Source organism: Streptomyces sp. NPDC001532, from assembly GCF_040298625.1.
Lineage (GTDB): Bacteria > Actinomycetota > Actinomycetes > Streptomycetales > Streptomycetaceae > Streptomyces.
Window position 1 is genome coordinate 1 of sequence record NZ_JBEPAL010000024.1, and the last position, 57,671, is coordinate 57,671.

The window sequence follows — 57,671 nt, forward strand, 5'->3', positions numbered from 1 at the left end:
CCGACGGGCGTGTCAGTGCTGGCCATGGCGGCGGATCTCCCCACGCAGTTCTTCGGTGATCTCACGGGACAGCTCGGCCACGGCGGTGTCCTCGATGCGGCGCGGCTGCGGGATGTCCACGGTCCAGGTGCGGGCGATCCGTCCCGGACGGGACGACAGCAGGACGACGCGCTGCGCGAGGCGGACGGCCTCGCGGACGTTGTGCGTGACGAAGAGGACGGACAGCCGCGTCTCGTTCCAGATGCGGGTCAGCTCGTCGTGCAGCACGTCGCGGGTGATGGCGTCGAGGGCCGCGAACGGCTCGTCCATCAGCAGCAGGCGGCTGTCCTGGGCCAGCGCGCGGGCCAGGGCGACGCGCTGGCGCATACCGCCGGACAGCTCGTGCACGCGCTTGCCGTAGGCGCCCTTGAGCCGGACCAGCTCCAGCAGCTCCTCGGCGCGGTCGCGGCGCTCGTTCTTCGGGGTGCCGCGCAGTTTCAGGGCCAGTTCGATGTTCTTGCCGGCGGTCAGCCAGGGGAACAGGGCGTGGTCCTGGAACATCAGGGCCGGGCGGCCGTCGGTCGCGATGGACCCGGCGGACGGCCGGTCCAGCCCGGCGACCAGGTTCAGCAGGGTCGACTTGCCGCAGCCGGAGGCGCCCAGGAGGGTGACGAACTCGCCCGGGGCGACATCGAGGGTGATGTCGTCCAGCACGAGCTGCTGCCCGGCGGGGCCCGCGAACGACTTCGAGACATGCTCGATCCGGGCGGCGTGCCGTGTCGCCGTGACATCCTTCGTGGCCGGTGCTGACGCGAGGGCCATGTCGTCACCTCTCCTGGGGACTCGATGGGGTGCGGTTGTCGTTACTGGGCGCCGAGACCGGCGTCGTCGACCTCGTCCTTGCCCTCGGCCTTGAGGACCTTGTTGAGCAGGGTGAGGTCGTAGATGCCCTTGAGGTTGGGCTCCTCCAGCAGGCCGGCCTTCACCGCGTGCGCCGCCTCGGTGTCGAGGGTGGCGGCCAGCGGGTCGTCGAGGAACGTGACCGACTTCCAGGCCGGGTCGATGACCTCGGCGGGCAGCGCCTTGCCGGAGTCACGCTCCAGCGCGGCGTTGGCGGCGGCCTTCGCGTCCTCGGGGTTGGCGTTGATCCACTCGTTGCTCTTCACCGCGCCGCGCAGCACCGCCTCGACGACGTCGGGGTGCTTCTTCAGGAAGTCCTGGGACACGATGATGTTGGTGATCACGAACTTCTTGTCCGGCCACAGGTCGGCCTCGTCGAGCAGCACCTTCGCGCCCTCGGCGACCAGCTTCGACGCGGTCGGCTCCGGCACCCACGCGCCGTCGATCGAACCGGACTTGTAGGCATCGGGCGTCACCTTGTTGTCGGTGCGGACGACGGAGACGTCACCCTTGCCGCTCTCGGCCTCGACCTTCCAGCCCTGCTCGGCGATCCAGTTGAGGAACGCCACGTCCTGGGTGTTGCCGAGCTGCGGGGTGGCGATCCTCTTGCCCTTGACGTCCTTCAGGGTCTTGATCTTGTCCGGGTTCACCACGAGCTTCACGCCACCCGAGGCCGAACCGCCGATGATCCGCAGGTTCTTGCCGTTCGACTTGGTGTAGCCGTTGATGGCGGGGGAGGGGCCGATCCAGCCGATGTCGATGGAGCCGGAGTTCAGCGCCTCGATCTCGGACGGACCGGCGTTGAAGGTCGCGTACTTCGCCTCGGTGCCGCCCAGCTCCTTCTGGAAGATGCCCTGCTCCCGGCCGACCAGCGCGGTGGCGTGCGTGAGGTTGGGGAAGTAGCCGATCCGCACTTCGTCCGCGGAGAGCTTCTTGGCGTCCGCGGCGACCTCGGTCTGCTGCTTGTCGTCCTCGGAGTCGGCGCCGTAGCCGCAGGCGGTCAGCAGAAGGGGGAGCGCCGCTACGGCGGCGAGGGCGCGCAGGGTGGTGAGCGGTCTTGCGGCAGACACGGAGGTGTCCTCTCAGGGATGGGTGAGCAAAGGAAGTACGTACTGACGGGTGCGGCGTCCTGCCGCACCGGGGCGCGCACCGGCGATCCGCTCGCAGGCCCGCATGGCCGAAAGCCATCGGTGCCGGTGGACGGAGCGTGGGTGTCGCGGAGGTCGATCGCGTGGCTGGATCGCAGCCGTGCCGAGCCCGTGGGGCATGCGGTGGGCGGTGCGCTCGTGGCGCTGTCGCCGGAGCCGGCCGGTGGCGCTGCGGGCGGTCTCAGGCAGGCCGACAGATGGCGCTGGACGTGCGGCCGAGGTCGATGTGGCGGCGCGAGGTCAGGCGGGGCAGCGGTGGGGTGGTGCGGTCGAGCATGCGCATGTTCCCCCCCGTGGATCCCTAGTTTTCCTACCTGGCTGATAGGGATCGTGGCAGAAGGTAGCCCCCACCCCAAGGGGGTGTTCATATGATGGACTGAGTCATCTCAGATCGTGAGAGCTGAGGCCAAAGGTCCAACGTGTCAGGGATTCACCCAGGCATCCGGAGCATCGGTCAAAGCGGACACATCGGCAGGCAGCTCCGCCGCGGCGACATCGGCCAGCGAGACGCCCTCCAGGATCTCGCGCACATTGGACCGCAACGCGATCCAGAGCGGCAGCAACGATTCGGCGGGCCCCGAGTAGGACAGTTCCGGCGGCCTCACACCGCGCACCGAGACCAGCGGGCCGTCCACGACCCGGATGACGTCGGCGATGCTGATCGACTCGGCGGGCTTGGCCAGTCGGTAACCGCCGTTGCCGCCGCGCTGGCTGAGCACGAGGCCGCCACGGCGCATGTCGTTCAGGATGCTCTCGAGGAACTTGTGCGGGATGTCCTGGGCAGCGGCGATGGCCTCGGCCTTCTGGGGCGCGTCATCGCGTGACGCGGCGAGTTGTAGCGCGGCGCGTACCGCGTAGTCCGCCCTGGCTGAGATCCGCATACGTCCATTATCCCGTACGCAGCGGTCCGCGCGCCGCCGCGGTCTGGGCCGATGACCTGCGGCGGACGCCCACCGCCGGACCCTCGCGGCGGCGCCCGCCGGCCGGGCCGGCCGGCATGATCAGATGGGCAGGCCGAACGGCGGGTGCGCGCCGTTCATGAAGTAGTCGCCGACCTCGCGCAACCGGTGGGCCACCGGCTCGTACAGGGTGTGGGTGCGGGCGTTGCGCCAGAAGCGGTCGAGGCCCAGCCGCGAGGAGGTCGAGCGGGCGCCCACGATGTCGAGGGCGCGGACGGTGGCCTCCTGGACGGCCCTGGAGGCGGCGGCCTCCGCCATCGCCACCAGCACGGCCGCGTCCGCGTACTCCTCGAACGTCAGGTCCTCGCCACGGCCCAGCGACCGCTCCACGGCCGCGAGGGCCTGGTCGGTGAGCGCGGACGCGGACCGGGTGAGGACGGTCAGCTCGCCGTAGGCGGTCAGCACATGCGGGTCGTGCGGGGAGCCGACCGGCCAGGCGGGATGCCAGGGCGCGTGGCCCGCCCTGCTGTAGTCACGGGCCTCGCCGAGCACGCCCTCGGCCATGCCGAGCAGCAACTGCACCGACAGCAGCCGGCCGACCGGCGACAGCAGCGCGGCCCGCGGCGACAGCAGCTCCTCGTCCGCGGAGAGCGAGCCGAGCACGTCGTCGTCGGCCACCGGCACGGCGTCGAACTCCACGCTGGCCCCGGCGGCCAGGCGCTGGCCGAAGGTGTCGGCATCGTTGTCCGTCCGCACTCCGGGACAGGCCGGATCGACCACCACGGCGACCGGCTCGCCGGTGTCCGTCCGCACCGCTCGCACGGCGATCCGGTCGGCCACCAGCACGCCGGTGACATAGCTCTGCCTGCCGTCCAGCACATGGCCGCCGGCGGCCGGGGACAGGGCCAGCGGCGGTTCCTGGCGGGCGAAGCCGCCGCCCCAGAACCACTGCTCGGCCGCCGACCGCCCGTCGAGCAGCGCGGCGGCGCCGGGCTCGCCCAGGTGCCGGGCGCTCCAGGAGAGGAAGTAGTGGCCGCCGAGCAGCTGGGCGATCGCGCCGTCGGCCGCGGCTATCTCGCGGACGACGGCGTAGGCCGTCGGCCAGTCCGCGTCGCCGCCGCCGAGCGCGGCCGGCGTCAGCAGGGTCAGCAGTCCCGCGTCGCGCAGCCGGGACACCTCGTCGAACGGAATCTTGCCCGCCTGCTCCCTCGGCACCGCGTCGGTGGCCAGGTCGTCCGCCGTCTCGCGGGCCACGTGCAGCCAGTGCGCACGGCCGGGCACGGTTCGCTCGGGCTCCGCGGCGGAATCGGTCGGCGCAGGCGCAACACCCATGGAAGTGGCTCTCCTCAAGCTCGGCCGCAGAGCGGAGTGGTGGGGCTCTCCTGCTGTGGCATCCGCTTCATCCTGCGCAGCGCCGTGAGGCACCGTCAATACTTCCCTAGTAAATCGATAGGAATTCTGGGAAAGCCTCCGTCCGCCATCCGGGCCGCAGTTGACGGGACGCGATATGTACTGCTCAATTAACCGCATGAATGCCGAGCAGCGCCTGGTCACCCGTGGCCACATCGACTTCGGTCGGGTGTGGTCCGCGGCGTGTTGCGCCTGACGCGGCAGCGGGCCGTCTGACCGGCTCAGCTTTTCTCCAGTGACCTCGTCGCCTCTCGTGTAGGCCGAGTTCACCTTCCGCGGCACCCGTACCGCCACCACCCCTCCCGTCCGAGGCATCGCCCCGGCGTCATCTCCCCCTGCTCACCACCCGGTTCCGCCCCGAGGGCTGCTCAGCCGTGCCCGGACGCCCGTCACGGCCCCGCTCTTCAGAGGACTTGAGGAAAGGCCATCTCCCATGCCCGTGGAGTTCCTTGGCATCGCCGCCACCAATGACGGCTCCGAGACCACCCCGCGCTCCGGCGCCGCCTTCGACAAGGAGTACACACTCCGGCTCGCCCGGGCGCACGAGGACCACGGATGGGACCGGGTGCTGTTCGCCTACGGCTCGGGATCGCCCGACCCGGCCCCGGCGGCCGCCTATGTCGCGGCCCGGCTGGAGCGGCTGCAGATCCTCCTCGCGCACCGGCCCAACGTGTCGTACCCGACCTTCGCGGCGAAGACCTTCGCCACCCTCGACCAGATCAGCGAGGGCCGGCTGGCGGTGCACTTCATCACCGGCGGCAGCGACCACGAGCAGGCCCGCGAGGGCGACACCCTCACCAAGGACCAGCGGTACGCCCGCACCCGCGAGTACATCGGGATCGTCAAGAAGATCTGGACCATCCACGAGCCCTTCGACCACGAGGGCGAGCACTACCGCTTCCACGACTTCGTCAGCGATGTGTTCCCGGCCCAGCAGCCGCGTCCGAACGTCTCCTTCGGCGGCTCGTCGCCCGCCGCGTACGCCGCCGGCGGCGCCGAGGCCGACATCTACTGCCTGTGGGGCGAGCCCCTGGAGAAGACCGCCGAGCAGATCGAGGCCGTGAAGGCCGCCGCGAAGGCCGCCGGCCGCACCGACGTGCCCCGCATCCAGGTCGCGTTCCGCCCGATCATCGCCCCCACCGAGGAACTGGCCTGGGAGAAGGCCCACCGCACGGTCGGCGCGATCAAGGCCCGCAAGGCCGGCGGCGAGGCCGTCACCAAGCGGCACAACGGGCAGGCGAAGCCGCAGAACACCGGCTCGCAGCGGCTGATCGCCATCGCCGAGGCCGGGGAGCGCTACGACCGCGCCCTGTGGACCCCGACGGCCGCCGCCACCGGCGGCGCGGGCAACTCCAACGCCCTGGTCGGCACTCCGGAGACGGTCGCCCAGGCGCTGCTGGACTACTACGACCTCGGCGTCGACATCCTCTCCGCCCGCGGCTACGACCTGCTGGGCGACGCCATCGACTTCGGACGGTACGTGATCCCGCTCGTCCGCGAGGAGGTCGCCAAGCGCGACGCCGAACGCGCCGCGCGCGGCACCCAGGCCCTGGCGGCGGTGCGGGGATGACGTCCGCTCCCGACCTGACGGTCGTCCAGGTGCCGGTCTCCGACCCGAGAGTGCGGCCGCTGCTGCGCGAACTCGGCGACGAGTACTCCACCCGCTACGGCAAGGACGCCCACGCCGAGCTGGCCCGCTACCCCGACGATGAGTTCACGCCGGCCCACGGCGGCGTCCTGCTCCTGCTCCTCGAAGCCGGCGCACCCGTCGCGGGCGGCGCCTTCCGCCGGTACGACGCCACCACCGCCGAACTGAAGCGGATCTGGACGCACTCGGCGCACCGGCGCCGCGGACTGGCCCGGCGGGTCGTCGCCGAACTGGAACGCGAGGCGGCCGGCCGCGGCTACCGGCGCGTCTTCCTGACCACCGGGCCCCGACAGCCCGAAGCGCGCGGCCTGTACCTGGCCACCGGCTACACACCGCTGTTCGACACGGCCGCCGACCCGGAGACCATCGGCCCGCTGCCCTTCGAGAAGCACCTGACGCAGGCCCCGCGCACCACCCCACCCACCCGAGAGGCGGCCGCCCCGTGAAGCTCCGAACCACCGTGTCCAGACTCGGCATAGCCCTGCTGCCCCTGCTGGCGCTGACCGCCTGCGGCTCCGGCGGCACCTCCGGCACCACCGCCGTGGGCGCCCAGGCCTCCCCGGCGCCGACCGACGACCCGGTCGCCCAGGTGCGCAAGGTCGACTCCATCGCCACCCTGCTGCCCGCCGAGGTACGCGAGTCGGGCACGCTCACGGTCGGCAGCTCCGTCGGCGCCCCGCCCAGCGCCTACTACCCGAACGGCTCGGACAAGGCGCCCCAGGGCCTGGACATCGACCTCGCCGACGCCGTGGCCAAGGTGCTCGGCATACGGCTGGAGCGGCAGGAGGCCTCGTTCGAGTCGATCCTGCCCGCGCTCGGCAGCGGCAAGTACGACGTCGGCACCGGCAACTTCGGTGTGACCACGGAACGGCTGGAGAAGGTCGACTTCGTCACCTACATCAACGACGGCCAGGGCTTCGCGGTGAAGAAGGGCGACACCGCGCTCAAGGGCAAGGTCAGCGACCTCACCCAGCTGTGCGGGCTGACCATCGGCACCGGCGCCGGCACCACCTTCGAGGCGACCCTCGCCGAGCGGAAGGGCGTGTGCGCCGAGGCCGGCAAGAAGCCGTACGACGTCAAGGTGTACTCGGAGAACGCGGCGACGCTCACCGCGCTCCAGCAGGGCCGTATCGACGTGATCATGTCGACCATCAACGGGCTGCGCCACCAGGCGGCCCAGCCCGCCTCCCAGACCACCTTCCTCGGCGAGTTCCACCGCCTCGACGTCGGCTTCGCCTTCGACAAGGGCTCCAAGCTGACCAAGGCGTTCCAGGCCGCCGTCAACCAGCTGATCGAGGACGGCACCTACGACCGCATCCTCGACAAGTGGGGCACCTCCGCCTCCGCGATCGAGACGTCGCGGATCAATCCCCCCGAGCACAGGTGACCCATGAGCAGCGACACCATCACCCAGCCGACCACCGCCCCGGTCGACGACCCGGCCCCCCTGAAGGTCGTACCCGCCCGCCACTACGCCCGCTGGGTGGCGGCCGCCGCCGTGCTCGTGCTGCTCGCCCAGTTCGTGCACGGCCTGGCCACCAACCCGGTCTGGGAGTGGGGCGTCTTCGGTGAGTACGTGCTGTCCGAGACGATCGTCCAGGCGGTGTGGGTCACCCTCCAGCTGACCGCCTACGCCACCGTGCTGGGCTTCCTCCTCGGCACCGTGCTGGCCTTCATGCGGCTGTCGCGCAGCCCCGTGCTCCAGACCGTGGCCTGGACCTACATCTGGGTCTTCCGGTCCATCCCGATGATCGTCCAGCTGGTGTTCTGGTTCAATCTGAGCGCCCTGTACAAGGAGTTGGGGGTCGGCATCCCCTTCGGGCCGGTGTTCTTCTCGGTCGACAGCAACGACCTCATCGGCACCATCGGCGCCGCCGTCATCGGGCTGACGCTGCACCAGGCCGCCTATGCCGCCGAGATCGTCCGCGGCGGGGTCATCGCCGTGGACCAGGGGCAGCTCGAAGCGGCCGCCGCGCTCGGCATCCCCCGGCTGCGGCAGATCCGCCGGATCGTGCTGCCGCAGGCCATGCGCGCCATTCTGCCCACCGCGGGCAACGAGATCATCGGCCTGCTCAAGGGCACCTCGGTGGTCTACGTGATGTCCATCGGCGAGCTGTTCTACCAGGTGCAGGTGATCTACGGCCGCAACGGCCGGGTGATCCCGCTGCTGCTGGTCGCCACCGCCTGGTACGTGGTGCTGACCTCCCTGCTGTCGATCGCCCAGTACTACGTGGAACGGCACTACGCGCGCGGCGCGAACCGCACCCCGCCGCCCACCCCGCTCCAGCGCGCCCGGCGCCGGCTGCGCGATCTGCGCGCCGCCGCGGCCCGGCGTGAACAGCCCGTCGTACCCCTGAAGGTCCTGGGAGAGAGCCGATGAGTCAGGTCATGGTGGACGTCCGCGGCGTCCACAAGAGCTTCGGTCCGCTGGAGGTGCTGCGCGGTGTGGACCTCCAGGTGCGGACCGGCGAGGTCACCGTGATCCTCGGCCCCTCCGGCTCCGGCAAGTCCACGCTGCTGCGCACCATCAACCACCTGGAGAAGGTCAACAGCGGCTGGGTCAGCATCGACGGCGAGCTGATCGGCTACCGCCGCTCCGGCGACAAGCTGCACGAACTCAAGGAGAAGGACGTTCTGAAACAGCGCACCCACATCGGGTTCGTGTTCCAGAACTTCAACCTCTTCCCGCACCTGACCGTGCTGGAGAACGTCGTAGAAGCACCGGTCTCCGCGCTGCGCCGCCCGCGCAAGGACGCCGAGCGGGCCGCCGCCCGGCTGCTCGACCGGGTGGGACTCGCCGACAAGGCGGACGCCTACCCGCGCCAGCTCTCCGGCGGTCAGCAGCAGCGGGTGGCGATCGCCCGCGCGCTCGCCCTCGAACCGAAGGTGCTGCTCTTCGACGAGCCCACCTCCGCGCTCGACCCGGAGCTGGTCGGCGAAGTCCTCGACGTCATCAAGGACCTCGCCGCCGGCGGCACCACCATGATCGTGGTGACCCACGAGATCGGCTTCGCCCGCGAGGTCGCCGACACGGTGGTGTTCATGGACGGCGGACTCGTCGTCGAGCAGGGGACGCCCGCCGCCGTCCTCGACAACCCGCGCCACGAGCGCACCCGCGCCTTCCTCTCCAAGGTCCTCTGACCACCCTCGACCCGCTCACGCCCGCAAGGAGAACCACCGTGTCCACCACCCTGACCCGCCGTACCACCGCAGCGGCCCTCGGACTCGCCACCGCTCTCGTCCTCGCCGCCTGCGCCAACCCCGACGACGGCGGCACCACCGAGGTCGCGGACACCAAGGGCGTCACGACGAAGATCAACACCAGCCCGGACCAGGACCGCGTCACCACCGAGAAGGTCGACTCCATAGCCGCCCAGGTCCCGGCGGAGATCCGCGAGAGAGGCACCCTGGAGATCGTCCACTCCTCCAGCTCCTCGGCGCCGCTGAACTTCTACGCCACCGACAACAAGACCGTCATCGGCGTGGAGACCGACATCTCCCACCTGGTCGCCGACGTCCTCGGACTGAAGCCCGAGGTCAACACGGTCTCTTGGGAGAACATCTTCGTCGGCCTCGACAGCGCCAAGTACGACGTCGGCTTCAGCAACATCACCGTCACCGAGGAGCGCAAGGAGAAGTACGACTTCGCCACCTACCGCGAGGACAACCTCGGCTTCGAGGCGAAGAAGGGCACCGGCTGGAAGATCGACGGCCCCGAGGACGTCGCCGGCAAGACCGTCGCCGTGGGCAGCGGCACCAACCAGGAGAAGCTGCTCATCGAGTGGAGCAAGGACAACGTGAAGGCCGGCCGCGAGCCGGTGGACATCAAGTACTACCAGACCGACAGCGACACCTACCTCGCCCTCCAGTCCGGCCGCATCGACCTCTACCTCGGCCCCAACCCGACCGCCGCCTACCACGCCGCCACCTCCGGCAAGACCGAGGTCGTCGGCACCTACTCCGGCGCCGGCGCCACCCTCCAGGGCCTCATCGCGGCCACCACCAAGAAGGACAGCGGCCTGGTGAAGCCGCTCGCCGCGGCGCTGAACGAGGTCATCGAGAACGGCACGTACGGCAAGGTGCTCAAGCGCTGGGGCCTGTCCGACGAGGCCGTCACCACCTCCGAGCTCAACCCGCCCGGCCTGCCCCGGACCAACAAGTAGCCGCTCACGTCCACCCCAGCTCTTCGAAGGGTTCGCCATGGCCACCGTGCTGTCCGTCTCCGGAAGTCCCTCCGCCACCTCCCGCACCGCCCGGCTGCTGCGCCACCTCGACCTGCGGCTCGCCGCGCAGGGTCACGAGGTGATCCCGCTGGACGTCCGCACCCTCCCCGCCGAGGCCCTGCTCGGCGCCGACTTCCGGCACCCCGCGATCGCCGAGGCGACCGCGCTGTTCGACCGCGCCGACGGCGTCGTGATCGGCACACCGGTGTACAAGGCCGCCTACTCCGGGCTGCTGAAGTCGCTGCTCGACGTACTGCCGCAGTACGCCCTGGTCGGCAAGACGGTGCTGCCGCTGGCCACCGGCGGCACCACGGCCCATGTGCTGGCCATCGACTACGCGCTGCGCCCGGTGCTCAGCTCCATGGGCGCCGCCCACATCGTGCAGGGCTGGTTCACGCTGGACAAGGACATCACCGCCGCCGAGGACGGCACGCTGACCGTCGCCCCCGGCGCGTCCGAGGCCCTGACCCAGGTCGTCGACCAGTTCGCCGAGGCCCTCGGCAGCCGCACCGCCCTGCTGGCGGCCGCCGGATGACCGCCCCGCCACCCGCCGCCCACGACGAGCGAGAGGCCTGATCCGCCGTGAGCCTCACCTTCCACTGGTTCCTGCCCACCAACGGCGACAGCCGGCATGTCGTCGGCGGCGGCCACGGCAGCCCGGCCACCGCCGCCGCCGGGGACCGGCCGCCCAGCGTCGGCTACCTCGCCCAGATCGCCCGCGCCGCCGAGGACCTGGGCTTCACCGGCGCGCTCACCCCGACCGGCGCCTGGTGCGAGGACGCCTGGCTCACCACGGCGATGGTGAGCCGGCACACCGAGCGGCTGAAGTTCCTGGTCGCTTTCCGGCCCGGCTTCGTCTCCCCGACCCTCGCCGCGCAGATGGCGTCCACCTTCCAGCGGCAGTCCGGCGGACGCCTGCTGCTCAACGTGGTCACCGGAGGCGAGAGCAAGGAGCAGCGCGCCTACGGCGACTTCCTCGACAAGGACGCCCGCTACGCCCGTACCGACGAGTTCCTCCAGATCGTCCGCGAGCTGTGGGACGGACGGACCGTCGATCTGACCGGTAAGCACCTCAGCGTCGAGGGCGCCCGGCTCGCCAAGGTGCCCGAGCCGCGGCCGGCCGTCTACTTCGGCGGCTCCTCGCCCGCCGCCGGAGAGGTCGCCGCCCGTCACGCCGACGTCTATCTGACCTGGGGCGAGCCGCCCGCGGCCGTCGCGGCGAAGATCGCCTGGATCCGCGAGCTGGCCGAGAAGGAGGGGCGGACCGTCCGCTTCGGCATCCGGCTGCACGTCATCACCCGCGACACCGCCGAACAGGCGTGGGCGGAGGCGCGCCGGCTGCTGCGCGGATTCGACCCGGAGACCGTCGCCGCCGTCCAGGCCGGGCTGGCGCAGAGCGAGTCCGAGGGGCAGCGGCGGATGCTCGCGCTGCACGGCGGCCGGCAGGACAGCCTGGAGATCCATCCCAACCTGTGGGCGGGCATCGGCCTGGTGCGGGGCGGGGCGGGCACCGCGCTGGTGGGCAGCCACGCCGAGGTCGCCGAACGGATCGCGGAGTACCACGGACTGGGCATCGAGGAGTTCGTCCTGTCCGGCTACCCCCACCTGGAGGAGGCGTACTGGTTCGGTGAGAACGTCCTGCCGCGGCTCGCCGCCGGAGGACTGTGGAGCCGGCCCGCGGGCGCGGGCACGGGAGGCCGGGCGGTCTAGGGGCACCTCCGCACCGACTACGACCGGCTTCCAGCATGTGAGACGGCCGACGAGACCCGTGACCGCCCCCTTGACGGGTCACGCAGGCCGCCTGACACTCCCTAAGAGATTCCCTAGCGGATGGGTAGGAAAAGATGGAGCGTCCGGAGTCGTCCGCCGACCGCGCCGCGCGCGCGGGGCGGCCCGCTCTGCTCCTGACCTCCCGCCGCCACATCGATCTCCTGCGTGTCTGCAGCGCCGCAGGCGCTTCGCACTGAATCGCGGGTGCCCCTCGGCACCGCGTCCTCTCGCGTCCGGGTACGCGCCGAAGCCGTCGCGCGCCCGCACGCCCCCGTGCGCCGCTCGCCGCGCTCCGTACCAGAAGCCGCATCCGGATCCAGGGAGACACATGCCCGCCGCACCCCTGACCAACATGCCCGCCGCACCCCTGACCGCCAGGCCCGCCGTCCCCTCGACCACCAAGCCCGCGCCGCCCGCCTTCCGGGGCCGGATCGGCTGCGACGCGAGCAGCGGCTACTACGCCGCCCCGCGCCGCTACCGGCTGCACCTCTCCCTCTCCTGCCCGCGCTCGCTGCGGCTCGCCATCACCCACAGCCTGCTCGGCCTGGAAGCCGACCTCCCCGTCACACTGCTGCCGTCCGTGCCCGACGGCCCCGACGGCGGGCACCTGGCCCTGCGCCCGCTGTACGAGGCCAGCGCGCACCGCCACCCCGGCCCCACCGCGGCACCGGTGCTCAGCGACGACTGGACCGGACGCATCGTCAGCACCCACGCCCCGGACATCCTGCGGGACCTGGCCCGGCACTTCGGGCGGCATCGCGCCGACCGGCCCGCGCTGTACCCGCGCGGCACGGAGCGGGAGCTGGAAGCCGTCGAGCAGCTGTGCGCGCACGGCGTCAACGAGGCGGCGCAGCAGGCCGGGCGGGCCGGCGCCGACGCCGACGAGCACCGCAGGGCACTCGCCCGGCTGCTCGGCGCGCTCCGGCAGCTGGACGGGCGGCTCGGCTTCGACGAGTTCGTCCTCGGCGACCACCTGACCGTCGCCGACGTCCATGTGTGGGTCGCCCTGGTCCAGCTCGACACCGTGCACCGTCTGCACCTCGACGCCGCAGCCGTCCACCGCGTCGCCGACCATCCGCACCTGTGGGCCTACGCCCGCCGGCTGGCCGCCCGGCCCGAGTTCGGCGGCCACCTCGACCTGCACGGCATCGCCCACCGCCACCACGCCCACTGCCAGGGGCTGGAGGCCGCGGGCGCCGCCGTGCAGATCCTCGACTGGGCCGCGCACATCGCCCACGGCGCCGCGCGCCCCGCCCCGCTCTGTTGTTCCTGATCCTCCTGACGCATTCCGACGCCGCCGGGCCCTCCCCAGGGAGGGCCGGCGACCCCTCAGCCCCCAGGCACCCACGCGCTCACCCACCCGGGCACCCATGCCCAGGCCTCAGGTCGCCCGAGGTGCCGCACATCTCCCCAGGTCCTCCCAGGAAGGCACCACACGCCCGTGTCCGCATCCGCGCCCCTGCACCTCGCCGTCGCCCTCGACGGCACCGGCTGGCACCCCGCCTCCTGGCGGGAACCGGCCGCCCGCCCCCGCGAACTGTTCACCGCCGGCTACTGGGCCGACCTCGTCGCCGAGGCCGAACGCGGCCTGCTGGACTTCGTCACCCTCGAGGACGGCCTGGGCCCGCAGTCCTCGCACTGGCTGGACCCGGACGACCGCACCGACCAGGTCCGCGGACGCCTCGACGCCGTCCTCGTCGCCGCCCGGATCGCCCCGCTCACCCGGCACATAGGCCTCGTGCCGACCGTGGTGGCCACCCATACCGAGCCCTTCCACATCTCCAAGGCGATCGCCACCCTCGACTACGTCAGCACCGGCCGCGCCGGCCTGCGCGTCCAGATCACCGCCCGCCCCAACGAGGCCGCCCACTTCGGCCGCCGTCCCGTCCCGCGCATCGAGTCCTACGACGGCCCCGCCACCCTGGACATCGTGGCCGATCTGTTCGACGAGGCCGCCGACCACGTGGAGGTCGTCCGCCGGCTCTGGGACAGCTGGGAGGACGACGCGGAGATCCGGGACGTCGCCACGGGCCGCTTCATCGACCGCGACAAGCTCCACTACATCGACTTCGAGGGCCGCCACTTCAGCGTCAAGGGCCCCTCCATCACCCCGCGCCCGCCGCAGGGCCAGCCCCTGGTCACCGCCCTCGCCCACGACACCATCCCCTACCGGCTGGTGGCCCGCGCCGCCGACGTCGGCTTCGTCACCCCGCAGGACACCGGCCACGCCCGGGCCGTCGTCGGCGAGATTCGCGCCGAGCAGGAGGCGGCCGGACGCGCCGCCGAAGTCCTGCACGTCTTCGGCGACCTCGTCGTCTTCCTCGACGACGACCCGGCCGAGGCCGCCGCCCGCCGCGACCGCCTCGACACCCTCGCCGGCGAGGAGTACACCAGCGACGCCCGGATCTTCGCCGGCAGCCCCGCCCAACTCGCCGACCTGCTGGAGGAACTGGCGGCGCCGGGCCTCACCGGGTTCCGGCTGCGCCCCGCGGTCGCCGCGCACGACCTGCCCGCCATCACCCGCGGCCTCGTCCCCGAACTCCAGCGCCGCGGCGCCTTCCGCCGCGCCTACGAGGCCGACACCCTGCGCGGGCTGCTCGGGCTGACCCGCCCCGCCAACCGCTACGCCGCCGCCTGAGCGGAAGCAGGAGACCCATCATGAGCAAGCCGCTGAAGCAGATCCACCTGGCCGCCCACTTCCCCGGCGTCAACAACACCACCGTGTGGAGCGACCCGGAGGCCGGCAGCCATATCGAGTTCAGCTCCTTCGCCCACTTCGCGCGCACCGCCGAACGCGCCAAGTTCGACTTCCTCTTCCTCGCCGAGGGCCTGCGCCTGCGCGAACAGGGCGGGAAGATATACGACCTGGACGTCGTCGGCCGCCCCGACACCTTCACCGTCCTCGCCGCGCTCGCCGCCGTCACCGAGCACCTCGGTCTGACCGGCACCATCAACTCCACCTTCAACGAGCCCTACGAGGTGGCCCGCCAGTTCGCCAGCCTCGACCACCTCTCCGGCGGCCGCGCCGCCTGGAACGTGGTCACCTCCTGGGACGCCTTCACCGGCGAGAACTTCCGCCGCGGCGGCTTCCTCCCGCAGGAGGAGCGCTACTCCCGCGCCAAGGAGTTCCTCGCCACGGCGAACGAACTCTTCGACTCCTGGCGGGGCGACGAGATCGTCGCCGACCAGGCCACCGGCACCTTCCTGAGCGACGCCAAGGCCGGCGCCTTCGTCCACGAGGGCCGGCACTTCGACATCCACGGCCGCTTCAACGTGCCCCGCAGCCCCCAGGGCCGCCCGGTGATCTTCCAGGCGGGCGACTCCGAGGAGGGCCGCGAGTTCGCCGCGTCGAGCGCCGACGCGATCTTCAGCCGGTACGCCACCCTCGACGAGGGCCAGGCCTTCTACACGGACGTCAAGTCCCGCCTGGCCCGCCACGGCCGCCGCCCCGACCAGCTGCTGATCCTGCCCGCCGCCAGCTTCGTGCTCGGCGACACCGACGCCGAGGCCGAGGAGGCGGCCAAGGAGGTGCGCCGCAAGCAGGTCAGCGGCGCCACCGCGCTCAAGCACCTGGAGTTCGTCTGGAACCGGGACCTGTCGTCGTACGACCCGGACGGCCCGCTGCCCGACATCGACCCCGACCCCGCCGAGCACCACATCGCCCGCGGTCGCGCCCAGGTGCGCATGTACCGCGACCCGGTCGCCACCGCCCGCGAGTGGCGGGCGCTCGCCGAGGCCAACAAGTGGTCGATCCGCGACCTGGTCATCGAGACCGGCAACCGGCAGAGCTTCGTCGGCACCCCCGAGACCGTCGCCCGGACCATCGACCACTTCGTCCAGGCCGACGCGAGCGACGGCTTCATCCTGGTCCCGCACCTCACCCCCACCGGCCTCGACGAGTTCGCCGACAAGGTCGTCCCGCTGCTCCAGGAGAAGGGCGTCTTCCGCACCGAGTACGAGGGCACCACCCTGCGCGACCACCTCGGACTCGCGCACCCCGACGACGACCCGCGCACCGAACGGGCCGCGTCGTGAAGTTCCTCGCCATCACCCTCATCGTGCACGCCCCCGATCCGGTCACCGGTGTCCAGAAGCCGACCACCGACCGCTTCCGCGAGGTGATCGGCAACGCGGTGCTGGCCGAGGAACTGGGCTTCGACGGCTTCGGCGTCGGCGAACGCCACGAGCGGCCGTTCATCTCCTCCTCGCCCCCGGTCGTGCTCAGCCACATCGCCGCGCTGACCTCCCGGATCCGGCTGTTCACCGCCGTCACCACGCTCAGCCTCCTCGACCCGGTGCGCGCCTACGAGGACTACGCGACCCTCGACCACCTCTCCGGCGGCCGGCTCGAGCTGATCATCGGCAAGGGCAACGGCGCCGCCCAGCGCGAGCTGTTCCACGTCACCCCCGAGGACCAGTGGGAGCGCAACGCCGAGAGCTACGAGCTGTTCCGCCGGATCTGGCGGCAGGACAAGGTCACCGCCACCCCGCGCTTCCGGCCCGCGCTGACCGAGGCGGAGGTGTGGCCGCGGCCGCTCCAGCGGCCCGTCCGGGTCTGGCACGGCAGCGCGACCAGCCGCGAGTCCGTCGACCTCGCCGCCCGCTACGGCGACCCGCTGTTCTCGGCCAACGTCACCCACCCGATCGAGCCGTACGCGGAACTCGTCCGCCACTACCGGGAGCGGTGGGCGCACTACGGCCACGACCCGGCCGCGGCCGTCGTCGGCGCGGGCACGGCCGGCTACCACGCGGCCCGCACCTCGCAGGAGGCGATCGCCGCCTACCGCCCGGTGTTCGAGGGGCAGCTCGCCTTCCAGAAGCGGCTGGGCGTCGAGCCGGTGTTCGCCACCCTGGAGGACTTCGTCGAGCGCAGTTCGGCGCTGATCGGCAGCCCGCAGCAGGTGATCGAGAAGGTGCACCGCTACCACGAGGCGTTCGGCCACTCCGTCCTCCACCTCCAGGCCGACGCCGGCGGCCTGCCCCAGAGCCGCCACCGCGCCTCCCTGGAGCTCTTCCAGTCCGAGATCGCGCCCGTCCTGCGCCGCGAGATCCCCGACCCGCCCTTCCCGTGGGCCCCGGTCGACGCCGCGGCCGACGCCGAGTCCGCGCCTAAGGCCCAGCCCGAGGCCGAATCCGCGCCCCTACCCGCCAGGAGCACCTGACCATGTCCCGCACACCCCTCGGCGTGCTCGATCTCGTCCCGATCCCCTCCGGCTCCACCGCCGCCGACGCCCTGCGCAACTCCGTCGACCTCGCCCGCCAGACCGAGCGGTTCGGCTACACCCGCTACTGGTTCGCCGAGCACCACCTCAACCCCGGCGTCGCGGGCACCTCACCCGCCGTCGTCCTGGCCCTCACCGCGTCCGCGACCTCCACGATCCGGATCGGCTCCGGCGCCGTCCAGCTCGGCCACCGCACCGCCCTGTCCGTCGTCGAGGAGTTCGGGCTGATCGACGCCCTGCACCTCGGCCGGCTCGACCTCGGCCTCGGCCGCTCGGGCGGCCGCCCGAGCGCGCCACGGGACGGCGACCGCCCGACCACGGTCCCCGTCGTCGACGGACGCGCCCCCAACGGCCTGCTCATCCCGCCCCGGTTCTCCTTCGAGCACCTGATCGACTCGCCGCGCTTCCGCCTCCAGCAGCAACTCCTGCGCCAGCCCGGCGCGCAACCCCAGGAGTACGGCGAGCAGGTCGACGACATCCTGGCGCTGCTGCGCGGCGACTACCGTTCCGCGGACGGCGTCGAGGCGCACGCCGTGCCCGGCGAGGGCGCCGATCTGGAGGTGTGGATCCTCGGCAGCAGCGGCGGCACGAGCGCCGAGGTCGCGGGCCGCAACGGTCTGCGGTTCGCCGCGAACTACCACGTCAGCCCGGCCGGCGTGCTGGAGGCCGTCGAGGGCTACCGGGCCGCGTTCCGGCCCTCCGACCACCTCGACAAGCCGTACGTCACCGTCTCCGCCGACGTCGTCGTCGCCGAGGACGACGCGACCGCCCGCGAACTGGCCACCGGCTATGCCCCGTGGGTCCGCAGCATCCGCAGCGCCGAGGGCGCCATCCCCTTCCCGACCCCCGACGAGGCCCGCGCCCACCGCTGGACCGACGCCGACCGGACCCTGGTGGCCGACCGTGTCGACACCCAGTTCGTGGGCTCCCCGGGCCACGTAGCCGACCGGCTGGAACAGTTGCGGGAGGCCACCGAGGCGGACGAGCTGCTCGTCACCACCATCACCCACGACCACGCCGACCGGGTGCGCTCCTACCGGCTGCTCGCGCAGGAGTGGCACCGCCGCTGAGACGGGGAGCGGTGGCGCCGCCGTCGTGACCGGCGATGGCGACGCCGCGGGGACGGGTGCGTGGCGCCGCCGCTGGGACGGGAGCGGTGGCGGCGCCGCCCGGCCGGCGTGACGAGGGACGTTCGGCCCGGCGGCCGGGGCCGTTCGACCGAGGCGGGCCGGGCGGTGCGTGGCGGAGGCTGGGATCAGGAGGTTCGTACCCGCTCACCACCGGAGGCCGTCATGTCCGCGACTCCGCACCTCGTGGCCGATGTGCTGCCCCACACCGTCGTCGCCCTCCGCCGTGAGGCGACGTTCACGGACATCGTCCGGACGATGCGGCGGGAGCACACCGGCGCGCTGCCCGTCCTCGACGGCGCGCACCGGGTGCTCGGCGTCGTCTCCGAGGCGGACCTGCTGCCCCGGGAGGAGTCCGGCGCACCGCTCCGGCGGCCACCGGTCACCGGCCCGGCGGGCGCGGTGACCGCCGAACAGCTGATGACCGTCCCGGCCGTCACCGTCCCCGTCGACGCCACCCTCTCCGAGGCGGCCCGGACGATGGTCCGGCACGGCCTGAAACTGCTGCCGGTCGTCGACGGCGAGGGCACGCTGCGCGGCGTGCTCAGCAGGGCCGACCTGCTCGCGGTGTTCCTGCGGGACGACGAGGACATCGCCGAGGACATCCGCCGCCAGGTCGTCGCGCCGCTCTTCCCCGCGCTGCCGGAACCGGTCGAGGTGCGGGTGCACCGCGGACTGGCGACCCTCAGCGGACGCGTCGCGGACGCCGCCCTGATCCCCGTGGCCGCCCGTCTCACGGAGGCGGTGGAGGGCGTGGAGCTGGTGGACTGCGCGCTCCTGGGCCCGGTGGAGGACCAGGAACACCGCGCGGCGGCTCAGAGGCGCGCCGCGTGGTCGGGGACGTACGTCTGAAGATCGCGCGGCGGACGCTCGTAGCCGGTGGACGGCGGGCGCTCGGGCAGTTCCAGCACCGCGGGCGGCACCTCGCGGTACGGAACGGAGTCGAGCAGATGAGCGATCATGTTCAGCCGCGCCCGCCGCTTGTCGTCGCTCTCCACGACGTACCACGGGGCCTCGTTGATGTCGGTGTGCACCATCATCGTGTCCTTGGCCCGCGAGTACGCCTCCCAGTGGGTGATCGACTCCAGATCCATGGGGGAGAGCTTCCAGCGCCGCAGCGGGTCCTCCAGACGGCGCCGGAAGCGGTCCTGCTGCTCGGCGTCGCTCACCGAGAACCAGTACTTGCGCAGCAGGATGCCGTCCTCGACCAGCATCCGCTCGAAGATCGGGCACTGGCGCAGGAAGCGCTGGTACTCCTCCTTGGTGCAGAAGCCCATCACGTGCTCGACCCCGGCCCGGTTGTACCAGCTGCGGTCGAACAGCACGATCTCCCCGCCCGCCGGCAACTGCTCCACGTACCGCTGGAAGTACCACTGGGTGCGCTGCCGCTCGGTGGGCTTGGGCAGCGCGGCGATCCGCGCGACACGCGGATTCAGATGCTCCGTGACCCGCTGGATGGTGCCGCCCTTGCCCGCCGCGTCCCGTCCTTCGAAGACCACGACGAGCCGCGCGCCCTCCGCCCGCACCCACTCCTGGAGTTTCACCAACTCCGCTTGCAGGCGCAGCATCTCCTTCTCGTACGTCTTGCGCGGCAGCTTCGCCGCCTTGTCGTCGGCCATGGCGTCTCCCCGCTCGACCGGGCGCGCTCACACGTCCCCGGGCTCGAACACCTGGACAGCACCGTAGTGGCCGCCGGGCGGTCGCGCACGGCCTGACGCCTCTCGGTGCCGCGGTCCGAGCCGGCCACGGCCCGGCGAACGCGAGGGCCGCCGGACCAGGCCCCGCGTCAGAGGCTCCGTCGCGTGGCCCCCCGGCCGACCGCCGACAGCAGCGATCCGAGGGCGGCGCCGATCGCCAGATACACCACGCCGGTGCCCACCTTGGGCTCCAGCGCGCCGCCCGTCCGGAACGGCAGCAGCACCAGGGCCGCGGTGACGAGGGTGATGATCCAGCCGAGGTACCGGGCGGGGCGCGGCGTGGTGAGGATCAGCAGATGCAGCAGCCCGGTCGCCACCAGCGCGACCACCGCCGTGCCGCACGCCAGCAGCCCCGGCGACAGGCCCCCGGCCGAGGTGTCGCCCTCCGGCGTGAACACCTGGAAGCCCAGCGCGCCGCGCACCACCGTCACTGCGGCCACGGCGGTGAGCCCGGCGACCCCGGCGGTCATCACTCCGCCGGCCCACAGCCGGGTGATGTCGAGCCGGGGCGCGGGCGGCGGGGCGTCCGTGGCGGGGCCACCGCCGTACGGCGTCTGCTGCGGACCGTAGGGCTGGTTCGTGGGCTGCACGTTCGGTCTCCTCGCTCGGGACGGGTGCGCTATGCGTACCCCCTCACCGCCGCGCCGCTGCCCGCGCTGGCCCGTTCGGGGCAGCGGAGGCCGTACGGGAGCTGACTGGAAAGCGCTTGCCCGAGACCGTGTGGGAGATCTTGACGCCGGTAATGTTACCGGTAACATTCATGCCCGCCGCCTCCGTGCCCCCGCCTCCGCGTCCGCCGCTTCCGCGCCCTCCACTCCACGCCTGCCGCCTCCGTGCCCCCGCCTCCACGCCCCCCGCCTCCACGCCCCCCGCCTCCGCTCCCGCCGACTCCCGTGCCCGCCTCCGCCGAAGGGACCGCCCATGCCCGCCCTGACCACGACCACCGACGGATTCCTGCTGCGCGGGGAACCGCTGCGGATCATCTCCGGCGCGATGCACTACTTCCGGATCCACCCCGAGCTGTGGGCCGACCGGCTGCGCAAGGCCCGCCTGATGGGCCTGAACACGGTGGAGACCTACGTCCCCTGGAACCTGCACCAGCCCGACCCCGACGGCCCCGTCGTCCTCGACGGCATCCTCGACCTGCCCCGCTACCTGGCCCTCGCCCAGGCCGAGGGCCTCCATGTGCTGCTCCGCCCCGGACCGTTCATCTGCGCCGAATGGGACGGCGGCGGCCTGCCCTCCTGGCTCACCGCCGACCCGGACATCCGGCTGCGCAGCAGCGACCCGCGCTTCACCGGCCCCGTCGACCGCTACCTCGACCTGCTGCTGCCCCCGCTGCTGCCGCACATGGCGTCGGCCGGCGGCCCGGTCGTCGCCGTGCAGGTGGAGAACGAGTACGGCGCCTACGGCGACGACACCGCCTACCTCGGCCACCTGCACCAGGCGTTCCGCTCACGCGGCGTCGAGGAGCTGCTGTTCACCTGCGACCAGGCCAAGCCCGAGCACCTCGCGGCCGGCAGCCTGCCCGGCACCCTCGCCACCGGCACCTTCGGCAGCCGGATCGAGGACAACCTGAGGCGGCTGCGCGCCCACCAGAGCGAAGGCCCGCTGATGTGCACCGAGTTCTGGATCGGCTGGTTCGACCACTGGGGCGAGCCGCACCACACCCGCAGCGGCGACGACGCCGCCGCCGACCTCGACCGGCTGCTCGCGGCCGGCGCCTCGGTCAACATCTACATGTTCCACGGCGGCACCAACTTCGGCTTCACCAACGGCGCCAACCACGACCACGCCTACGCCCCGGTCGTCACCTCCTACGACTACGACGCCCCGCTCACCGAGCACGGCGACCCCGGCCCCAAGTACCACACCTTCCGCGAGGTCATCGCCCGGCACGCCCCGGTCCCCGCCGAACCCGTGCCCGCCCCGAGCCGCAAACTCGCCCCGGCCGACGTGACACTGGACCGGCGGGCCGCCCTGCTGCCGTACGCGGCCACCCGCACCGAGCCCGTGCGCGCCACCGGTGCCCCGCTCACCCTGCACGAGCTGGGCCTGCGCGCCGGCTACGTCCTCTACCGCACCACCGTCCCCTCGGCCGGCGACGGCATCCTGCACTTCACCGGCGGCGTCGGCGACCGCGCCCAGGTCTTCCTGGACGGCGCCCCCGCCGGCGTACTGGAACGCGAACGCCACGAGGAGACCCTGCCCGTGCGCGTGCCCCGCCCCGGCGCCACCCTGGAGGTGCTGGTCGAGAACATGGGCGGCGTCAACTACGGCCCCCGCATCGGCGCGCCCAAGGGGCTGCTCGGCCCGGTCGCCTTCGACGGCACCGCCCTCGACGGCTGGGACTGCCACCCGCTGCCCCTCACCGGCCTCGACGGACTGCCCTTCGGGACCGGCCCCGTCGCCGGACCCGCCTTCCACCACGGCACCTTCGAGATCGCCGAACCCGCCGACGCCTTCCTCGCCCTGCCCGGCTGGACCAAGGGCCAGGCCTGGATCAACGGCTTCCACCTCGGCCGCTACTGGAACCGCGGCCCCCAGCGCACCCTGTACGTCCCCGCCCCCGTGCTGCGCCCCGGCGCCAACGAACTGGTCCTGCTCGAACTGCACGCCACCACCACCCACCGCGCCCGGCTCACCGACACCCCCGACCTCGGCCCGGAGCAGCCCTGACGACACCCCGCGCACCGGCCGGGGCGCCCCGTCTCCGCCCGGCCTATCCTGTGGATCCGCCGGGCGGGACGCGCATCCCGCCGCTCCGACCCGAGGCCGAAGGACGAGAACGCGCCATGACCCGCAGCACCGCCGACGGCCCGGCCCGGCCCGGGCGCAGCCGGCGCAGCTTCGCCGGCGCCCGCCCCGTCATGGACGACGTCGCCCGGCTCGCCGGAGTGTCCAAGCAGACCGTCTCCCGCGTCCTCAACGACCATCCGGCGGTCCGCGCGCAGACCCGCGCCGCCGTCGTCGAGGCCATGCGCACCCTCGGCTACCGCCCCAGCCGCAGCGCCCGCTCGCTGGCCAGCGGACGCACCCGGATGCTCGGCGTGATCTCCTTCGACGCCGCCCGCTACGGTCCCGCCGCCATTCTCACCGCCGTCGACACCGCCGCCCGGCACGCCGGTTACCTGGTCGTCTCCATCGCCCTGGACACCGACGACCACGACACCGTCGTCCGCGCCCTGGACACGCTGTCCGCCGAGGGCGCCGACGGCGTCATCGCCATCGCCCCGCAGCGCCGGATCGGCAACGCCCTCGCCGAGGCCCGCCTCGACACCCCCATGGTGGTCCTGGAGAACGACCTCGGCGGCCGCACCCCGCTCGTCACCGCCGACTCACGGGCGGGCGCGCGGGCCGCCACCGAACATCTGCTGGACCTCGGCCACACCACCGTCCACCACATCGCCGGACCCACCGGATGGACCTCCGCGGAGGTCCGGCTGGAGGGCTGGCGCACCACCCTGACCGAGGCCGGCGCCGAGGTGCCCGAACCCCTCGTCGGCGACTGGAGCGCCGACTCCGGCCACGACCTCGGCCGCCGCCTCGCCGAACGGCCGGAGGTCACCGCGGTGTTCGCCTCCAACGACCAGATGGCCCTCGGCCTGCTGCGCGCCCTGCACGAGGCCGGCCGCCGCGTCCCCGACGACGTCAGCGTGGTCGGCTACGACGACATCCCCGAGGCCGCCCATCTGCTGCCCCCGCTGACCACCGTACGCACCGACTTCGCGGAGATCGGCCGCCGCGCGCTGCGGCTGCTGCTGGACCGGGTCGACGGCGTCGACGAACCCCGCGTCGACCCCGTCGTGCCGGTGGAACTCGTCGTGCGCCGCAGCACCGGACCGGCGCCCCGGCCCTGACCCGCCGCAAGGCGTGGGACGGCGCACGCTCGGGGGCGGACGGCGCAGGGGCCGGAGCAGTGGCCCGCCGACGCATGCGCCCTGTCCCGGCCGTCCGCCGGGCGCCTACAGTGTGGCGCCACGGCTTCGCACCGGCCGTTCGACACGGCCGGGGGAGCCGCCTGCGACGGGCCGACGACCGCCCGCGCACCAGACACCACCCCGTGAGTTCGCTCGGACCGCGCGACCGAGTGCGCGCGGCACCGTGCGCTTGGAGAACCACTGGAGGCAGCCGTGTCCCGACCCTGTATCGCCCTGATCGCCGACCCCACCTCACCCGAGGGCTGCGCCGACTACCTCGCCCGCGCCGCCGAACTGCTCACCGGCGTCCCGCCGGTCCGGATCGACTCCCGGCACTTCGCCGACGGCGGATCCGGCAGCGCCGCCCGCGCCGGCGACCGGTTACGGCTGCGGGTGCCCGAGGAGCGGCTGGACGTGGTGCCCGACATCGTCGTGCTCTACGAGATCCCGCCGCACCGCCGCCGCTCCCTCGCCGGTTTCCAGCGCCTGCTGGAGCAGCACGACGTCGTCACCCTCGGCACCGGAACGGCCGCCTGGGACACGGCGACCGAGAAGGACCGCACCGTGGAGCGCTTCCGCCGCGACGGCATCGCCCACATGGAGACCATCGTGCTGTCCCGGCCGGCCCCGCACGAGGCGGCCGCCGCCTTCGACAAGCTCGGCCGTGACACCTGGGCCCGGCCCGTCGTCGGCACCGGCGGCGACGACGCCTTCCACATCACCACCGAGGAGCGGCTGGAACGGGCGGCCGCCTACTACGCCGAGAGCGGCACCGACTGGCTGCTCTCCCGGGACGCCGGCAACTTCCGCCCCGACGGCCGCCGCCACCAGTTCCGGGTCTTCGTCCTGCACGGCCGGGTCATCCACGCCCGCGAACACATCCAGCCCGAGGTCGACACCCCCTGCAACACCTGCCAGGGCGCCACCCCCGTCCCCATCGCCACCGCCGACCTGCCCGCGTCCCTCACCCGGCTCGCCGTCGCCGCGACCGCCTCGGTCGGACTGCCGTTCGCCGGGGTCGACCTCGCGATCGAACACGGCGGAGTGGTGTTCGAGGTGAACGTGCAGCCGGCGTTCGTGGACGGTGAACTCCCCACCGTCGCCGTGCCGTACGTCCAGGCGCACCTCAGCGCGCTGGCCGCGCGCCGGGAACCGGCACCGGAACGGCGGCTGCCCGCCTGACCCCACCTCACGCCTGGGTTACGAAACGCTCAACCTCTGGTGTCAGCGCGGTGAGGGGGTGACGATGGGGCCATGACTCTGGCCCAGCGCGCCCTGGAGCAACTGGAGGCCTGGCCCGACCTCACGGCGGGGCCCGCCAGTTGCGGCACGGGGCGGGCACTTCGCACCGCCCACAGCGAGATAGCCCACTTCCACTCCGACCACGACGTGGACCTCCACCTCACCAGCCGGGCCCTGCGGCGCTTCGCCGCCGACCTCGGGGAGTCGACGGCGATCCGCCTCGTGCCCGGCTCCCGGTGGGTGACCGTCCACCTGGACTGCGACACGGACGTCGACCTGCTGCAGAGCCTGGTGAGCATGGCTCTCAAGGCCCACCAGGGCGGCCCGGCCCCCGAGGATCTGCCACCCGGCGGCTGCAACTTCCGCCGGGTCACCGTGCTCCGCCGCGACGCCGCGGGCACCGCCGCGCCCTGCTGACCCGCCCGGGAATCCACCGCTTCACCCCGTGACCGGCGTGGACCGCACGGCCCGACCCGCTCCCGGGGAGAGACTGCTGCGGCACGGCGCCGGCCCCTCGCACCCCGCGGGCCGGCGCGCCGCACGCGGGAGGAGCACCGAAGTGACGGGCTGGACCTGGACGTACGAGGGCTACGAGCCCGCCGACGAGCGACTGCGGGAGTCGCTGTGCACGCTCGGCAACGGCTACTTCGCGACCCGCGGCGCGCTCCCGGAGTGCGCCGCGGACGACGTGCACTACCCGGGCACCTATGTGGCGGGCTGCTACAACCGGCTCACCTCCAACGTCTCCGGCCGCATGGTCGAGAACGAGGACATGGTGAACCTGCCGAACTGGCTGCCGCTGCGGTTCCGGCTCGGCGGCCGGGCCTGGTTCAGCCCCGACACCGCAGAGGTGCTGGAACACCACCAGACGCTGCACCTGGACGCGGGCGTCCTCGAACGCCGTACCCGCTACGGCCTCGGTAACAGACGCTCGCTGACGGTGCGCCAGCAGCGCCTGGTGCACATGGGCGACCCGCACCTGGCCGCGCTGCGCACCGAGTTCACCGCCGAGGGCTTCGGCGGCGAACTCCATGTCGAGGCCGCCCTCGACGCCGGCGTCACCAACGCGGGCGTGCCCCGCTACCGCGACCTGGACGGCCACCACCTCGTCCACGGGCACACCGGCACCGCCGCCGGAGACACCGTCTGGCTGCGCTGCCGCACCAGCACCTCCGACATCCGCATCGGCATGGCCTCCCGGCTCACCGCCGAGGGGCCCGTCACCGCCCGCCACTCCCGCCCGCGCACCACCCAGCGGACCCGGCTGTATCTGACGCCCGGCGTCCCGGCCGTCGTCGACAAGACCGTCGCCCTGCACACCTCGCGCGACCCCGCCATCAGCGACCCGCTGCACGCCGCGATCGCCCGGGTCGGCCGCGCGCCCGGCTTCGACGAGCTGCTGGCCGCCCACCACACCGCCTGGCACCAGCTGTGGCGGCGCGGCGACCTGGACGTGCCGGGGGAGGCGGGCCGCATCCTGCGCCTGCACCTGTTCCATGTGCTGCAGACCCTGTCGCCGCACACCGCCGACCTCGACGTCGGCGTCCCGGCCCGCGGGCTGCACGGCGAGGCCTACCGCGGGCACGTCTTCTGGGACGAGCTGTTCGTGCTGCCGTACCTCAACCTGCGCTTCCCCGAGGTCTCCAGGGCCCTGCTGCACTACCGGCACCGGCGCCTGGAACAGGCCTGCACCGCCGCCCGGGACGCGGGCCGCCGCGGCGCGATGTACCCGTGGCAGAGCGGCAGCGACGGCCGCGAGGAGACCCAGCAACTGCACCTGAACCCGCGCTCCGGGCGCTGGCTGCCCGACCACTCGCACCTCCAGTACCACGTCGGCTCGGCGATCGCCTACAACGTCTGGGAGTACTGCGAGGCCAGCGGGGACATCGAGTTCCTCCAGGCCAAGGGCGCCGAGATGCTGCTCCAGATCTCCCGGTTCTGGGCCGACGCCGCCACCTGGGACGAGCGTCTCGGACGGCACCGCATCAAAGGGGTGGTGGGGCCCGACGAGTACCACGACGCCTACCCGGACGCGAGCGGACCCGGCCTCGACGACAACGCGTACACCAACGTCATGGCCGCCTGGGTGCTCAGCCGCACCCTCGAAGTGCTGGCCGACCTGCCCGAGCCGCGCCGCCGGGAACTCACCGAGCGCACCGGCCTCGACCGCCACGAGACCGAGCGCTGGCAGGAGGTGTCCCGCACCCTGCACGTGCCGTTCCACAACGGGGTCATCAGCCAGTTCGAGGGCTACGGCGAGCTGGCCGAACTCGACTGGCACGGCTACCGGGCCCGCTACGGCGACATCCGGCGCCTCGACCGGATCCTGGAGGCCGAGGACGACACCGTCAACCGCTACCAGGCCTCCAAACAGGCCGACGTCCTCATGCTCGGCTACCTCTTCTCACCGCCCGAACTCCGCAACCTCTTCGACCGGCTGGGGCTGCGCCTGGACGACGAGACCTGGCACCGCACCGTCGACTACTACCTGCACCGCACCAGCCACGGCTCCACCCTCAGCGGACTCGTGCACGGCTGGGTGCTGGCCCGCGCCCGGCGCGCCGAGGCCTGGCAGTTCTGCCAGGAGGCGCTGCGCGGCGACATCGCCGACGTGCAGGGCGGCACCACCGGCGAGGGCATCCACCTCGGCGCGATGGCCGGCACCCTCGACCTCGTCCAGCGCGGCCTCACCGGCCTCGCCACCCGCCAGGGCGCCCTCTGGCTCGACCCCGTCCCGCTGCCCGAACTGTCCAGCTACGGCTTCTCGCTGCGCTACCAGGGCAACTGGGGCGTCCGGCTGCGGCTGCGCCACTCCCGGCTGGAGATCACTCTGCCGTCCTCCGACGCCAACCCGATCGACGTCCGCCTCCCGGACCGCGCGGTACGCCTCCAGCCGGGGGAGACGGGGCGGCTGGTGCTGCCGGACTGAGCGGTGTGCCGGCACCGCCCGTCATCATCGCCGGGCGGCGTGACGCAGGTGGCCGCGGACGCGCAGCACGTCCGGACCGGCCTCCGCGCCGGGCGCTGCCCGAGGAACAGGGTGTTCAGCGGCGGTTCCGGCGGCTCGTGCGGCGGCGCCGGCCGGCGGCCAGGTGCTCCTCGCACAGGAGGACCTGCCCGGCGGCCGGGTGCGCGTCCTGGCCCAGGACACGCAGATCGGCCGGCCGCCGCGGAACTCGCCCGGCAGCCCCCGAACCCGATGCTCAGCGGCCACCGGGCCCGGCTGGACGGCCTGATCCGCGCCGCCTCCGGCACCCCGCCCGCCTGACCCGCCGAGGCCCCGCCCGCACCCTGCCGCGCGCGGCACCCCCGGAAGGTGGCAGGGTCGGATCGGGCGTCACGCACGACGCCCGACTGGCGAGCGCGGCGGACCGGGTGATCAGCAGGCCAGCGCACCCGTCACCCCGCATGGATGAGGAAGTGTTGACGTCATGACCGACCAGCTCACCGTGAGCGTCCTCGGCACCGGCATCATGGGCGCCGCGATGGCCCGCAACCTCGCGCGGGCCGGACACACCGTCCGCGCCTGGAACCGCAGCCGCGCCAAGGCCGAACCGCTCGCCGCCGACGGCGCGCACATCGCCGCAGGCCCCGCCGAGGCGGTCGAGGGCGCCGATGTCGTCCTGACCATGCTCCACGACGGCCCGGCAGCCCTGGACGTCATGCGGCAGGCCGCGCCCGCCCTGCGCCCCGGCACCGCCTGGGTGCAGTCGACCACCGCCGGCCTGGAGGCCATGGCCGACCTGGCCGCCTTCGCCCGCGAGCACGGCCTGCTCCTCTACGACGCCCCGGTGCTCGGCACCCGCGCACCCGCCGAGGCCGGCCGGCTCCTCGTCCTGGCCGCCGGTCCCGCGGAGGGCCGGGCCACGGTCACGCCGGTCTTCGACGCGGTCGGCGCCCGCACCGTGTGGACCGGCGAGGACGGCGCCGCGGCCACCGCGACCCGGCTGAAACTGGTCGCCAACAGCTGGGTCATCGCCGCCACCAACGCGGCCGGCGAGGCCCTGGCGCTGGCGAAGGCGCTCGGCGTGGACCCGCGGGACTTCTTCGACGCGATCGCGGGCGGACCGCTCGACATGGGGTACCTGCACGCCAAGTCCGAGCTGATCCTGGAGGACCGGCTCACTCCGCCGCAGTTCGCCGTCGGCACCGCCGCCAAGGACGCCCGGCTCATCGTCGAGGCCGGCGCCCGGTACGGCGTCCGTCTGGACGTGGCCGCCGCGGGCGCCGCCCGGCTGGAGCGCGCCGCCGCCCAGGGCCACGCCGACGAGGACATGGCCGCCGCGTACTTCGCCAGCTTCGACGAGCAGCCCGACGCCTGACCCCGCACCGGAAGGAACCACCGATGTCCAAGCCCCCGCTGCCCCCGGACGCCCAGGAACTGCTGCGCCGCCCCAACCCGGCGGTCATGGCCACCCTGCGCTCCGACGGCCGACCGGTGTCCACGCCCACCTGGTACCTGTGGGAGGACGGCCGGGCGCTGATCACCCTGGACGAGGGCCGGGTCCGCCTCAGGCACCTGCGCCGGGACCCGCACGTCACCCTCACCGTCCTCGACGGCGACGACTGGTACACCCACGTCACGCTCATCGGCCGCGTCGGCGAGATGTACGCGGACGACGGCCTGACCGACGCCGACCGCATCGCCCGCCACTACACCGGCAAGCCCTACCCGGACCGGGTGCGCACCCGAGTCAGCGCGTGGATCGAGGTGGAGCGCTGGCACGGCTGGGGCGCACACCGCGACAGCGACCAGGCCTTCACCGGCTGAGGCGCGGACCCGAAAGGAGGCCCGCCGGCCCGAGCGGTTCGATGGGCCGGACGCCGGAGTAACCTCCTCGGCATGCGGATCTCCGTCTCCTCCGACATGGACGAACCCGTCGCCCGCCTCCTGCTCGCCGAACTGCGCGAGCGGGGCCACGAGGTGGCCGCGCACGGTGCGCTGCGGCCCGGCGACGACCCTCAGTGGGCGGTCTGCTCGGCAGCGGCCGCCCAGGAGGTGGCCGACGGTACGGCGGACCAGGCGGTGGTCTGCTGCTGGACCGGCACCGGCGCGTCCATCGCCGCGAACAAGGTGCCCGGCGTCCGGGCCGCCCTGTGCACGGACGCCTACACCGCCGACGGCGCCCGCCGCTGGAACGACGCGAACGTGCTGGCGCTGAGCCTGCGGCTGACGTCCGGGCCGCTGCTGAAGGAGATCCTCGACGCCTGGTTCGCGGGCACACCGAGCGAGGACGCCGACGACCGCGGGAACGTGGCCCGGGTGAGCGGTCTCGACGACGCCCGCCGCACCCCCTGAGCGCGCCCGGCCCAACCGGACCACCCGTCCGGCCGAACCGGGCCCCGCGAACCGGGCCCCGCCAACCGCGATCCCGCGGCGGCGGCCCGGCCGCACCACGCCGCTCCCATCGCGACACGCCGGTGCGCGGGACCCCGTACGAGGTCCCGCGCACCGGTCGGGCCGTCCAGGAGCGGACTACATCCGGTCGCCCTTCGGCTTGCCGCGCTGGTCCGGGGTGCCGTGCGGCGGAGGGCTGAGCGGGTGGGCCGAGGTCGCCGGTGACACGGAGGACCCGGAGCGGCCCTGGCCCTGCTCGGGACGGATGGCCGACGGATCGCCGGAGGTCGGTGAGGCGCCCCCGTGCAGCTGGTCCAGGCGGGCGCTCAGGAGCTCGGTCACCGGAAGCCGGTCGGCGTGCGTCCGCTCGTAGGCGATCAGCTCCTCCACCTGCGACGCGCTCAGGGAGCGCACCCGGCTCTCCAGTCCGCCCAGGGGCAGATGGTCGTAGTCGGGCAGGGGAAGGGCGTCACGGCCGGACTCGGCCATGGATCTCACCTCCGTGCGTGTGCCGGGCGATCAGTGGGCGCCGGGTCCGCCGCCGCCCCAGGAGCCGCTGCTGCCCTTGGACCAGCGGGGCCGCGACTGTTCCGGACCGGGGCGGGTCCCGCTGTTGCCGAAGCTGCCCATCTCGTGCGGCAGGAGCGGGCGGCCGCCCTTCGGCACCTTGGGGACGTCGAGGGGTTCCCGGCTCTCCCTGACCTCGTGCACCGCGCCGCCCGGCGGCAGGTGCGGTTGCTCCTCGGGCCGCGGACGCGGCGACTCACGGAGCCTGATACGCGTGCCGAGCCAGAATCCGCCGAGCAGCAGGGCCACCACGGCGATACCGACCACGAACATCCCGATGCTGAGCAGCCCGCTCGGCTCGGCCAGCTGCATCGTTGCGGTACTCATACGAGTCATACGGTGTGAATACCCCGCAAATCGCCCATGAACCGGGTCACCGGGAGCGGGCCTCCCGGGTTGCGGACCGGTTGGCCCTGCGTATCGCGTCCAGCAGCTCGGCCCTGGACATCCGGGACCGGCCGGCCACCTCCAGCCGCTTCGCCACCTCGTACAGATGCCGCTTCGAGGCGTGTTCGTCGACGCCCTCGCCGCTGCGCCCGCCGAGCTGCCGCGGTCGCGCCGACCGCGGGTCCGAGGGACCCCTGCGACCGCCCTCCTTGCGCTCCCAGTGGTCGCCGACCTTCTCGTACGAGTGCTTCAGCGCGCCGTAGGCGACGCGATGCGCCCGCTCACCCTCGCCGTACTGCTCGACCGCGGAGTCGTGCGCCTTGATCCAGGTGCGCTGGGCGTCCCGCGGCGAGCGCTCCAGCGTCGACGGCAGTTCCTCTCGTCCGGGCACGTCGCCCACCTCCTCCGGCAGTGCCGGGCCGCGCGGGCCGAGTGCCCGGCCCGAGGGGTGGAGAACCGGCCGTGCGCCGGGCGGAAACCGGCCGGTTCCGGGCCCGCCGGGTGTTTGACGAGCCGCGCGGCGGCTACCCGCGCGGTGTGACTTCGACGCCATCGCAAGCGGAACTCATCCGGTTCCTGGAGGACCGGTTCGTCTGCGCGCAGGCGTGCACGGAGTGCGCGCGGGCCTGCGCCCTGCGCGCGAGCCTGGTGGACCCCGACGGCACCGCCGAACAGGAACTCGTCCGGCGCAAGGGCATCATGTGCGCCGAGGTGTGCGACGCCACCTGCCGGATGCTGGCCGAGCAGAGCCAGCTCGACGAGTCCGGACTGCGCGTCCAGCTGGAGTGGTGCCGGACCGTCTGCCTGGAGGCCGCGCACGTCTTCGACGCCCGGCCCGGCGCCGAGGAGGCCGCCCAGGCCTGCCGCGCCTGCGCACGCGCCTGCACCGACTTCCTCGGCTCCCTGGACTGACCGGGACCGAACGGCCGTCTGGGCAGGCCGCGGGTGCGGCGCTAGCCTCCGCACATGACGGCCTCTCGGACAGCCGATCCCGGACTCTTCGGACCGCGCTCGGTGACCTGGCAGCTGCACGGCGACCCGATGATGTGGATCGCCGGCATCCGCGCCCTCTACCTCCAGGCCCTGCACCCGCGCTCGGTCCGCGGCGTCCTGCAGAACTCCGACTTCCGCCGCGACGCCTGGGGCAGACTCCTGCGCACCGCCGACTTCGTCGGCACCACGACGTACGACACCACCGGCGCCGCCGAGAAGGCCGGCGCCCGGGTCCGCAAGATCCACAGCCTGCTGTCCGCGACCGACCCGGACACCGGCGAGCGCTACGGCATCGGCGAACCGGCCCTGCTGCGCTGGGTGCACTGCGCCGAGATCGACTCCTATCTGCACGTGCTGCGGCGCTCCGGCCACCCCATGACCGACGACGCGGCCGACCGCTACATCGCCGAGCACCGCACCAGCGCCCGCCTGGTCGGCCTCGACCCCGCCGACGTCCCCGGCGACCGCGCGGAACTGGCGGCCTACTTCGAGCGCGTCCGCCCCGAACTTGCCGCCGGCCCCGAGGCACGCGTGGTGGACGACTTCCTGCGCCACCCCCCGACACACCCGCTGCTCATACCGGCGCGCGAGGTGCTGTGGCGGCGCGTGGCACAACTGGCGTACGACTCCCTGCCCCCGTACGCCCACACGCTCTACGGCAGACCGGCCTCCGCACCCGCCACGGTCACCCGGCGGCTTCGCCTCACCGGCACCGCCCTGCGCGCCGTTCCCGCACGTCTGCGCTGGCAACTGCCGCCCAAACACATCGTGCGGGCGATGGAGAGGCTCGGCCCGGGCTCGCGCCCGGCGCCGTACAAAGTCGGTCGATAGCCCGCCATACTGGACGAGCGAGGGGGAAGGCGCGGCGGACCACCGACGGGGGCGACGGTACGCGATGGGGGAGACCAGGCTGATCCAGGGCCGCTACCGGCTGCTGGACCTGATCGGGCGCGGCGGCATGGGCGAGGTGTGGCGGGCGCGCGACGAGTCACTGGGACGTCAGGTCGCCGTCAAATGCCTCAAGCCGCTCGGCCCGCAGCACGACCACGCGTTCACCCGGGTGCTGCGCGAGCGGTTCCGGCGCGAGGCGAGAGTGGCGGCGGCGCTCCAGCACCGCGGGGTGACCGTCGTGCACGACTTCGGCGAGTCCGACGGCGTGCTCTTCCTCGTCATGGAACTGCTCCAGGGCCGCAACCTCAGCGAGCTGCTGGAGGACAACAGACACCATCCGCTGCCGGTCGACGAGGTCGTCGACATCGCCGACCAGGTGTCCGCCGCGCTCGCCTACACCCACCAGCAGGGCATCGTCCACCGGGACCTGAAACCCGCCAACATCGTGCGGCTGACCGACGGCACCGTGAAGATCTGCGACTTCGGCATCGCCCGTCTCGGCCACGACATCGGCTTCACCTCCCGGCTGACCGGCACCGGCATCGCCATGGGCACCCCGCACTACATGTCGCCGGAGCAGATCGGCGGGGACGGCGTCGACCAGCGCAGCGACCTGTACTCGCTCGGCTGCGTGCTCTACGAGATCGCCACCGGCGTACCGCCGTTCGACCTCGACGACGCCTGGGCGATCCTCGTCGGCCACCGGGACACCCCACCCCGGCCGCCCCGCGGCCACCGCCCCGACCTGCCCGCCTACCTGGAGCGGATCATCCTCGACCTGCTCGCCAAACTGCCCGACGAGCGGCCCGCCGACGCCCGCGAGGTGGGACGGCGGATCAGCGCGGCCCGGGACACCCCCTCCTACGTGCCAGCCGCCGGAGCCATGCCGTTCCCCGAGCCGCGGCTGCCCTCCTGGACCCGCGGGATGACCACCGGCCACAAGGCGACCGGCCCCGGACCACGCAGCACACCCCCGGACGCCTCGGCCGGCCTCACCGGCGCCTGGACCGCCCGCCCCGTCACCGGCCCGGTGCGGCAGCCCGAACCGCAGCGGCCGCCCGTACCGGCACCCGAGGTGCTGGCCACCCTGGCCGGGCGCCACAACGCGGCCCTCAGCCTCGGCCGGCTCGGCCGCTGGGCGGAGGCCGAGGAGGTGCACCGGGCGGTCGCCGCGGAACGGGAGCACCTGCTCGGCCCGGAGCACCCCGACACCCTCGACAGCCGGCACCAGGTCGCCTTCGCCCTCAGCCGCACCGGCCGCCCCGCCGACGCGCTGCGCGAGTACACCCAGGTGGCGCGGGTGCGGACCCGGCAGCTCGGCGCCGACCACCCGCAGACCCTGGCCGCCCGGCAGGAGATGGCGTACGTGCTCGGCCAGCTGGGCCGGGCGCTCGACGCCGACCGGGTGTACACGGCGGTGCTCGCCGCCCGCGAACGCACCATGGGCCCCGACCACCCCGACACCCTGCGCTGCCGCCACAACCTCGCCTTCAACCTCGGCCGGCTGGGCCGCCTGGAGGACTCCTACCGGATGGCCTGCCGGGTCGCCGGGGACCGTGCCCGGGTGCTCGGCCCCGACCACCCCGACACCCTCGTCAGCCGCTACGAGGTCGCCTACGCGCTCGGACAGCTCGGCCGCTGGGCGGACGCGCTGCACACCTACCGGGAGGTCGCCGAGGCACGCGCCCGGGTCCTCGGCGCCGACCACCCCGACACCCTCGCCGCCCGCCACGAGGTGGGCATCAGCCTCGGCCGGCTCGGCCGCAGCGTCGAGGCGCTGCGGCTGTACCGCGGCCTCGTCGAGGACCGTCTGCGCGTGTACGGCCCGGCCCACCCCGAGACCCTGCGCGCCCGCCACGGCCTCGGCGTCAACCTCGGCCGCCTGGACCGCTGGGAGGAGGCCCTGGCCGAGGCCCGCGACGTGTGCGCGATCCGCGAGCGGGTCCTCGGCCCCGACCACCCGGACACCCTGGTGAGCCGCCGCGAGGTCGCCGTCGGCCTCGGCTGGCTCGGCCGCTGGCAGGACGCCCTCGCCGAGTACCGCACCGTCGCCGCCGTCCGCGAACGCGTCCTCGGCGCCGACCACCCCGACACCCTCACCAGCCGCAACGACGAGGCGCACTGCCTGGAACAGCTCGGCCGCGGCCCCGAGGCGGTGGAGCTGTACCGCAGAGCGGCGGCGCTGCGCGGCCAAAGGGCGTGAGACGACCGGGCGAACACAGCCCGGACGGGCATCTGGCGGGAGTCGATCACCCGTGTTACGAAGGACCATGCCCCCACCCCCGCACTCCCGCGCCTACGACGCCGTCATCGTCGGCGGCGGACACAACGGTCTGGTCGCCGCCGCCTATCTGGCCCGCGCCGGCCGGTCGGTCCTGGTCCTGGAACGCCTCGACCACACCGGGGGCGCCGCGGTCTCCACCCGCCCGTTCACCGGCGTCGACGCGCGGCTCTCGCGCTACTCCTACCTCGTCAGCCTGCTGCCCCGGAAGATCGTCCGGGACCTCGGACTGGACTTCCGGGTCCGGACCCGCACCGTCTCCTCGTACACCCCCGTCGAACGCGACGGACGCCCCACCGGGCTGCTCGTCGGCGGCGGCGAACGGCGCACCCGGGAGGCCTTCGCACGGCTCACCGGCGGCGACCGCGAGTACGCCGCCTGGCAGCGGTTCTACGGCATGACCGGCCGGGTCGCCCAGCGGGTCTTCCCCACCCTCACCGAACCCCTGCCCGACCGGGCCGAACTGCGCCGCCGCGTCGACGACGAGGACGCCTGGCGGATGCTCTTCGAGGAGCCCATCGGCGTCGCCGTCGAGCAGCACTTCGCGGACGACCTGGTGCGCGGAGTGGTCCTCACCGACGCGCTGATCGGCACCTTCGCCGACGCCCACGACGCCTCGCTGCGCCAGAACCGCTGCTTCCTCTACCACGTCATCGGCGGCGGCACCGGCGCCTGGGACGTCCCGGTCGGCGGCATGGGCGCCCTCACCGACGCGCTGGCCGCCACCGCGCGCGCCGCCGGCGCCGTCCTCGCCACCGGCCACGAGGCGCTGCACATCGCCACCGACGGCACGAACGCCGAGGTCACCTACCGCACGGCCGACGGAGAGGGTGTCGCCGCCGCCCGGCACGTCCTGGTCAACGCCTCCCCGCAGGAGCTGGCGGCCCTCACCGGCGGCACCCCGCCCGACCCCGCCGAGGGCGCCCAGCTGAAGGTCAACATGCTGCTCAAGCGACTGCCCCGGCTGCGCGACCCCGACGTCGACCCGCGCGAGGCGTTCGCCGGCACCTTCCACATCGCCGAGGGCTACCGGCAGCTGGCCGACGCCCACGCCCGCGCCGCCGCCGGCGAGCTGCCCGCCGCCCCGCCCTCCGAGATCTACTGCCACTCCCTGACCGACCCGACGATCCTCGCCCCCGGCCTCACCGACCGCGGCTACCAGACCCTGACCCTCTTCGGCCTGCACACCCCCGCCCGGCTCTTCGCCCGCGACCACGACGCCGTCCGCGACGAGCTGCTGAAACTCACCCTCGCCCAGCTCGACACCCACCTCGCCGAACCCCTCGCCGACTGCCTGGCCGAGGACGCCGACGGCCGCCCCTGCATCGAGGCGAAGACCCCGCTGGACCTGGAACGCGACCTGCGCCTGCCCGGCGGCAACATCTTCCACCGCGACCTCTCCTGGCCCCACACCCACGACACCACCGGCCGCTGGGGCGTGGAAACCGGCCACCCCAACGTCCTCCTGTGCGGCGCGGGCGCGGTACGCGGCGGCGGAGTGAGCGGGGTACCGGGGCACAACGCGGCCATGGCGGTGTTGGGGGAGTGAGTGAGGGGGCCGGGGGCTTGGGCCGTCCGGCCTATGGGGTGGTTGTGATGGGGGCGGCTGTCTCGCCGGGCGAGGCGGCTGATCTTCGGGCCCGGTGACGGTGGCCGCCATGGTGAAGGTCGATGTGGTCGGCCCCAGAGGCGATGGTGACGGCGGATGCGTCCGGGCGTAGGTCGGGTGGCGGTCGAAGCGGTCGGCCCCCGGCGGCCGTGACGTCTGGCCAGGCGTCCGGGCCCCGAGGCCGTGACGACCCCGGTGATGGTCCGCTCGGCTTGATGACCGTGGCGGAGCGCGCGATCCTCGGAGACATGGTGACGTCGCCGCGAGGCGAGGTGCGGGCGGCCACGGCGAGTGAGGCCGTGGCGGTGGTCGACGTGCACGGTCTGGTCACGGGCTGGAGCGAGGGCGCCCGCCGTCTCACCGGGTACGACGCGGAGCAGGTCACCGGCCGCCCGGCCGCCGACCTGGTCGACGGCGACGCCGGCACCGTACGGCACCGGCTGGCCGGGGCGGGCACCGCTGTAGTGGGGGTACGGCACCGCGACGGGCGGCGGCTGGAACTGGCCCTGTGGGCCTGTCCGCTGGGCGGCGCCGGGGGTGAGCCGGCGGGCTGTGTCATCACCGCCGCGCCCGACGACCACGAGCCGCCGCTGGGCGAACTGGCGTTCCGGCAGGCGCCCGTGGCCCTGTCCCTCTTCGACACCGGCATGCGCCCCGTCCGCGGAAACGAGACGGCGGCGGAGTTCGGAGCCCGCTCCGGGCACGGCCACGGCTTCCTGCACCACCTGGCGCGGGTGGCGGAGACCGGAAGGCCCGTGCGGTACGAGCAGAGCCGGACCCGCTCACCGTCCGGGCGGCGCACGCACGCCTGGAACGTCGAGATGTGGCCGGTGCGCGCACCGTCCGGCGAACTGATCGGCACCGCCCTCGCCGCGTTCGACAGCAGCGAGCAGCACGGGGCCCGGCAGCGGCTGGAGATGCTGAACGAGGCCGCCGCCTGCCTCGGCACCGAACTCGACGTCTTCCACACCGCCCGCGAGCTGGCCGAACTGGCGGTGCCCCGGCTCGCCGACATCGCCGGCGTCGACCTGCTCGAACCGGTCCTGGAAGGCGAGGAGCCCGACGCCGGAGTGCTGGGCGCCGACCCGCTGCTGCGGAGGGTCGCCCACCGTTCCGTGGGCGCGCGTGGGGCCGGGACCGACCTGGACGTGGGCGCCGCCCACTCCTACCCGCCCGCGTCGGCGCCCGCCCGCGCCCTCGCCACCGGCGAGCCGGTGCTCACCGGCACCGCGGACCCCGCCCTCGCCACCTGGCTCCCCGGATCCGACGCCACCGGGCTGTCCCTGCTGGCCGTACCCCTGGTCGCACGGGACACCACTCTGGGGGTCGCCGTCCTGGTCCGCGATCTCACCGCGGAACACCCCGAGCCCTTCGACGCGGACGACGTGTTCGTGGCGCGGGAACTCGTGGGCCGTGCCGCCGTGTGCGTGGACAACGCCCGCCGCTACACGCGGGAACGCACCACCGCGCTCGCCCTACAACGCAGTCTGCTGCCGCAGGGGGTGGCCGGGCAGGCGGCGGTCGAGTGCGCCTCCCGCTATCTGCCGGCCCTCTCCCCGGCGGGCGCGGGCGGCGACTGGTTCGACGTCATCCCGCTGTCCGGCTCCCGGGTGGCGCTGGTCGTCGGGGACGTCGCCGGTCACGGCATCCACGCCTCGGTGACCATGGGGCGGCTCCGTACGGCGGTGTGGACGCTGGCCGACGTCGACCTGCCGCCGGACGAACTCCTCACCCACCTCGACGACCTGGTCGGCCATCTCGCCGGCGACGGCCACGCGGAGGCCGGCGAGATCGCGGCGACCTGCCTGTACGCGGTGTACGACCCGGTGGTCCGGCGCTGCACCCTGGCCGCCGCCGGACAGCCCGCCCCGGTCGTGAGACTGCCCGACGGCACCGTCCAGGTGGTCGAGATGACCGCAGGACCCATGCTCGGCGTCGGCGGCCTGCCCTTCGAGGCGACCGAGCTGGAGCTGCCCGAGGGCGCCCTGCTGGCCCTCTACACCGACGGCCTGGTCGAGGCCCGCGACCTCGACGGCGACCGGGGCACGGCCGCCCTGTGCGCCGCGCTGACGGCACCCGCCGACAGTCTGGAGGAGGTGTGCGACACCGTGCTGAAGTCGCTGCTCCCCGACACCCCCGTCGACGACGTGGCCCTGCTGGTCGCCCGCACCCGGGCCCTGGACGCCGACCAGTTCGCCGTCTGGGATCTGCCCGCCGACCCGGCGGAGGTCGCCACCGCCCGGCAGCACGTCACCGAGCAACTTCAGCGCTGGGGACTGGAGGAGGCCGCGTTCGTCACCGAACTCGTCGCCAGCGAACTGGTCACCAACGCCATCCGCTACGGCGGCGCCCCCATCCAGCTCCGGCTCATCCGCGACCACGCCCTGATCTGCGAGGTCTCCGACGCCAGCAACACCTCCCCGCATCTGCGCCGGGCCCGCACCTTCGACGAGGGCGGCCGCGGACTGCTGCTGGTCGCCCAGCTCACCCGGCGCTGGGGCAGCCGGCCCAGCGGCACCGGCAAGACCATCTGGGCCGAGCAGCCGCTGCCGGGCGGCTGACCTCAGTCGGCGGACGCCGACCAGCCCGCCGTGGTGATCCGGGCGGCGTCGGCGGGCCGGGCCTCGTCGAAGAGGACGGTGCCGGCCGCCTCGACGCGCAGCCCGTCGACGTAGCCGCCGCGGCCGACGTACAGCCGGTCGGTGGTGTACCGCCAGCGCAGGGTGAGGGCCGGGGCCGCCGGGAGGTCCGCGGTGAGCCGGTGCCAGACCCGTCCCGACCAGCCGCCGACCGTGCCGGACGGATGGTCCGCGGGCCGCTCGCCCGGCCGGACCGTGGTGAACGGCACCGGCTGCCAGCTGCCGCCGCCGTCGGCCGAGGACTCCAGGACGAGGCCGTCCGCTCCCGGCTCGGTGTCCCACCACAGCAGGCACCGCAGCCGGGCGCCGCCGCCGGAGGTGTCCAGCGCGGGCAGGGCGAGCGTGGCCGCCGCCGGACTCGCCATGCCGGCGAACCACGAGGTCCGTCCGCGCGCCGGGCGGACCGGGACGGCCCGTGCCAGGTTGTTAGCGGCGGCGACCCGGGGCGCCGACCCGGACCGCCAGGTGCGCACCGGATGCACCGAGTTGCCGAGCACCACCAGGAAGGAGTCGGTGGTCGGGTCGAGGACCAGGGAGGTGCCGGTGAACCCGGTGTGGCCGGCGGTGCGCGGGGTGGCCATGGCGCCCATGTACCAGTGCTGGTACAGCTCGAAGCCGAGGCCGTGTTCGTCGCCGGGGAAGGCGGTGTTGAAGTCGGTGAACATCAGCTCCACCGACTCCGGCCGCAGGATGCGCGTCCGCCCGTAGACCCCGCCGTTGAGCAGGGTCCGGGCGAGTACGGCCAGGTCCCACGCGGTGGAGAAGACTCCGGCGTGGCCCGCGACACCGCCGAGCGAGTGGGCGTTCTCGTCGTGCACCTCGCCCCAGACCAGGCCCCGGTCCAGTCCCGACCAGGGCTTGCGGGCGTCCTCGGTGGCCGCGATCCGCGGTCTCCAGGAGGCGGGCGGGTTGTAACGGGTGTGGTGCATCCCGAGGGGAGCGGTGATTTCGTCGTGGAGCAGGGTGTCCAGGCCGCGACCGGTGATGCTCTCCAGGACGAGCTGGAGCGTGATCAGGTTGAGGTCCGAGTAGAGGTACCGGGTGCCGGGCGGGTTCAGCGGTGCCTCGTCCCAGATCAGCCGCAGCTTCTCCGCGCGCGTCGGCGCGTTGTACAGCGGGATCCAGGCGCGGAACCCCGAGGTGTGGGTGAGCAGCTGCCGCACGGTGATGTCCTGCTTGCCCGCGGCCCCGAACTCCGGGAGGTACGAGGCGACCGTGCCCTCCAGTTCCAGGGCGCCGCGCTCGATCTGCTGCACGGCGAGGAGCGAGGTGAACAGCTTGGAGACGGAGGCGAGGTCGAAGACGGTGTCCTCGGCCATCGGGAGCTGCCGCTCGGCCGGGAACTCGACGCCGGTGTCGGTGCGCTCGTCGTACGCCGCGTAGCGCACCGCCATGCCGATCGGCCGGTGCAGCGCCACCGTGCCGCCGCGGCCGGCGAGGAGGACGGCGCCCGCGTACCAGGGATGTCTGGGGGAGGGGCCGAGAAACGTTTCGGCGTCGGTGACGAGCCGGCGCAGATGGGAGTCCAGCAGCCCGGCCCGCTCGGCGGAGCCGTGCCGGAGGGTCGGTCGCCCGGCCCGCTCCGCGGCGGCGGCCGGTCCGGCGGGAAACGGTGCCAGGGCCAGGGCGCCGCCCAGGGCCAGCGTCCCCCTGCCGAGCTGCCGCCGGGTCAGCCTGCCGGTCGCTCTGTCCGCCGCGTCTTCGGTCACGGGAGTTCCTTCCGCCGAGCCGTCCGGATGTCCCCGGGAGTATGTCCGTCGTACCAAGCGACGAATCTGACGCTACATCAGAAACTCTTGCGCATCGGCCGGTTGACCGGCCGCGCGCCGGGCCCGTCCGGTGGGGCCGCCACCGGACGGGCCGCGGGCGGTGCTCAGCGCTCGCGCACCCGGACCACCTTCAGCTCGGGCGAGCCGAGGATGTCCTTCTCGCAGAACCGCGACGTCACCCACCGCTCACCGGAGAACAGCCGGGTCTGGTCGGCCTGGTGGGGCGAGTTCGGGTTCGAGGACTGGGAGTACGACAGCAGCGTCCGCGCCACCGGGCAGCGGCCGCCGTCCCAGCCGACGGCCTGGATGTAGCTGGAGCCGGTGGTCACCTCCGGGTAGCCGCCGCGCGCCGGGTCCCACACCGGCTCGATCTTGTTCCACACGCCCAGCGACTCGGTGCCGCCCGGCACGGGGATGCGCTCGCCGCCCCGCACCACGAACTGGTGCCGTCCGAGCGGCGCGTCGAGCCCGATGCCCGCCGCCCGCAGCTCGGCGACCGCGTCCGCGAGGGCCGTGGCGAAGCCGGGCGCGGCCGTGTCGAGGGTGTGCGGGGTGCGGACCGGGTCGGCCGGGGAGAACGGCACCTTCCACAGCTGGGCCGCCGGGACCGTCGCCGTCAGCTTCCGCCAGAACCGGTCGAAGAGCAGCGCCCCCCGGCTCCCGGTGTCCACCGTGCGGTCCCAGCCGGCCAGCACCTCGCAGGCCTCCCGGACGTCCACCGCGCCGCCCTGGCTGCTCGTCGCCGTGCCGCCGGGCAGCTCGGCGCAGGCCTTCGCCGCGTCGGTCGCGGCCAGGTCACCGGCCGGGGCGCGGTTGGCGAACTGCTGCCGCTGGAGGTCGCCTACCGTCAGCCCCTCGCGTTCGGCCATCGCCGCCACGTCCTCGATCGCGCCGCGGGTGCGCAGCGAGCGGGGGGTGCCGGTGTTGCCGAAGATCCGCTCGTAGCCGGTCAGCGGCCGGTCGGCGTTGGCGAGCCAGGCGCTGTCGTTGGAGTTCTCCGCGTACGGCGCGTCCCGCAGCGTCGGCATCCGCGACGGCCCGAACATGCCCGCCCGCACCGCGTCGGCGTCCCGGCCGAGGGCGCAGTCGCCGCGCGAGCCGTCCAGCACGGCGAGTCCCGACGACGGGTAGGTGACCTTGCCGAGCGCGGTGGAGCAGCGCTGGGCGAGGTCGTCGGTGATCCGGGGCAGCACCTGCGACTGGGTGAACAGGGTGTGCCCGGCCGCGTCGGCGGCGATGGTGTTCACCCACGGCAGGCCCTGGGTCGTGCGCAGGGTGTCGAGGATGTCGTCCGTGCCACGGGCCCGGCTGAAGCCGAGGGCGGTGTCGGAGCCGCGCAGGTTGGCGGCGTTGGGGTCGTGGACGGCGTACGCGGTGGTGGCGGTCCACGGCAGCGGCACGCTCGCGCCGAGCGAGGAGAGCACCGGGCCGTAGCGCGTCCACCACTGGGTGCGGGTGACGGGTGCGCCGTCCTTCACGGCGACGGTGACGACACGCTTCGTCATCCGCTCCGGCCGGCCGTCGACCAGGTAGACGGTCGGATCCGCCGGGTCGAGGGTCAGCTGGTGCAGGTTCATGGTGACGCCGGTCGCCACGGTGTGGCTCCAGGCCACCCGGGCGTTGTGGCCTATGGACATGGTGGCCGAGCCGAGCAGCGAGCCGCCGGCCACGTCGAGCCGGCCGGGGATGGTCTGCTGCGACTGCCAGAACCGGCGACCGCCCTGCCACGGGTAGTGCGGGTTGCCGAGCAGCAGGCCCCGGCCGTTCGCGGTGGTGGCACCGCTGAACGCGACCGCGTTGGAGCCCATGTCGGCGGAGTCCGCGGCCAGCAGCTCCCGGACGGCGCGGGCGGTGTCCTCGGCGCTCGGCGCGGTCCGCTCGCTCGGCCCGGCGTCGGAGTCACCCGAGGCACGGGACGCCGCGGCCCCGCCGGAGGACGCCGCCCGCACCGGCGGCCGCGCGGCCGTGATGCCCTCCACCGCCCGGCCCTGCCCGCCGAGCACCGCGAGCGCGTGCCCGCGCGCCGCCACGTCCAGCGTCGACACCGGCCGCACCCAGGCGGCGCCCGCGCACGCCGGGTCGGTGATCCGGTTCTCGCGCAACCAGGCGTTGTAGCCGGCCGCGTAGCCCCGCATCATCTCCTTCGCGGCCCGGCTGGGGCCCGCCGGCGCCGGTTCGGCGAGCAGCTTCTCCACGGTGCCCGCCTCCCGCACCCCGCGGAAGTACAGATCGCTGGAGAGGTTGGTGGCCGCCGAGGAGAGCGACAGATCCGGCGCGGCACCGGACCCGAAGTACCGGGAGCGCTCGCCGCGCACCGTCACGAACCCGTCGGCCAGCACGCACACCTGGTCGGCGGCCTGCGCCCACCCGGTGCCGAAACCGAGGTCGGCGTAGCTGTGCGCGACGATGTGCGGAATGCCGTACTCGGTGTAGCGGATGACGGCGGACAGCCCGCCGTGCGCGGGACGGTCCTCGCGGCCGTCCGGCGCGGCGGCCGCCGCGGGCAGCGTGGCCGTGGCGGTGAACAGGGCGACGGCCGTGACGGCGAGCCGTCTCAGGCGGATGCGCATGGAGCCTCCCAACATCATCGGGGGAAGGGGCGGTTGAGCGTACCAACGGGTATGTTCTCGGTGCAGTGGTGTGGCGGGGCGTCTTGACCGCGCCCGCACGCGGATCGAGGATCGGGTGCCATGACGCCCGGACACGGCAGCACGGTCGACGGGGTGCTGCGCCGCAGCGCCCGCCGCACCCCGGCACGCGTCGCGGTCGAGTACCGCGACCGCCGGTGGACCTACGAGGAACTGGACGACGCCGTCTCCCGCGCCGCGAGCGCCCTCCTCGGCCGCGGCCTGGCCCCCGGCGACCGGGTCGGCGCCTACGGCCACAACTCCGACGCCTACCTCATCGGTTTCCTCGCCTGCGCCCGCGCGGGCCTGGTGCACGTGCCGGTCAACCAGAACCTCACCGGCGACGATCTGGCCTACCTGATCGGCCAGTCCGGCTCCTCCCTGGTCCTCGCCGACCCCGGCCTGGCCGGCCGGCTGCCCGAGGGCGTACCGGCGCTGCCGCTGTGGGACGCCGACGGCTCGCTGCTCGACCTGCTGACCTCGGCGGCGCCGTACGACGGCCCGGAGGCCGGCGGCGAGGACCTGGTGCAGCTGCTCTACACCTCCGGCACCACCGCGCTGCCGAAGGGCGCGATGATGACCCACCGGGCGCTGGTGCACGAGTACCTGAGCGCCATCACCGCACTGGACCTGAGCGCCGGGGACCGCCCGGCGCACGCGCTGCCGCTGTACCACTCGGCGCAGATGCACGTGTTCCTGCTGCCGTACCTCGCGGTCGGCGCCACCAACGTCATCCTCGACGCGCCCGACGGCGACCGGCTCTTCGACCTGATCGAGGCCGGACGGGTCGACAGCCTCTTCGCCCCGCCCACCGTCTGGATCGGCCTCGCCGGCCGCCCCGACTTCCCCACCCGCGACCTCGGCGGCCTGCGCAAGGCGTACTACGGCGCCTCGATCATGCCGGTGCCCGTGCTGGAGCGGCTGCGCGCCCGGCTGCCCCGACTGGCCTTCTACAACTGCTTCGGACAGAGCGAGATCGGCCCCCTGGCCACCGTCCTCGCCCCCGACGAGCACGAAGGCCGCATGGACTCCTGCGGCCGGCCGGTGCTGTTCGTGGACGCGCGGGTCGTCGACGAGGACGGCAAGGACGTGCCCGACGGCACCCCCGGCGAGATCGTCTACCGCTCCCCGCAGCTGTGCGAGGGCTACTGGGACAAGCCCGAGGAGACGGCCGAGGCCTTCCGCGACGGCTGGTTCCGCTCCGGCGACCTCGCCGTCCGGGACGCCGACGGCTACTTCACCGTCGTCGACCGGGTCAAGGACGTCATCAACTCCGGTGGGGTGCTGGTCGCCTCACGCCAGGTCGAGGACGCGCTCTACACCCATGAGGGCGTCGCCGAGACCGCCGTCGTCGGTCTGCCCGACGAGAAGTGGATCGAGGCGATCACCGCGTTCGTCGTCCCGCGCGGCGAGGTCACCGAGGCGGAGCTGATCGCCCACGCCCGCGAGCGCCTCACCGCCTTCAAGGCACCCAAGCGGATCGTCTTCGTCGACGCGCTGCCCCGCAACGCCAGCGGCAAGATCCTCAAACGGGAGCTGCGCGACCGCTTCACCGAGGCCGGGCACGGCAGTTGAGCGACGGGCTCGACGCCGCGGAAGGCGTGCGGCAGACGGTGTCGGTGGTGCTGCCGGTACTGCTGGACGGCGACCCCGACTGGGAGCCGGGTCCGCTGCCTTTCGCGGACGGCGACCGGGAGCGCCGCGCCCGGTACTTCGCGCCCGCCGCCGCGCGGGCCCTGTACGGCCGCCGCTGGCACCGCACCCCGCCCGTGGCGCAGGGGCCGCTGCTGCTGGACGGCCTGGAACTGCTGCGGGTGGCGACGCCCAAGGAACCCCGGCAGGCGCTCGGCGTGCTGCACCTCACCGTCCGCGGCCCGCATCTGCTGGACGTGCTGCGGGCGATCGGACACCGCTCGGGCGCCGGCCCCGACCCGCTGACCGGCGCACTCGACCCGGCAGCGCTCTTCGCCGGCGTCGCCGACACCGCCCCGCCCACCGCCCCCTTCGCCCTGGCCCGCCCCTACACGGTCGCCTTCCTCACTCCCGGACCCGGCCACACCGCCGCCCTCAGAGACGCCGACGGCCGGCTCCCGGGTTCGGCGGACGCCTGGCTGCGCGCCCTGGCCTGGCGGGCCACCGAGGCCGACAACCCGTCACCGCCCGAGCGCGTCGAACGCGTCGCGGACGAGACCATCCGCATCTCCGCCGACTGGAGCGCCCTCGTCGACCGGCACGGCGCGGCCTTCCTCGGCCACCGGCCGGACCAGGGCCCCGGCGACTTCTACGACTTCGCGCTGCTCCAGGCCCGTACCGTGCACCTCGACGCGCTGCTGCTCGGCATGGTCCAGCGCGACCACCTGGACGCGCTCACCGACGAGTTGTCCACCGTCTACGAGCGTTCCACGGGGCTCGCCCGGCGGGTGTCCGCGCTGGAGCGGAACATCGCGGTCTTCCGCAGCACCCACTGGCGCCGCCACCAGACCGTGCACGGGCCCGCCGACGGACTGCTGCGCGCCTTCCAGGCCCGGCACCGGCTGCCCGAACTGTTCGCGGACATCCTCGCCGAGGCCGCCGACCACAGCCGGATCGTGCAGACCCGGGAGAGCGCGCAGATCGCCGGGGCGCTCGGGGTGCTCACCGTCCTCGGACTGCCGCTGGGCACCGCCCTCTCCGTGCTCCAGGTCCTCGGCGACGAGAACCCCCGGCATCTGCTGATCGCCCTCGCCGGCGCCCTCGCCGCCACCGCCGCGGCCCTGACCACCCGGTACGGACGCCTGGTGCTCGCCTCCCTGCGGGGCGGGCCGCGCCGCCGCGAGCGGCGCCGTCACTGACCGACTAGCTCAGCGCGGCCGCAGGTCCACGATCCGCCGGATCTTGCCCACCGAGCGCTCCAGCGACTCCGGATCGACGATCTCCACCGACACCGACACACCGATGCCGTCCTTCACGGCCGCCGCGATCGAACGGGCGGCGGCCTCCCGGACCTCGGGCCCGGCACCGGCGCGGGCCTCGGCCAGCACCGTCAGCGCGTCCAGCCGGCCCTCACGGGTCAGCCGCAGCTGGAAGTGCGGGGCCACGCCCGGAGTGCGCAGCACGATCTCCTCGACCTGGGTGGGGAAGAGGTTCACCCCGCGCAGGATCACCATGTCGTCGCTGCGCCCGGTGACCTTCCGCATCCGCCGGAACACCCGCGCCGTGCCCGGCAGCAGCCGGGTGAGATCACGCGTCCGGTAGCGGACGACCGGCATCGCCTCCTTGGTCAGCGAGGTGAGGACCAGCTCTCCCTCCTCGCCCTCCGGCAGCACCTCGCCGGTCACCGGGTCGACGACCTCCGGATAGAAGTGGTCCTCCCAGATGTGCAGCCCGTCCTTGGTCTCCACGCACTCCTGGGCGACGCCGGGACCGATCACCTCCGACAGGCCGTATATGTCGACCGCGTCGATGGCGAACCGCTCCTCGATCTCCTGGCGCATCCGCTCCGTCCACGGCTCGGCACCGAAGATCCCGACCCGCAGGGAGGTGCCGCGCGGGTCCACGCCCTGCCGCTCGAACTCGTCCAGCAGGGTCAGCATGTACGACGGCGTCACCATGATCACGTCGGGCCTGAGGTCCTGGATCAGCCGCACCTGGCGGGCGGTCATCCCACCGGAGGCCGGGACGACCGTGCAGCCGAGCCGCTCCGCGCCGTGGTGCGCCCCGAGTCCGCCGGTGAACAGCCCGTACCCGTACGCCACATGGACGCGGTCCCCGGGCCTGCCGCCCGCCGCCCGGATCGACCGCGCGACCATGTCGGCCCACAGGGACAGATCGCCGTCCGTGTACCCGACCACCGTGGGCCGGCCGGTGGTGCCGCTCGACGCGTGGATCCGCCGGATCCGCTCCCGCGGCACGGCGAACATCCCGTACGGGTAGTTCTCCCGCAGGTCCGCCTTGGTGGTGAACGGGAACCGGGTCAGATCGGCGAGCGACCGGCAGTCGTCCGGGTGGACGCCGGCCTTGTCGAAGGCCTCCCGGTAGAACGGCACGTTCGCGTACGCGTGCCGCAGCGAGGTCCGCAGCCGTTCCAGCTGCAACGCCCGCAGCGACTGAAGGTCCAGCCGTTCCCCCGCGTCCAGCAACTCCGTCGCTTCCGCCATGCGGACCACTCCTTCGTCCACCGCATCGATCCGGGCGACCGATCATTCGGTCGAGGCCTTGGAGATCAGTAATCCAGTCCGGCCGGACCAGGGCAAGAGGCCGGCCCGCCTTTCTCGGCGCGAAACCCGTTGCGGCGCGTCCGCCGCTCTTCCAAGATCGCCCGTATGCCGACCTTCAGCGCCTTCGACGGAACCCGCCTCGCCTACCACCTGAGCGGCACGGGCGACCCGCTCGTCGTACTGCCCGGCGGGCCGATGCGAGCCTCCGCCTACCTCGGCGACCTGGGCGGCCTCGGCCGCCACCGGCGGCTGGTCCTCGCGGACCTGCGCGGCACCGGCGAGTCGGCGGCGCCCGCGGACCCCGCCACCTACCGCTGCGACCGGATGGTCGACGACGTCGAGGCACTGCGCCGCGAACTGGGGCTGGAGCGCATGGACATGCTCGCGCACTCCGCGGGCGGCAGCCTGGCCATGCGCTACGCCGCCCGCCACCCCCGGCGGGTGGCACGGCTGGTGCTGGTCGCCGCCGCACCGCGCGCGCTCGGCATGCCGCCGACCGCCGAGGACCGGCTGGCGGCGGCGCGGCTGCGGAAGGACGAGCCCTGGTTCGCGGACGCCTTCCCCGCCCTGCGCGCCTGGCTCGCCGGCGAGCGCGACTTCGACGCCGCCCTCCTGCCCTTCTTCTACGGCCGCTGGGACGCGGCCGCCGCCGCGCACGCCGCCCGCGAGGAGGCCGAGACCAACGAGGACGCCGCCGGCCGGTACGGCTCCGAGGGCGCCTACGACCCGCCCGCGACCCGCGCCGCCCTCGCCCGGCTCACCGCCCCGGTGCTCGTCCTGGCCGGCGAGCTCGACGGCGGCCCCGGGCCCGGCCTGGCCCGCCGCACCGCCGACGCCTTCCCGCACGCCGAGTGCGCGGTGCAGCCCGGCGCCGGGCACTACCCCTGGCTCGACGACCCGCGGTGGTTCACCGACCGCGTCGCCGCGTTCCTCTCGAACGGCTCGTGAAGGACCGGCCACCCCCGTCCCCAAAGGTCCCCCTCACGTGGCCTGTGCGCCACGGGAACCGATCGCTAGGCTGGCCGCGGACGACGAATCGGGAGGAGCACGGACGTGGCCGAGAGCACCACCCAGCACAAGCCGCTCACCGGATGGCACAAGCCGGAACTGGACCTGAGCGAGGCCGAATGGCAGTCCGGAAGCCGCGGACTGGGGGATGTCCAGATCGCCTTTGTCGAAGGGTTCATCGCCATGCGCAACAGCGGCCGCCCGGAGAGCCCGTCCCTGATCTTCACCCCCGCGGAGTGGGGAGCGTTCGTGTCGGGTGCCCGGGAGGGCGAGTTCGACCTCACCTGACGCGGCCCCGCGCGGGACGAGCCGCCGATCCGGGGGTTCGCGTCCGATTTTCCGGACACGCGATCCGGTACGGCGCCCCGGGCCGCCGCCTGAGTCAGGCTGGCCCAGGGACGCGGTGGATCGCGCCCCGGAGGTGAGGACCCCATGAGCACCCTGCCGGTCATCGCGGCGGTCGACGGTTCGGACGACAGCCTGCGCGCCCTGGACTGGGCCCTCGACACCGCCCGCCGACGCGGCGCGCCCCTGCGTCTGGTGCACGTCCGGCAGTACGCCGGCTGGGCCCGGTCGGCGCGGTCCGGCACCCCGGTGCCGGAACCGCCCGGCGTCGACGACGACCCGGTGCTCGCCCGGGCCCGCGCCCACGTCGCCGAGCGCCCGGCTCCCGCCGAGGTGGAGTACGCCGGCCTGGAGGGCGCGCCCGGCGCGGTCCTGCCCGAACTGGGCGCCGCGGCCCAGCTGTTGGTGCTGGGCTCCCGGGGCCGCGGCGGCTTCGCGAGTCTGCTGCTCGGCTCCAACGGACTGTCCGCCGCGCGCGACGCCGAGTGCCCGGTCGTGGTGGTGCCCCGGCCCGGACGCACCCCGGACGACGCCCCCGCGGCGGCCCCCGGACCCCGGGTGGTGGCCGGCCTCAACGTGGACGGCCCCGACGACGCCGTGCTCGGCTTCGCCTTCGCCGAGGCCGCGCTGCGCGACGCCCGGCTCCAGGTGGTCGCGGCCTTCCCCTGGCCGGTGCAGCTGTGGGCGGGGGCGCCGGGAGAACTGCTGCCCACCGGGATCGACCAGGCCGCCGTCGAGCACGAGACGCACGTCCTCGCCGAGGGCTTCCTCGCCCCGCACCGCGAGCGGCACCCCGAGGTCACGGCGGAGATGACCGTCGCCCCCGGTGACGCGGCCGGCCAACTGGTCGCCGCCGCGCAGGGCGCCGAGCTGACCGTCGTCGGCCGCCACCGCCGCCGACTGCTCGCACCGGCCCGGCTGCTCGGCTCGGTCACCCACGCCGTGCTGCTGCACGCGCCCAGCCCGGTCGCCGTGGTCCCGCCCGCACCGCCGGAGGAGGTGTGACCTAATGGATGCGCGCACCCCTATCATTAGCGCATGCAGGACTCGCCCCGCCCGGAAGCCCGTCTCGCCCTCGACCTCGCGCTCACCATCCGTCACGACGGTGACGGCGGCGTCGCCGACGACCTGACCGACCCCGCCGGGCTCACCGCCTGGGTCCGCGCCCACCCCGCCACCGTCCCGGACCCCGCCGCCTTCACCGCCGACGCCGCCGCCCTCACCGCCGTCCGCGAGCTGCGCGCCGCCGTCCGCGCGCTGTTCGCCCACGCCGTCCGGCCCGGCGCACCCAGCCCCGCAGACGCCACCCGGCTGCTGCCCCTCCCCGAAGCACTGGACCGGCTCAACACCGCCGCCGCGGCTCTGCCCACGGTGCCCCGGCTGCACTGGCCCGAAGGCGGCGAACCCGCCCTCCACCGACAGCCCGCCGACGGCGCCCAGGAGCTGCCCGCGGTCCTCGCGCAGGCCGCGATCGCCTTCCTCGCGAGCCCCGACCGGCAACGACTGCGCGCCTGCCACGCGCCCCGCTGTGTGCGGTACTTCCTCAAGGAGCACCCCCGCCAGGAGTGGTGCAAACCGTCCTGCGGCAACCGCGCCCGCGTCGCCCGCCACCACGAACGGCACCGCAGCCCCGCATAGGCCGTGTCCGTAAAGTCCCTCCTGCCCCGCGACGCCTGGCACGCACTCTCGCCGGACCGGACACGGTCCCGAGTACGCCCGGTACGAGGGACCGCGTCCGGTACGCCGAGAGCACGCACCAGACGCCGCAGGCCCGCCCTCCGGGCGGACGAAGGGACTTTGCGGACACGGCCTGGCCCCGCACGGACGCCGCCCGCCCGGCGCGGAAGGTGCCCGGGCACGTACCATGGCGGCATGTCGTTCCTCCGCCGCCGCAGCGCCACTCCCGCCGGGCCCGACTTCGACGTACTGGCCATGGACCCGGGCGACTGGCCCGGCAACCTGGGCGCCGGCCTGCTGCCCGCCCCCGACGGCAGCTGCCAGGGCGTCTTCCTGCGTTACGACCTGTTCGGCGGCCGCGGCCCCGCGATGATCATCGGCAACCTCCCCGAGGGCTCCCCGGCCCGCGACGTCGCCGAGGGCCAGGTCCCCTTCGAGGTGGCCCAGCTGCTGCTGGCGCTGGAGAACGACGAGGAGGTGACCGTCGTCGGCACCGAGGACGTGCCGGTGATGCAGGGCGACAACCTGCTGATCGTGCGCCGCGTCAAGCTCTCCGAGGGCCGGATCTCCTGCGTGCAGTTCGACCGCAGCGACAACGTCCTGGTCACCATCGCCGCCTGGGACCGGCCCATCACCGACGACCTGTACGCCCTGCTGAAGCCGCTCCCGGCGGAGCTTTTCCAGCAGGGCTGAGGCCCGCCCGCTACTCGGCCGACGGCACCACCTCGACGTCGGCCGCGCGCACGAACGCCACCCGGTGGCCGTACTGGATCTCGTAGTACAGGTCCTTGCCCGTGATCACCCGGTGCGAGGCGGGGTCGAAGGTGACCGCGTAGTAGTACGTGCCGGGCACCTGGTCACCGGCCACGTACTTCTGTCCCGCCGGCAGCCGGTACGGCAGCGGTGACACCGGCTGCGCGGGCACCCCGGCCGGGTAGGCGGCGGCCTCCGGATAGGCGCGACCGTACACCGGTACGTCGGCCAGGCCCTTCCTCGGGGTCACGACGAGCCCCTTGGCGGGCACGGCGGCCGGGCTCTTGGCCGGGTTCTCGAACCACGCCTTCTGCCCCAGGAACCAGATCGCCGTCCAGTCGCCGTCACGGTCCGCCACCGCGTACTGCTGGCCGGTGGACACCCGCGAGCCGAGGTCGTTGACGCCGGTCGTCGAGTCGCCGCCGCCCGGACGCAGCCCGATGTCCTTGATCAGCGGGTACTGCTCGCCGGGACCGGAGTACAGCCGGACCGCGCTGGAGCCGTGCACCGGGCAGGGTCTGCCCGCGGCGGAGCAGCCCGTGAACTCCGGGCGGTTCGCCGCGTAGTCCGGCCGGACGGTCACGATGCCGGAGTTCGGACCCGCCGTCGGCTCCAGGGGCCGGCCGAGCAGCGTGAAGTAGTGCCGCCAGTCCCAGTAGGGGCCCGGGTCGGTGTGCATGCCCGGCACGGTCGACGAGGTCGGGCCCGGCACGGTGTCGTGGCCCAGGATGTGCTGCCGGTCCAGCGGCACGTCGTACTTCTTCGCCAGGTACTTCACCAGCCGGGCCGAGGAGCGGTACATCGCCTCCGTGTACCAGGCGTCCGGCGAGGCGAGGAAGCCCTCGTGCTCCAGACCGACCGACTTGGCGTTGACGAACCAGTTGCCCGCGTGCCAGGCCACGTCCTTCGCCTTCACGTGCTGGGCGATGTGACCGTCGGTGGAGCGCAGGCTGTAGTGCCAGGACACATAGGTGGGGTCCTGGACCATCTGGAGGACACCCTCCCAGGCGCCCTCCGTGTCGTGCACGACGATGTAGTCGATGTCCTCGGGCCCGGACCGCTCACCGAGGTCGTGGTTGCCGTAGTCGCCGTCCCCGAACTCCTCGTACGGCGCCGGGATCCACTCGCAGGACACCGTCTCCGGGCACTCGGTGCCCTCCGCGTCGGCGGTCCGCAGACCCGCCCGGCGCAGCGTGCCGGTGTCCGGGACCAGGTCCGGCCGGGCGGCCAGGAAGACCCGCTGGCCCGCGTCCGTCACCCGTTCGCCGCCGGAGCGCAGCACGGCGTAGACGTCGTTCGCGTAGGCCGCGGCGGTCGCGGTGTCGTCCGCGCCGGAGAAGCGGGCCACCGCGCCGTACCAGTCCGCCGGATCCTCGCTCACCGGCGCACCCAGCTCCCGCTGGGCGGCGGCGAGCAGCGCCGCACCGCCCGCGATGTTGGCGGCCGGGTCCGTCCGCAGCCGCTCGGGGGCCAGCCCGGTCAGTTCCGCGGCCTTCGTCAGGGTCATGAGCCGGTCCGGGAGTTCGCCGCTCTCCGGCACGGTGGCGACGGGGAGCAGCGGCGCGCGGGAGTCGTCCCCGCGGGCGTCCTCCGTGCCGTCCCCGTGATGGGCCGGCGCCGTGGCCAGGGCGGTGCGGGCGTCGGTCAGGTGCATGGGGCCGTAGCCGCCGGTGACGCTCGGCGCGCCGGCGTGGCTGTCCCAGCGCGACTGGAGGTAGGAGACGCCGAGCAGGACGCTCTGCGGCACCTGGTAGTCGGCGGCCGCCTGGGCGAAGGCCCGTTGCAGACCGTCCGCCGACGCACCGCTCCCGGCGGTCACGGCACTCCCGGCGGGTACGGTGCTCTCGGCCGGGGCGGTGCTCTCGGCCGGGGCGGCGCCGAGCAGCGGCAGCAGCAGCGCCGCGCCGGCCACGGCACCGGCGATACGCCGACCGCGTCCGGGCCCGACGGCTCGACGGGGATCGGTGACGGACTCTCGCAATGCAGCCTCCTGAGACGGTCGGGCGTGCTGAGCCGTGCGGGGCCGGGCGTGACAGTGGTACCGGCTCTCCGACGATCCGTCAATCATGCAAGCTGCTGGGTGATTTCCCACGTCAACGCGGCGCTCGGCGAGTTTCGCGGCGGCGGTGGACGGGCCTGCGGCGCGTCAGTGGAGTACACCAATGAGGGCGGTGCGGACTTCCCGGGCGAGGGCGGACATGGCGAGGTCCGCGGTGCGCCGTCGCGTTCGGCGCGCCGCGGACCGCCATCCCCGTCAGCGAGTGCCGACCGCCGCGCGTACGGCCCGGCGGGCCAGCTGGCAGTCGTCGTGCAGCCGCCGCAGCAGCAGCCGCTGTTCCTCGCCGGACGGCGCAGCACCCGGGTGGGCCACTCCCGGTGCCGCCGGGGTCGTGTCGTGCATCGAACGCTGCACGGCCGTCTCGTAGGTACGGATCTCGCGGGTCAGCACCAGCATCAGATTGACCAGGAACGCGTCACGCGAGGCCGGGCCCGCCGACTGCGCGATCTGACTGATCTGCCGCCGCGCCATCGGGGCGTCCGCGAGCACCGACCACAGCGTGGCCAGGTCGTAGCCAGGCAGGTACCAGCCCGCGTGCTCCCAGTCGACCAGCACCGGACCGGCGGGCGACATCAGCACGTTCGACAGCAGCGCGTCGCCGTGGCAGAACTGGCCCATGCCCTGCCGCCCGGCGGCCATGGCGATGCCGTGCAGCAGCTTCTGGAGGTCCCCCAGGTCCCGGTCGGTGAGCAGCCCCAGCTCGTGGTACCGGTTGATCCGGGCCGCGTAGTCCAGTGGCGCGTCGAAGGTGCCCGCCGGCGGCCGCCAGGCGTTCAGCCGGCAGATCGCGCCCAGCGCCGCCCGGATGTCCGCCCGGGGAGGCGCCTCCACCGGGTGCCGCTGGAGCGCCGCCGGCCGTCCCGGCATCCGCTCGATCACCAGAGTGCAGTTGTCCGGATCCGCTGCGATCAGCCTCGGCACCCGCACCGGGGGGCGGTGCCGGACGAACGAGCGGTACGCAGCTATTTCGTGCCGGATGCGCTCGGCCCAGACCGGCGAGTGGTCCAGTAAACACTTGGCGACGGCCGTGCTCCGCCCGGTCGTCCCGACCAGGAGCACGGACCGGCCGCTGCGGCGGAGCACCTGCACCGGCGCGAACTCCGGGCAGATCCGGTGCACCGACGCGATCGCCGTGCGCAACTGGGCGCCCTGGGGGCCGGACAGGTCGAGTCTCCCGCTGAGCGGCTGGGAGCCGAAGGCCCCGGCGCGCCGCGCCGTGCCCGCTCCGAGCACGGGGGAGGCCGGGCGCGCCGGGGCGAGGTAGGGACCGCCGCCACCCGGGCGGGGGTGCAGCGGCCGGGGCGGGGCGGACACGGAGGACGATGCTGCGTACATGGGGGAGACAGATCCCTTCGTGTGCCGGACGTCTAAAACGCCTCCCGGCCCGGCCGTCCGGGTACACCCTGGGGAATGCACCGTGGTTCCAGAGGGCGACCGGGTCGGGGTGGCGCTTTCCTACCTGACACCCGATGCCCAGTGGCACACCATCTGGCGGACCCTGGCGAACCCTGGCGAATAGTCGCTCGGCAACTTTCACCGGGCTAGTGTCAACTCAGCCGAGAACCTGGGGGCTTGACGTGAGCGGACAACCCAACACCCGCCTTTCGGATCTGTTCGGCCTGGCCGGCTGGTCCAAGGGTGAGCTCGCGAGGCTGGTCAACCGGCAGGCGGTGGCCATGGGCCATCCGCAGCTGGCGACCGACACCTCGCGGGTGCGGCGGTGGATCGACCTGGGAGAGATCCCGCGCGATCCGGTACCGCGGGTGCTGGCGGCTCTGTTCACCGAGCGTCTCGGCCGTGTCGTGACCATCGAGGACCTCGGTCTGGTACGGCACGGGCGCGCGGGGAAACGGCAGGGCGGCGGGAGTGCGGAACATCCCGACGGAGTGCCGTGGGCGCCCGAGCGAACCGCCGCGGTCCTCACCGAATTCACGGGAATGGACCTCATGCTCAACCGACGCGGCTTGGTGGGCGCGGGTGCCGTGCTCGCCGCGGGATCCGCACTCAGCAGTGCCATGCACGACTGGCTGCACACCGACCCGGCCCTCGTGGCCCACGCCCCCGACTTCGACGATCCCCTGCACGCCGACCCCGCTGGGTTCGACCGCTACGAGGCCGCCCCCATCGGGTCGCAGGAGATCGAGGAACTGGAACGCTCGGTCGAGGTGTTCCGGGCCTGGGACGCGGCCCGCGGTGGCGGGCTCCAGCGCAAGGCGGTCGTGGGCCAGCTCAATGAGGTGGGCGGCATCCTCGCCTACCACCATCCTGCCCATCTGCAACGGCGCCTATGGGGCGTCGCGGCCAACCTCGCCGTCCTCGCGGGCTGGATGTCGCACGACGTCGGCCTGGAGCCCACGGCCCAGAAGTACTTCGTGATCGCCGCCCATGCCGCGAGAGAGGGCGGTGACCGGCCGCGGGCCGGTGAGGCGCTGTCCCGGGCGGCCCGCCAGATGGTGCACCTGGGCCGGCCCGACGACGCGCTGGACCTGATGAAGCTCGCCCAGTCCGGCTCCGGCGAAGAGGTACTGCCGCGCACCCGGGCGATGTTCCACACCATCGAGGCCTGGGCGCAGGCGTCCCTGGGCAAGGGCCAGGCGATGCGCCGCACCCTCGGCCAGGCGGAGGACCTGTTCGTCTCCGACAAGAGCGATGTGCCGCCGCCCAGTTGGATGCAGCTGTTCAACGAGGCGGATCTGTACGGCATGCAGGCTCTGGCCTACCGCACGCTCGCGGAGTTCGAGCCGGGCGCGGCGGCGCACGCCCAGCACTACGCGGACAAGGCGCTGGCTCTGCGGGTCGACGCCCAGGAGCGGTCGAAGATCTTCGACCATCTCTCCATGGCCTCCGCCTGCTTCATCGCCGACGACCCGGAGCAGGCGGCCGGTTACGCGCGCCTGGCGCTGGTGTCGATGGGCTCGAACTCCTCCCGTCGCACCTGGGACCGGCTGCGGCAGATGTACCGGCTCACCGCCGAGTACGCCACCTACCCGAAGATCCAGGAGCTGCGCGAGGAGATCAAGCTGGCGCTGCCGAAGAACCAGGCCAGGAGGCTGGGCGGTGGCGGCACCGCCCAGGCGTGAGGGACGTCGGGCGGAGCGAGAACAGGCGGCGCGGGGGGAGTCGGGGCGTGCGCGTGCTACGCGGTCACCCTGGCGATGAGCACACAGGCGTCGTCCGCGCGCTCGGTCTCGCCGAACTCCTCCACGACCGTGCGCACACAGTCCTGTGCGCTGCGCGCCGCGGCGAACCGCGGGGCCAGGCCGAGAAGGCGGTCCACGGCGTCCGTCCCGCTGTGCCCCGACACCAGGCCGTCGGTGTGCAGCAGGAGCAGATCGCCGGCTTCCAGG

51 protein-coding genes (1 of these 51 running past the window's edge) are annotated in these 57,671 nt (G+C 73.7%); 35 read left to right on the forward strand and 16 right to left on the reverse strand.

Annotation, left to right across the window (positions count from 1 at the left end):
• Positions 1-12 precede the first annotated feature (12 nt).
• The 5 genes from ABT232_RS21970 to ABT232_RS21990 all read right to left on the reverse strand — a co-directional run bounded on the left by ABT232_RS21970 (position 13) and on the right by ABT232_RS21990 (position 4,258).
• Entirely contained in the window at positions 13-801 is a 789-nt protein-coding gene (locus tag ABT232_RS21970) for an ABC transporter ATP-binding protein (RefSeq protein ID WP_351842408.1), read from the reverse strand.
• Positions 802-842: 41 nt separating this feature from the next.
• Positions 843-1,949, reverse strand: a complete 1,107-nt coding sequence (locus ABT232_RS21975) for an ABC transporter substrate-binding protein (protein WP_351842410.1) — start codon at positions 1,947-1,949, stop codon at positions 843-845.
• A 259-nt stretch (positions 1,950-2,208) separates the two neighbouring features.
• Complete coding sequence (locus tag ABT232_RS21980) at positions 2,209-2,310, reverse strand: putative leader peptide (protein WP_351842412.1); 102 nt, start codon at positions 2,308-2,310, stop codon at positions 2,209-2,211.
• Between the two features lie 139 nt (positions 2,311-2,449).
• Positions 2,450-2,908 carry an RrF2 family transcriptional regulator gene (locus tag ABT232_RS21985; RefSeq protein WP_351842414.1) on the reverse strand — a complete coding sequence of 153 codons (459 nt, stop codon included), beginning with the start codon at positions 2,906-2,908 and terminating at the stop codon, positions 2,450-2,452.
• A gap of 120 nt (positions 2,909-3,028) precedes the next feature.
• The gene (locus ABT232_RS21990; RefSeq protein ID WP_351842416.1) at positions 3,029-4,258 is read right to left on the reverse strand and encodes an acyl-CoA dehydrogenase family protein; all 1,230 of its coding nucleotides are present in this window, start codon (positions 4,256-4,258) and stop codon (positions 3,029-3,031) included.
• A 511-nt stretch (positions 4,259-4,769) separates the two neighbouring features.
• Between ABT232_RS21990 and ABT232_RS21995 the strand changes: the two genes are divergently transcribed.
• The 14 genes from ABT232_RS21995 (at position 4,770) to ABT232_RS22060 (ending at position 19,178) form a co-directional block, all read left to right on the forward strand.
• Positions 4,770-5,906 (forward strand): LLM class flavin-dependent oxidoreductase, encoded by a 1,137-nt coding sequence (locus tag ABT232_RS21995; protein ID WP_351842418.1) that lies wholly within the window; start codon positions 4,770-4,772, stop codon positions 5,904-5,906.
• A complete protein-coding gene (locus tag ABT232_RS22000; protein ID WP_351842419.1) occupies positions 5,903-6,430 on the forward strand; it encodes a GNAT family N-acetyltransferase in 528 nt (175 codons plus the stop codon). Before ABT232_RS21995 ends, ABT232_RS22000 begins: the two co-directional genes overlap by 4 nt.
• Positions 6,427-7,371, forward strand: a complete 945-nt coding sequence (locus ABT232_RS22005; protein WP_351842421.1) for an ABC transporter substrate-binding protein — start codon at positions 6,427-6,429, stop codon at positions 7,369-7,371. The genes ABT232_RS22000 and ABT232_RS22005 overlap by 4 nt, the downstream gene beginning before the upstream one ends.
• Before the next feature lie 3 nt (positions 7,372-7,374).
• A complete protein-coding gene (locus ABT232_RS22010; RefSeq protein WP_351842423.1) occupies positions 7,375-8,364 on the forward strand; it encodes an amino acid ABC transporter permease in 990 nt (329 codons plus the stop codon).
• On the forward strand, positions 8,361-9,125 hold the full coding sequence (locus ABT232_RS22015; protein ID WP_351842425.1) for an amino acid ABC transporter ATP-binding protein: 765 nt from the start codon (positions 8,361-8,363) through the stop codon (positions 9,123-9,125). Before ABT232_RS22010 ends, ABT232_RS22015 begins: the two co-directional genes overlap by 4 nt.
• A gap of 38 nt (positions 9,126-9,163) precedes the next feature.
• Positions 9,164-10,147, forward strand: a complete 984-nt coding sequence (locus ABT232_RS22020) for an ABC transporter substrate-binding protein (protein ID WP_351842427.1) — start codon at positions 9,164-9,166, stop codon at positions 10,145-10,147.
• A gap of 37 nt (positions 10,148-10,184) precedes the next feature.
• Positions 10,185-10,742, forward strand: a complete 558-nt coding sequence (gene ssuE / locus ABT232_RS22025) for an NADPH-dependent FMN reductase (RefSeq protein WP_351842429.1) — start codon at positions 10,185-10,187, stop codon at positions 10,740-10,742.
• A 47-nt stretch (positions 10,743-10,789) separates the two neighbouring features.
• A complete protein-coding gene (locus tag ABT232_RS22030) occupies positions 10,790-11,917 on the forward strand; it encodes an LLM class flavin-dependent oxidoreductase (protein ID WP_351842431.1) in 1,128 nt (375 codons plus the stop codon).
• Between the two features lie 412 nt (positions 11,918-12,329).
• Complete coding sequence (locus ABT232_RS22035; RefSeq protein ID WP_351842619.1) at positions 12,330-13,250, forward strand: glutathione S-transferase C-terminal domain-containing protein; 921 nt, start codon at positions 12,330-12,332, stop codon at positions 13,248-13,250.
• Between the two features lie 168 nt (positions 13,251-13,418).
• Entirely contained in the window at positions 13,419-14,615 is a 1,197-nt protein-coding gene (locus tag ABT232_RS22040) for an LLM class flavin-dependent oxidoreductase (protein ID WP_351842433.1), read from the forward strand.
• 20 nt (positions 14,616-14,635) lie between these two features.
• Positions 14,636-16,012 (forward strand): NtaA/DmoA family FMN-dependent monooxygenase, encoded by a 1,377-nt coding sequence (locus ABT232_RS22045; RefSeq protein ID WP_351842435.1) that lies wholly within the window; start codon positions 14,636-14,638, stop codon positions 16,010-16,012.
• A complete protein-coding gene (locus tag ABT232_RS22050) occupies positions 16,009-17,139 on the forward strand; it encodes an LLM class flavin-dependent oxidoreductase (RefSeq protein ID WP_351842437.1) in 1,131 nt (376 codons plus the stop codon). Before ABT232_RS22045 ends, ABT232_RS22050 begins: the two co-directional genes overlap by 4 nt.
• Before the next feature lie 2 nt (positions 17,140-17,141).
• Complete coding sequence (locus ABT232_RS22055) at positions 17,142-18,269, forward strand: LLM class flavin-dependent oxidoreductase (protein WP_351842439.1); 1,128 nt, start codon at positions 17,142-17,144, stop codon at positions 18,267-18,269.
• 222 nt (positions 18,270-18,491) lie between these two features.
• Positions 18,492-19,178 (forward strand): CBS domain-containing protein, encoded by a 687-nt coding sequence (locus tag ABT232_RS22060; protein WP_351842441.1) that lies wholly within the window; start codon positions 18,492-18,494, stop codon positions 19,176-19,178.
• Here ABT232_RS22060 and ppk2 read toward each other — a convergent pair.
• The gene (gene ppk2 / locus ABT232_RS22065) at positions 19,142-19,945 is read right to left on the reverse strand and encodes a polyphosphate kinase 2 (protein ID WP_351842443.1); all 804 of its coding nucleotides are present in this window, start codon (positions 19,943-19,945) and stop codon (positions 19,142-19,144) included. The two genes, ABT232_RS22060 and ppk2, sit on opposite strands and share 37 nt — an antisense overlap.
• A gap of 167 nt (positions 19,946-20,112) precedes the next feature.
• Entirely contained in the window at positions 20,113-20,613 is a 501-nt protein-coding gene (locus tag ABT232_RS22070; protein ID WP_351842445.1) for a DUF6069 family protein, read from the reverse strand.
• Positions 20,614-20,944: 331 nt separating this feature from the next.
• Here ABT232_RS22070 and ABT232_RS22075 point away from each other — a divergent pair, with 331 nt between their 5' ends.
• The 8 genes from ABT232_RS22075 (at position 20,945) to ABT232_RS22110 (ending at position 30,484) form a co-directional block, all read left to right on the forward strand.
• The gene (locus ABT232_RS22075; protein WP_351842447.1) at positions 20,945-22,702 is read left to right on the forward strand and encodes a glycoside hydrolase family 35 protein; all 1,758 of its coding nucleotides are present in this window, start codon (positions 20,945-20,947) and stop codon (positions 22,700-22,702) included.
• 116 nt (positions 22,703-22,818) lie between these two features.
• On the forward strand, positions 22,819-23,883 hold the full coding sequence (locus tag ABT232_RS22080; RefSeq protein WP_351842449.1) for a LacI family DNA-binding transcriptional regulator: 1,065 nt from the start codon (positions 22,819-22,821) through the stop codon (positions 23,881-23,883).
• 273 nt (positions 23,884-24,156) lie between these two features.
• Positions 24,157-25,125, forward strand: a complete 969-nt coding sequence (locus tag ABT232_RS22085) for an ATP-grasp domain-containing protein (protein WP_351842451.1) — start codon at positions 24,157-24,159, stop codon at positions 25,123-25,125.
• A gap of 72 nt (positions 25,126-25,197) precedes the next feature.
• A complete protein-coding gene (locus ABT232_RS22090; RefSeq protein WP_351842453.1) occupies positions 25,198-25,602 on the forward strand; it encodes a luciferase domain-containing protein in 405 nt (134 codons plus the stop codon).
• Between the two features lie 142 nt (positions 25,603-25,744).
• Positions 25,745-28,114, forward strand: coding sequence for a glycoside hydrolase family 65 protein (locus ABT232_RS22095; RefSeq protein ID WP_351842455.1), 2,370 nt, complete (start codon positions 25,745-25,747; stop codon positions 28,112-28,114).
• Positions 28,115-28,616: 502 nt separating this feature from the next.
• Positions 28,617-29,507, forward strand: coding sequence for an NAD(P)-dependent oxidoreductase (locus tag ABT232_RS22100; protein WP_351842457.1), 891 nt, complete (start codon positions 28,617-28,619; stop codon positions 29,505-29,507).
• A gap of 23 nt (positions 29,508-29,530) precedes the next feature.
• Positions 29,531-29,956: a PPOX class F420-dependent oxidoreductase gene (locus ABT232_RS22105; protein ID WP_351842459.1), complete on the forward strand. Its 426-nt coding sequence runs from the start codon at positions 29,531-29,533 to the stop codon at positions 29,954-29,956.
• Positions 29,957-30,028: 72 nt separating this feature from the next.
• Entirely contained in the window at positions 30,029-30,484 is a 456-nt protein-coding gene (locus ABT232_RS22110; protein ID WP_351842460.1) for an RpiB/LacA/LacB family sugar-phosphate isomerase, read from the forward strand.
• Positions 30,485-30,661: 177 nt separating this feature from the next.
• Here the strand turns inward: ABT232_RS22110 and ABT232_RS22115 are convergent, their stop codons facing one another.
• From ABT232_RS22115 to ABT232_RS22125, 3 genes are read right to left on the reverse strand one after another with little or no spacing between them, the layout of a single operon-like run.
• Positions 30,662-31,012, reverse strand: coding sequence for a DUF8129 domain-containing protein (locus tag ABT232_RS22115; RefSeq protein ID WP_351842462.1), 351 nt, complete (start codon positions 31,010-31,012; stop codon positions 30,662-30,664).
• A gap of 30 nt (positions 31,013-31,042) precedes the next feature.
• The gene (locus ABT232_RS22120) at positions 31,043-31,417 is read right to left on the reverse strand and encodes a DUF6479 family protein (protein ID WP_351842464.1); all 375 of its coding nucleotides are present in this window, start codon (positions 31,415-31,417) and stop codon (positions 31,043-31,045) included.
• 46 nt (positions 31,418-31,463) lie between these two features.
• Positions 31,464-31,868: a ChaB family protein gene (locus ABT232_RS22125; protein WP_351842466.1), complete on the reverse strand. Its 405-nt coding sequence runs from the start codon at positions 31,866-31,868 to the stop codon at positions 31,464-31,466.
• Between the two features lie 146 nt (positions 31,869-32,014).
• On the opposite strand from ABT232_RS22125, the gene ABT232_RS22130 reads away from it, so the two are divergent.
• The 5 genes from ABT232_RS22130 (at position 32,015) to ABT232_RS22150 (ending at position 39,812) form a co-directional block, all read left to right on the forward strand.
• A complete protein-coding gene (locus ABT232_RS22130; protein ID WP_351842468.1) occupies positions 32,015-32,389 on the forward strand; it encodes a four-helix bundle copper-binding protein in 375 nt (124 codons plus the stop codon).
• A 54-nt stretch (positions 32,390-32,443) separates the two neighbouring features.
• Positions 32,444-33,301 (forward strand): oxygenase MpaB family protein, encoded by an 858-nt coding sequence (locus ABT232_RS22135; protein ID WP_351842470.1) that lies wholly within the window; start codon positions 32,444-32,446, stop codon positions 33,299-33,301.
• A 64-nt stretch (positions 33,302-33,365) separates the two neighbouring features.
• Positions 33,366-35,564: a serine/threonine-protein kinase gene (locus ABT232_RS22140; RefSeq protein WP_351842472.1), complete on the forward strand. Its 2,199-nt coding sequence runs from the start codon at positions 33,366-33,368 to the stop codon at positions 35,562-35,564.
• A 67-nt stretch (positions 35,565-35,631) separates the two neighbouring features.
• On the forward strand, positions 35,632-37,191 hold the full coding sequence (locus tag ABT232_RS22145; protein WP_351842474.1) for a phytoene desaturase family protein: 1,560 nt from the start codon (positions 35,632-35,634) through the stop codon (positions 37,189-37,191).
• 308 nt (positions 37,192-37,499) lie between these two features.
• Complete coding sequence (locus ABT232_RS22150) at positions 37,500-39,812, forward strand: SpoIIE family protein phosphatase (protein ID WP_351842620.1); 2,313 nt, start codon at positions 37,500-37,502, stop codon at positions 39,810-39,812.
• 2 nt (positions 39,813-39,814) lie between these two features.
• Here the strand turns inward: ABT232_RS22150 and ABT232_RS22155 are convergent, their stop codons facing one another.
• Positions 39,815-41,599 carry a serine hydrolase domain-containing protein gene (locus tag ABT232_RS22155; RefSeq protein WP_351842476.1) on the reverse strand — a complete coding sequence of 595 codons (1,785 nt, stop codon included), beginning with the start codon at positions 41,597-41,599 and terminating at the stop codon, positions 39,815-39,817.
• Between the two features lie 164 nt (positions 41,600-41,763).
• Positions 41,764-44,229, reverse strand: a complete 2,466-nt coding sequence (locus ABT232_RS22160) for a penicillin acylase family protein (RefSeq protein ID WP_351842478.1) — start codon at positions 44,227-44,229, stop codon at positions 41,764-41,766.
• A 120-nt stretch (positions 44,230-44,349) separates the two neighbouring features.
• Here ABT232_RS22160 and ABT232_RS22165 point away from each other — a divergent pair, with 120 nt between their 5' ends.
• Positions 44,350-45,861, forward strand: coding sequence for an acyl-CoA synthetase (locus tag ABT232_RS22165; RefSeq protein WP_351842480.1), 1,512 nt, complete (start codon positions 44,350-44,352; stop codon positions 45,859-45,861).
• Positions 45,858-47,117 (forward strand): hypothetical protein, encoded by a 1,260-nt coding sequence (locus ABT232_RS22170; protein WP_351842482.1) that lies wholly within the window; start codon positions 45,858-45,860, stop codon positions 47,115-47,117. Before ABT232_RS22165 ends, ABT232_RS22170 begins: the two co-directional genes overlap by 4 nt.
• 9 nt (positions 47,118-47,126) lie before the next feature.
• Here ABT232_RS22170 and paaK read toward each other — a convergent pair whose 3' ends face one another.
• Complete coding sequence (gene paaK, locus ABT232_RS22175) at positions 47,127-48,422, reverse strand: phenylacetate--CoA ligase PaaK (RefSeq protein WP_351842484.1); 1,296 nt, start codon at positions 48,420-48,422, stop codon at positions 47,127-47,129.
• A gap of 165 nt (positions 48,423-48,587) precedes the next feature.
• Here paaK and ABT232_RS22180 point away from each other — a divergent pair, with 165 nt between their 5' ends.
• From ABT232_RS22180 to ABT232_RS22200, 5 genes are all read left to right on the forward strand, one after another.
• Positions 48,588-49,430 (forward strand): alpha/beta fold hydrolase, encoded by an 843-nt coding sequence (locus tag ABT232_RS22180; protein ID WP_351842486.1) that lies wholly within the window; start codon positions 48,588-48,590, stop codon positions 49,428-49,430.
• 105 nt (positions 49,431-49,535) lie between these two features.
• Positions 49,536-49,778 (forward strand): DUF397 domain-containing protein, encoded by a 243-nt coding sequence (locus tag ABT232_RS22185; RefSeq protein ID WP_351842488.1) that lies wholly within the window; start codon positions 49,536-49,538, stop codon positions 49,776-49,778.
• Positions 49,779-49,922: 144 nt separating this feature from the next.
• On the forward strand, positions 49,923-50,840 hold the full coding sequence (locus ABT232_RS22190) for a universal stress protein (protein ID WP_351842490.1): 918 nt from the start codon (positions 49,923-49,925) through the stop codon (positions 50,838-50,840).
• Between the two features lie 33 nt (positions 50,841-50,873).
• Positions 50,874-51,473, forward strand: a complete 600-nt coding sequence (locus ABT232_RS22195) for a CGNR zinc finger domain-containing protein (RefSeq protein ID WP_351842492.1) — start codon at positions 50,874-50,876, stop codon at positions 51,471-51,473.
• A gap of 234 nt (positions 51,474-51,707) precedes the next feature.
• On the forward strand, positions 51,708-52,205 hold the full coding sequence (locus ABT232_RS22200; RefSeq protein WP_351842494.1) for a hypothetical protein: 498 nt from the start codon (positions 51,708-51,710) through the stop codon (positions 52,203-52,205).
• A 10-nt stretch (positions 52,206-52,215) separates the two neighbouring features.
• On the opposite strand, the gene ABT232_RS22205 is transcribed toward ABT232_RS22200, so the two are convergent.
• A complete protein-coding gene (locus ABT232_RS22205) occupies positions 52,216-54,246 on the reverse strand; it encodes an N-acetylmuramoyl-L-alanine amidase (RefSeq protein ID WP_351842496.1) in 2,031 nt (676 codons plus the stop codon).
• Between the two features lie 273 nt (positions 54,247-54,519).
• The gene (locus ABT232_RS22210) at positions 54,520-55,659 is read right to left on the reverse strand and encodes an aminoglycoside phosphotransferase family protein (protein ID WP_351842498.1); all 1,140 of its coding nucleotides are present in this window, start codon (positions 55,657-55,659) and stop codon (positions 54,520-54,522) included.
• A 242-nt stretch (positions 55,660-55,901) separates the two neighbouring features.
• On the opposite strand from ABT232_RS22210, the gene ABT232_RS22215 reads away from it, so the two are divergent.
• A complete protein-coding gene (locus ABT232_RS22215; protein ID WP_351842500.1) occupies positions 55,902-57,404 on the forward strand; it encodes a DNA-binding protein NsdB in 1,503 nt (500 codons plus the stop codon).
• A gap of 56 nt (positions 57,405-57,460) precedes the next feature.
• Here ABT232_RS22215 and ABT232_RS22220 read toward each other — a convergent pair whose 3' ends face one another.
• Positions 57,461-57,671: the 3' end of a PP2C family protein-serine/threonine phosphatase gene (locus ABT232_RS22220; protein ID WP_351842502.1), read on the reverse strand. It continues 1,220 nt past the right edge of the window; only the last 211 of its 1,431 coding nucleotides appear in the window; its start codon lies beyond the right edge, outside the window — the gene reads right to left on this strand; the stop codon is at positions 57,461-57,463.

What these genes read in the sequence shown, in the direction of transcription:
- ABT232_RS22120 (WP_351842464.1), bottom strand. Translation starts at nt 31,417, where the DNA reads ATGAGTACCGCAACGATGCAGCTGGCCGAGCCGAGCGGGCTGCTCAGC.
- ABT232_RS22195 (WP_351842492.1), top strand. Translation starts at nt 50,874, where the DNA reads ATGCAGGACTCGCCCCGCCCGGAAGCCCGTCTCGCCCTCGACCTCGCG.
- ABT232_RS21985 (WP_351842414.1), bottom strand. Translation starts at nt 2,908, where the DNA reads ATGCGGATCTCAGCCAGGGCGGACTACGCGGTACGCGCCGCGCTACAA.
- ABT232_RS22105 (WP_351842459.1), top strand. Translation starts at nt 29,531, where the DNA reads ATGTCCAAGCCCCCGCTGCCCCCGGACGCCCAGGAACTGCTGCGCCGC.
- ppk2 (WP_351842443.1), bottom strand. Translation starts at nt 19,945, where the DNA reads ATGGCCGACGACAAGGCGGCGAAGCTGCCGCGCAAGACGTACGAGAAG.
- ABT232_RS22055 (WP_351842439.1), top strand. Translation starts at nt 17,142, where the DNA reads ATGTCCCGCACACCCCTCGGCGTGCTCGATCTCGTCCCGATCCCCTCC.
- ABT232_RS22210 (WP_351842498.1), bottom strand. Translation starts at nt 55,659, where the DNA reads ATGTACGCAGCATCGTCCTCCGTGTCCGCCCCGCCCCGGCCGCTGCAC.
- ABT232_RS22135 (WP_351842470.1), top strand. Translation starts at nt 32,444, where the DNA reads ATGACGGCCTCTCGGACAGCCGATCCCGGACTCTTCGGACCGCGCTCG.
- ABT232_RS22060 (WP_351842441.1), top strand. Translation starts at nt 18,492, where the DNA reads ATGTCCGCGACTCCGCACCTCGTGGCCGATGTGCTGCCCCACACCGTC.
- ABT232_RS21970 (WP_351842408.1), bottom strand. Translation starts at nt 801, where the DNA reads ATGGCCCTCGCGTCAGCACCGGCCACGAAGGATGTCACGGCGACACGG.
- ssuE (WP_351842429.1), top strand. Translation starts at nt 10,185, where the DNA reads ATGGCCACCGTGCTGTCCGTCTCCGGAAGTCCCTCCGCCACCTCCCGC.
- ABT232_RS22010 (WP_351842423.1), top strand. Translation starts at nt 7,375, where the DNA reads ATGAGCAGCGACACCATCACCCAGCCGACCACCGCCCCGGTCGACGAC.
- ABT232_RS22100 (WP_351842457.1), top strand. Translation starts at nt 28,617, where the DNA reads ATGACCGACCAGCTCACCGTGAGCGTCCTCGGCACCGGCATCATGGGC.
- ABT232_RS22015 (WP_351842425.1), top strand. Translation starts at nt 8,361, where the DNA reads ATGAGTCAGGTCATGGTGGACGTCCGCGGCGTCCACAAGAGCTTCGGT.
- ABT232_RS22150 (WP_351842620.1), top strand. Translation starts at nt 37,500, where the DNA reads ATGGTGACGTCGCCGCGAGGCGAGGTGCGGGCGGCCACGGCGAGTGAG.
- paaK (WP_351842484.1), bottom strand. Translation starts at nt 48,422, where the DNA reads ATGGCGGAAGCGACGGAGTTGCTGGACGCGGGGGAACGGCTGGACCTT.
- ABT232_RS22035 (WP_351842619.1), top strand. Translation starts at nt 12,330, where the DNA reads ATGCCCGCCGCACCCCTGACCGCCAGGCCCGCCGTCCCCTCGACCACC.
- ABT232_RS22165 (WP_351842480.1), top strand. Translation starts at nt 44,350, where the DNA reads ATGACGCCCGGACACGGCAGCACGGTCGACGGGGTGCTGCGCCGCAGC.
- ABT232_RS22075 (WP_351842447.1), top strand. Translation starts at nt 20,945, where the DNA reads ATGCCCGCCCTGACCACGACCACCGACGGATTCCTGCTGCGCGGGGAA.
- ABT232_RS22190 (WP_351842490.1), top strand. Translation starts at nt 49,923, where the DNA reads ATGAGCACCCTGCCGGTCATCGCGGCGGTCGACGGTTCGGACGACAGC.
- ABT232_RS22160 (WP_351842478.1), bottom strand. Translation starts at nt 44,229, where the DNA reads ATGCGCATCCGCCTGAGACGGCTCGCCGTCACGGCCGTCGCCCTGTTC.
- ABT232_RS22090 (WP_351842453.1), top strand. Translation starts at nt 25,198, where the DNA reads ATGACTCTGGCCCAGCGCGCCCTGGAGCAACTGGAGGCCTGGCCCGAC.
- ABT232_RS22000 (WP_351842419.1), top strand. Translation starts at nt 5,903, where the DNA reads ATGACGTCCGCTCCCGACCTGACGGTCGTCCAGGTGCCGGTCTCCGAC.
- ABT232_RS21980 (WP_351842412.1), bottom strand. Translation starts at nt 2,310, where the DNA reads ATGCGCATGCTCGACCGCACCACCCCACCGCTGCCCCGCCTGACCTCG.
- ABT232_RS21995 (WP_351842418.1), top strand. Translation starts at nt 4,770, where the DNA reads ATGCCCGTGGAGTTCCTTGGCATCGCCGCCACCAATGACGGCTCCGAG.
- ABT232_RS22200 (WP_351842494.1), top strand. Translation starts at nt 51,708, where the DNA reads ATGTCGTTCCTCCGCCGCCGCAGCGCCACTCCCGCCGGGCCCGACTTC.
- ABT232_RS22145 (WP_351842474.1), top strand. Translation starts at nt 35,632, where the DNA reads ATGCCCCCACCCCCGCACTCCCGCGCCTACGACGCCGTCATCGTCGGC.
- ABT232_RS22110 (WP_351842460.1), top strand. Translation starts at nt 30,029, where the DNA reads ATGCGGATCTCCGTCTCCTCCGACATGGACGAACCCGTCGCCCGCCTC.
- ABT232_RS22180 (WP_351842486.1), top strand. Translation starts at nt 48,588, where the DNA reads ATGCCGACCTTCAGCGCCTTCGACGGAACCCGCCTCGCCTACCACCTG.
- ABT232_RS22045 (WP_351842435.1), top strand. Translation starts at nt 14,636, where the DNA reads ATGAGCAAGCCGCTGAAGCAGATCCACCTGGCCGCCCACTTCCCCGGC.
- ABT232_RS22140 (WP_351842472.1), top strand. Translation starts at nt 33,366, where the DNA reads ATGGGGGAGACCAGGCTGATCCAGGGCCGCTACCGGCTGCTGGACCTG.
- ABT232_RS22080 (WP_351842449.1), top strand. Translation starts at nt 22,819, where the DNA reads ATGACCCGCAGCACCGCCGACGGCCCGGCCCGGCCCGGGCGCAGCCGG.
- ABT232_RS21990 (WP_351842416.1), bottom strand. Translation starts at nt 4,258, where the DNA reads ATGGGTGTTGCGCCTGCGCCGACCGATTCCGCCGCGGAGCCCGAGCGA.
- ABT232_RS22115 (WP_351842462.1), bottom strand. Translation starts at nt 31,012, where the DNA reads ATGGCCGAGTCCGGCCGTGACGCCCTTCCCCTGCCCGACTACGACCAT.